The organism is Enterococcus sp. DIV2467a, assembly GCF_050532945.1.
In the GTDB taxonomy this organism is placed as follows: Bacteria; Bacillota; Bacilli; order Lactobacillales; family Enterococcaceae; genus Enterococcus; species Enterococcus faecalis.
Genome location: NZ_CP172896.1, coordinates 1,515,023 through 1,572,693, shown reverse-complemented (window position 1 = coordinate 1,572,693; position 57,671 = coordinate 1,515,023). Strand labels below are relative to the sequence as shown.

Genomic DNA, 57,671 nt, shown 5'->3' with positions numbered 1-57,671 from the left:
CGTCACCTAAATAAATCCCTATCGGTCCAAATAATAATAAAGTGGCTGGAATCATTAAAAGTAATGACAGTGTAGGAACCATAATAATTTTTAGAACTTCTGGAATGACTTTTTCCAAAAAGCGTTGCACATAAGCTAACATAAAAATTGCAAGAATAATAGGAATTACTGTGGAAACATAATTGGCTTTGGTCACATGTAATCCAAACAAGGTAACCGCTGATTTTTCAGTCATTAATGAAACGATGGTCGGATAACATAAGGTGGCACCAATTACCATGGCGATATATTCGTTTGTTTTGAAAACCTTAGCAGCTGAATAACCTAAAATAACTGGCATAAAATAAAAAAGTGCATCGGAAGCGGCGCTTAAAATAATATACGTATTCAAAGGTTTTAAATCGACCTGGTAAAAATTGTTTGCGACCATCACAGCAATAGCTAGAATTCCTTTTAACATGCCAGAAGCGGCAATTGCTGGTACGATAGGTGTGAAAATCGCGGCAACAGTATTTAAAATTCGATTGCCTAATGAATTTTTTTCTTTTGTGGATGTTTTGGTCGTAAGTTGCTGAGCCAACAAAGGTTCTAGAGCATTATAGACATGCGCGACTTTATTGCCTAAAACCACTTGATACTGCCCGCCACTTTCAACAACAGAAATGACACCTTCTGTTTGTAGTAAGGCTTCTTTGTTCGCTTGTTTCGTATCTTTCAATACGAAACGCAATCGTGTATAACAATGTGTGACATCCACGATATTGTCTTTGCCACCTACGTCTTTCAAAATTTCTTTTGCTATTGCTTGGTAGTCCATGATGACCACTCCTTATCTATAAAATAACAGCTCAATAAAAAAGACCAAATCACACATGCACGTTCCAGCAAACACACTCAATATTTGCTCGTCGTGAATGTCCCTTTGATCTGATCTACGTAATAACTATGTTTCTCACGATAGAATAGCTGATTGAATTTATTTTTAATTTACCATTATTTAGAGGGATTATCAATGAATTAGGTGTACGAACCTAAGATAAGCAGATGAAGATGAAATTGTCGTGCACTACACTCTATTTTAATCTTTTCCCACATAGCAAATACCATAGCAAACTGATTTTTTATGACCAGTTACTATGGTATGTTATTGTGTAATTATAAAACAGAGCTATCTATCTGCATGTTTAATTTAGCTAATAGTTTGTCTGTTCTATAATAATTTACTTGAAAATGGGTAAACCGACCTTTGTCAATAGAATATAGGTTATAGCCATAATTTTCTTCAAACCTTACAATCCCCTGACCTTCATCTTCGCCAACAAAAGACATGCCAGCTACCGTATAATAGGGAATCCCGTTTATGTGGTGTAAATACGGATGATGTGTATGGCCAGTTAATACACCTAAAATATCAGAACTTTTTAATAATTGAATGGTTTCCTCTGCTTCTGGCAATGTCGGCATACTACTTTGTTCCCTTAACAAATGATGATGCATGACTAACAGGATAGGCTTATCTGACAATTTTTTTAAAGTTGTTTGTAACCAATCTTTTTGTTCCTTATTCATATGGCCATCAGGATTGTCATGTTCTGAATTATCTAGACTAATAATGTGAAATTCTGGATAAGTTTGTACAACGTTATACGGTCGTTCAGTTCCTATTTGATTAAGCCAACCAATTCGAAAGTTTTTCTTTATATCATGATTTCCTAATGTCACAATCATCGGAATTCCCTGTAAGATAGTTTGTAACTTTTGTTTTAAAAAAGCGTAGTCTTCTGGCTCACCGTCTTCTGTGAGATCACCACTGATAATTACTAAATCAATTTTTTTTATTTTTAATAGACTGGTTAAAGAGGACTCTAAGCGAATCAACGGATTTTCCATTTTGGTTAACATTCCTTTATAACCATCTTTTGTTTTTTCATAATTTCTACGAAAATGAATATCTGATAAATGTAAAATATCCATACTATCTCAATTTCTTTCTAATTAATTCTGTTACTTGATCTAAAACAAAAATTGTCAATACAACACCTATTAATAGAATACTCACTTTACTCCAATTTCTTGTTTGGATCGCAAAAATTAATGGTGCTCCAATGCCCCCAGCACCTACTAAGCCTAAAGTAGCTGCACTTCGAATAGCAATTTCAACATGATTTAATATCAGAGAGCTATAAATAGGTAGTAAAGAAGGGATTCGCACATAAAATAACTTTTGCCAAAAATTTGCCCCCACAGCATCCATACTTTCGATCAATTTTTCGTCCATACTTTCTAATTCTTCTGTGAACAACTTACTCAACATCCCAATTTGGTGAACACCAATTGCCATTACTCCAGCAAATGGGCCGGGCCCCAAGACTTTTACAAAAATAATTGCTAAAATTAATTCTGGAAAAGCGCGTAAAATATGGCTACCAAGCTTGCCAAACTTTGTTAAAAAAGGTGCAGATGGCCACAAATTAACGGCACTAAGTAAAGTTACTGGTATTGCTAATACAGTTGCAAAAGAAGTACCCAAACAAGCAATTGCAACCGTTAAAACAAGTAAACTTACTAAATCTTCCCCACTCCCATCGTAGACAAAGGACCAATCTGGATGCCCCAATCCAATAAATACATCTATCGCCATTTTTAAAGAAAATGTTTGAAGTCCTGTATAATCGATTCGTGTAAGTGTAATGAAAAATAGTAAAATTAGTACTACTGTTGATACTATTTTCTTTTTACTTATTTCTGTTATGATCATAATAACGTTCTCCTAACATATGCACTCAACCAATCAACAACTATTTCCATTACCAATATGACTAGAATGATGATACCCACGCGATCATATTTAGCTAAAGAAAGGGAGGTGTTTAAAATAATCCCAATGCCCCCAGCACCTACATAACCCAATACTGTGGATGCACGAACATTTACTTCAAAGGCGTAAAAAGCATACCCAAAAAATTGACTGGCTACTTGCGGGAAAATAGACCATACAGCAATTTGTAATTGAGTGGCTCCTGTTGCTTCGGTAGCTTCAATTGGCCCTAAATCAATTGTTTCAATTGCCTGAAACATTAATTGTGATAACATACCAAAAGTAAAGATGGTAATTGTCAGGACACCTGTTGCTTCACCAATACCAAAAATCGCCACCATTAATGCCGCAAGTAAAAGTGTCGGAATTGTCCGAATCAAACTTAGAAAAAATCTTAATATTAACAACCCTATTCTGTTTTTTGTGACAACATTTGAGGCTAAAAAGCTAAAAGGAACTGCTAAAAGGAATCCTAGTATCGTGCCTAAAAAAGAGATTTCCAATGTCTTGATTAAAGGTGTAATAATTTTGGGTAAAAATGAAAAGTCTGGTGGGAAAAATTGCTGCAAAAAGCGACCAATTTGGCTGAAATTAGTAAGAATTTCAGTAAAATCCGCACCAGTAACAGCAATACTACTTTCTATACAAATAAATATAATAAACAATATAAATAGTTTTTTATACCATAGAAAATGGATAGTATCTTTTATCTTCATACGTTGTTCTCCGCCATTTCTACTTCTTCAAAGATTGCCATTCCGTAAATTTCTTCTAAACGAGTATCAGTCAATTGTTCTGGAATCCCATCAAAAACAACTTCACCACTTTTTAAAGCAATAATTCTTGTGGCATACTCCCGTGCTAAAGAAACAGAATGTAAATTTATAACGATAGTTTTCCCTAGTGTCTGATTAATCGTTTGTAAATCGTTCATCACTTTTTTTGTCATAATAGGGTCCAATGAAGCTACGGGTTCATCTGCCAAGATGATCGGCGCCTGTTGAACCAACGCACGTGCAATAGAGACACGTTGTTGCTGTCCGCCACTTAATTCATCACTACGTGTATGCAGTTTATCCACAAGTCCGACAGCATTTAAAGCTGCCGTTGTTTTTTGATAGTCATCCTTAGTAAATAAGCCAAAGATACTTCTCCAAGTAGAGTAATAGCCCAAACGCCCAGAGAGAACGTTTTTTTGTACAGAGCTGCGTTTTATCAAATTAAAATTTTGTGAAATAAGACCAATTTGTCGGCGAATCAAGCGCAGCTTTTTTTTCTTAGCCTGAGTAATTGACTGATTGTTTATATGAATTTCACCTTCCGTTATTTCCACTAGTCGATTAATCGACTTCAAAAAGGTGCTTTTCCCAGCACCACTCAAACCAATAATGGCAACAATTTCGCCTTCCTTAATTGTCAAGTTAATATTTTGTAATCCTTGTACCCCGTTTGGATAGGTTTTAGATACATTAGTAAAAACAATCATTTTGATACTCCTTTAATTGATTAGATTAGTCTTAGTGATTATTCTGCTGCTTTTTCTGTATATGCACGGATTGTATTATATGCATCATCTGCTGCTTCTTCATAACCTAAATGCCCCCATAAATTCATAGCTTCTTTTCCTTCAGGGTCATTTTTCATCTCTAAAAATGTTTCTTTGATCTTTTCTTTTAGATCAGTTGACATTTTTGGATTGACTGCAATGGCATCGTTAGGGATATCACCTTTTGTTAAATAAAGGACACGTAATTCTTTGGTTAAATCTTTCTCTGGGAAGGCTGCATTAAAAACATTTCGCGCTCCTTCAAAAACAAAGGCTGCATCCATTTGGCCGTTTAAAACGGCAGTAATTTCGCTGGGAATATCATTTACCGTCGTTAAAGTAGCTTCTTGTACGGGATCAATTCCTAAATCTTTTAACTCAGCGACAGGATAAATATAGCCGCTTGCAGAATTAGGATTCAATGTTGCGATTTTTTTATTTTTTAAATCTTTTAATTCTTTTAAATTACTATCATTACGGACTAAAACTTCACCTTTAAAGGTTGTCGCTAAAACATTGTCTAAAGGCTTCCCTGTTTTTTGATCATAATCTTTCAACTGTGAAGTTAAAATCGCTTGCGCCGCGTGCATATCTTTTGCACGTACGTAGGCTGCAGGTGGCATGATTCCTAAATCTACTTTTCCAGAATCCATTGCTTCAGAAATCGTCGAGTAATCTGTTGCTAAGGTTACTTCCACTTCACGATCTAATTTTTTTGACAAATATTCTGCAAAAGGTTTTGTCTTCGCTTCCATACTGCCATCATTATTCGTAGGCACAAATTGAACAACTAATTTATCTGATGTTACTTCTTTTTTCTTTGCTTGACTCATGCCACAACCGCTTAACCCTAGAATAAGTAAACTTCCCAAAACAATTGATGTCACTTTTTTTAAACGCATTTTTTCTCCTCCTAAAAATAAATGTTTCGTTTACAAAGAAAATCATAGCAAACTTTTAAAGTATTAAATAGAGACACAAGTCCTTATTTACACTTTATTTACATACAATTAACAAAAATAACAAAAAAATATTCGTTTTTCATCTGGAAATATTTTATAATGAAGCTAACAATAAATAAAGGTGCTGACAGTTTTTATGAAATATTTGAAAAATAGACAGAAATTACAAGAATATATTGATTTATATCAATTGCAGACTTACATGGATACACCATTAGCAGAAATTGGCCAATTAGTAACATTTGAAAAATCCGAACATTTAATTGAACTCGATCAATCCTCTAATCATTTATACTTTCTTTTGGAAGGAAATGTTATGATTTATACGCCTACATTAGAAGACCAGAAAGTTTGCATCAGCTATACTCACCCAATTGCGCTCTTAGGCGAAGCCTCTTCTTTATGGAAAAAATCACCAAAAAGTAATGTTTTGGCTAATACTGCGTGTCTTTGTTTATGTATTCCGTTAAATGAACACCGCACAGTGTTACAGAATGATTTACTTTTTTTACAAACCATTTGTCTTACCTTAAGTGAGCGACTTAACTCTGGTGCACTTCTGGCTTCCTCTTTGATAGAGCCTGTTGATGTTCGCTTAGCAAAATATATTTTAGCGCATCAAAAGAATAGTTATTTCAATTGTAAACTAACCACTTGTGCAACTACATTAAACGTTAGTTATCGTCATTTAACACGCCTCATTACACAATTTAAAAAAGAGGGCCTCATTCAAAAAGAGAAACAAGAGTACCTCATCCTTAATCCAGAAAAATTGACAGATATAGCAAAAATGAAACGATAAAAAAACTAAGAAATTAGATTTTTATCTAATTTCTTAGTTTTTTATTAGTTAATCATTCTTTGACTAGCGTACAGCTGTTTAAAAGATATTTTTTACAAGACTGGGGACAACAAGCGTGAAAAGTTTTGCTTGAAGCGTAGCCAGTAACCTTGTTTTTTAATTATCTCGTCGGTTAGTAAGACACTTTTTTCTATATCTTCTTCAAAGACTTGCGCTAACATCCACGCAATGTCAGGATTGTAAATAAACGTACTTACCTCAAAATTCAATGAATAACTGCGAATATCTTGGTTTGTTGTCCCAACCATAGCTAATTCATCATCAATCACCATTGTTTTTGCATGAATAAACCCACTATCATAAATATAAATTTTAATGCCGCGTTTGTGTAAGTAATTCGCGTAATATTGTGTTGCGCGGTAAATAAAGGGATGGTCAGGCATACAAGGAATCATAATTCGCACGTCGACACCTGAACGCACCGCCACTAACAACGCATTAATCATACTATCGTCAGGGATTAAATACGGTGTTTGAATCCAGACACTCTTTTCTGCAGAAAAAATCATCCGAACAAACCCGCTTTTCAAAATTTCTTCTTCTGAATCAGGACCATCTGAAACAACTTGTAAGGACAAATGCTCCACTTCATGATCTTCTGGTAATTTAAAATATTTTTCATGATACGTCATACGTTCTTCAGGATATTTGACTGAAGCATTCCAATCCATGATAAATATCTCTTGCAATGAAAATACGGCCGTCCCGACCAAACGAATATGGGTATCTCGCCAGTAACCAAATTTTTCGGTGAAATTCAAATATTGATCCCCAACATTGAACCCGCCGGTCCAGCCAATTTTCCCATCGATGACAACAATTTTCCGATGCAAGTGATAATTTAGACGTGTTTTACGGATCATATCGCGAGAAGTAATAAAGGGAGCTACTTTTCCTCCAGCGTCAACGTAACGAGCAAAAAACTTTTTATTTGCGCCGGGTGAACCCCAAGGATCGTAAATTAAGTAAACTTCCACGCCTTCATGCAACTTTTCAATTAATACATCTAAAAATTGATTGCCAATTGTGTCATTAAAAAACGCATAATACTCCACATGAACGGTTTCTTTCGCTGCACGGATATCTTCAAATAATGCTTGGAATTTTTCTTGGCCATCTGTGAATAATTGCAAACTATTTCTTTTGGCCAACGGTGATGCGTCCATATTCCGGAAATAACGATTTAAAACTTTCGCATCATAAAGTAAATCATAACGTTTATCGCGCCCTGCTTTTTTGTTATCAACGTCCACTTTTTCTTTAATTCGTTGAACCATTTGTTTTTCATCATCAGACAATTTAAAAACTTCTTGTCCATCGATACCTCGCCCACAGAATAAGTAAATAATAAAGCCGATACCAGGCAAGAAAATCAACGTCATCATCCATGCTAAAACGCTGGAAATACTACGAGGTTTTCTAAAAACAGTAATTAAGGCAGCAATAACGTTAATTACTAATAAAAATAACAAAATCCAAACAAAAATTTTCATCGCTTACCTCCTTTTTACTTCATACTAAGATTATATCAAATAACAGTTAAATTAGGCGAATAATATGAGCGAGTATTCAAAAAAGAATTCATTTCTATAAGTGTTTCGCCTTTGATTCTCAGTTTTTCTGTACTATAATGAGGGCTGGATGTAAAGATTTTGAAAAGAGGTACTTATTTTATGGTCGTTGATTTGAAAATGTTAGCTATGATTTTTATCATTAATTTTGCGTATATTACCTTAAATACTATTCGTTTTATGTTAACGATGAAAGGTTATCGGGTTATTGCACCGCTGGTTAGTATGGCTGAAATAACAATTTATGTCTTAGGGCTGAGTATGGTTCTGAATCGGTTAGACAATCCTTTAAATTTACTTGTTTATGCGCTTGGTTACGCTGTTGGCATTAGTGTAGGAATTAAAATCGAAGACTATTTGGCCTTGGGTTATATTATGGTATCGGTTATCCTCCCTTCTACTACTGAACAATTTCATTTACCAGAAACACTTCGTGAACACGGCTATGGTGTTACGCAAAGTGTCGCCTACGGACGCGAAGGAGAACGAATGGTTTTAGAAATTCTTTCCCCAAGAAAAAACGAACGTACATTGTACAAATTAATCAATCAATTAGAGCCGAGAGCATTTATCATTTCCTATGAGCCTAAGTTCATTTCCGGTGGTTTTTGGACGAAAAAAGTTCGCAAAAGAAATGACGCCATTTATCACTAAGAAGCGGCGTCATTTCTTGTTATTGATTTTTAGTTTACATAATAAAATTATCGTAACTTTAATTTATTCTAAGATAACTTAGAGAGTTCGTACCTAGTTGCTCAATCAATTGTTGCATAAAAACTAAGCGTTCGATGGCCGATCGGTTAGCAATTTTTTCATAATAAAATGCTAGAATATCCGACTGTGCTTCTAAAGGCTCGGCTTGTTCCGTTGCTACTGGTAAAAGGAGTTTTAAGTGGTCCTGGTCAATCGTAATCACTTGGGTCAAGTGCAAACTTTCTTGAAAAATATTAGGCACAGTACTGACTTTGCGGCCTCGCAGAGCTTGTTTAATGACTCTTCTCGCTTGCGAAAGATAGTATTCAGGATTTACGTCCCCTAGCAAGTCATATAAAGCGCTGAAGGCTTCTGGCAAGGCTTCCTCTTTGCCCAAATAATCAAAATAACGAGGCATTGTTGGAACCTCTGTCTTCTCTTTTTCAAGCGTAATTATAGATAGTTGTGCCGAGGCCAATCTTTGTTTTTGATAAAATGAGGGGCCACCGCTCACGCCAAAAAAATAGTCTTCCTCTTCTGGAAACACTTGTGGCCAAAAAGATTCAGCTAGCCAAAATAATTGCTCTGTTACAGTTCCTTTAAACTTAGGAAGTTCGTCTTCAGCCAAGGGCAAACTCGCAACTTCAGCTGCCGTATAGATAGGAAAATTCAAACGATATTGACGATTTTCCCGAATGATTAACTGACAATCAATCATTTCTGATAAAAATTGTTCTAACTTGGCTTCTGTTGCAAAGGCCGCTTTTAATTGTCTTAAAATGATTCTTTCTTCCCGATGTTCATACATAAAAGTAACAAGAGGGAAAAAAAGTGATTGGTTGAGCAAATGATTGTATTGTTTCGTTTGTTGCGGAGAATGATAGTAAATTGCTAAATCATTCATGTTAACGCCCCTTTACTATTGAAGCGCCTAAGCAACAAGGAATTTATCGCGTTGCTTAGGCGCTTACGGTTTTAGTTAAAGACTTCTGTTAATTGTGGTACTACTTGTTTTTTACGAGAAACAACGCCGGGTAAGAACGCACGATTGTTAACTAATGTTACATTGAACGCTGCTTCAATTTTGGCTTGTTCCGCACCAATCGCTAATAATTCAGAATCACTGTCTAGGATATTCGTAATAATTAAGACAAACAAGTCATAATTATTGGCTGCATTTTCTGCGGCCATAGCTGCTTCTAATTCAGCTTGACGATCTAAAACTTCTGCTAAGTCGACGGTATTTACTTGGGCAACGCGAACTGTTTTGCCGTTCATTGGGAAGCTCTTAGCATCTAAATCTAAAAGAACTTCAGCTGATTTATCGCTTAAATTTGTTCCTGCTTTTAATAAGTCAAGACCATAGCCTTCTAAATTAATTTCAGCAATATCAGCTAGGGCGTGCGCTGCATCGATGTCTTCTTGTGTGCAAGTTGGTGATTTAAATAATAATGTATCAGAAATAATCGCTGAGACCATCATACCAGCAATTTGAGCTGGAATTGTCACGTTATTTTCTTTAAACATTTTATAGATGATTGTACTGGTACACCCTACTGGTTCTGCACGATAATACAATGGATCTGCTGTTTCGAAGTTGGCAATCCGGTGATGATCCACTACTGCTAATATGTTTACTTCAGCGATATCTGAAATGCTTTGTTGGAATTCGTTATGATCCACTAACATGACTTGGTTTGTTTCGCTAGCTGCTTCAGTGACAACACGTGGTGCTTCAATATTGAAGTAATCTAAGGCATATTGTGTTTCTTCACTTGGTGTTCCTAAAGCGACAGCTTCTGTCTCTTTTCCTAATTCTTTTTGTAAGTAAGCAAAACTAATTGCTGCTCCGATAGCATCTGTATCAGGATTTTGGTGTCCAAAAACTAAAATTTTTGACATAATACACACTCCTTGGTTTTGATTCACTCTTAATGATAACAAAAAATAGAAAAGAAACAACAAAAAAATTGTCTTCTTTTCTATTTTTTCGTTTGTTAACGTGCTAGATAACCTTGATAGTCCTCGACATGTAGTAGTTTTTTCGCATTTTCAACACGATCATTTTTAGGAGGTTCAATTCCTTCTAATGGATAAGGAATACCTAGTTCTTCCCATTTGTACTTGCCCATCGTATGGTAAGGAAGCACTTCAACTTTATCTACATTGTTTAATGTTTTTATGAAGGCATCCAGACGGATTAAATATTCGTCGTAATCACTACGTTGAGGCACCAATACGTGGCGAATCCAAACAGGTTTGTCAATTTCAGATAAATAGGTAGCCATCTCTAAAATATTATCATTTGATTGCGTTGTTAACAGTTTATGTTGCTCGTTATCAATATGTTTGATGTCAAATAAGAGTAAATCTGTATACTTCATCAATTCATCAAATTGACTAATGAAGGGTTCTTCCCGAGTAAAAGGCTTGCCACACGTATCTAAGGTTGTATGAATGCCTTGTGCTTTGGCTTTTTTAAATAAATCGATCAAAAAGTCCATTTGCAATAGCGGCTCACCACCACTGACAGTGATACCACCCTTTTCGCCCCAATAAGAGCGAAAACGTAATGCTTCCTCTAATACTTCGTCAGTCGTCACCACACGACCACCGGAACCAATTTTCCAAGTATCTGGATTATGACAGAATTGACATCTCATGCGACACCCTTGTGTAAATACGATAAAACGGACACCTGGGCCATCAACGGTACCAAAATTTTCTGTTGAATGAATTCTACCTGTAACTGGTGTTGTCATAATGATCCCTCTTCTTTCAAACGAAAAGGATGACACGTTGAATGTCACCCTTTCAGTTAAATAATGTAAATGTTTTTTATAGTCTGTCGTGTGAAGTTCTTGAAATAACGTCTGCTTGTTGTTCAGGAGTTAAGTCACGGAATTTCACGGCATATCCAGATACACGGATAGTTAAGTTTGGATATTTTTCTGGATGTGCTTGTGCATCTAATAATAATTCGTTTGTAAATACGTTTACGTTTAAGTGGTAACCACCTTTATCGAAGTAGCCATCTAATACGTTACGTAAGTTGTTAATTCTTGTGTCGTCGTCTTTACCTAAACCATTAGGGTTGATGGTTTGTGTATTAGAAATACCATCTAAAGCGATTGTATATTCTAAACGAGCTGTTGAGTTTAATGAAGCTAACAAGCCATTTTTCTCACCTAAGAATTTACCGTCTTGATAACTTGGGTTCGCACCTGGTGCAAGAGGTTTGCCGGCACGACGTCCGTCAGGCGTGTTCCCTGTTGCTTTACCATAAACAACGTTTGAAGTGATTGTTAATAATGAAGTCGTTGGTTTAGAGTTACGGTATGTGTGTTGACGTTTAATTTGTGTCATAAAGTAATCTAAAATCCAGTTAGCCATTGCATCGGCTTCTTCGTTATCATTTCCGTATGTTGGGAATTCTTTTGTTGGTACATAATCAATTGCCATACCATCTTCGTCACGGATTACTTCTACTTCACCGTGTTTAATTGCCATGATACTATCAGTCGCATGAGAGATTCCGGCAATACCAGTTGCGAATGTCCGTTGTAAATCAGTATCCATTAAAGCTAATTGTGGTGCTTCATATGCATATTTATCATGCATGTAATGAATAATGTTTAATGTGTTAACGTACAATTCAGCTAACCAGTCTAAGATGTCTTTATAGCGTTCCATGAATTCGTGGTAATCTAATTTGTCACCAGTCATTGGACGATATTTTGGTGCTACTTGCATTTTAGTTTTTTCGTCGACCCCGCCGTTAATTGCATAAAGAACAGCTTTCGCTAAGTTCGCACGAGCGCCGAAGAATTGCATATCTTTACCCATAACTGTTGCAGAAACACAACATGCGATTGCGCAGTCGTCAGAGCCCCAGTTTTCACGTAATAAGTCATCGTTTTCAAATTGGATAGATGAGCTTTCTTTCGCGATTTTAGCTGCATATGTTCTGAAGCCTTCTGGTAAGTGAGAAGAATACAATACAGTTAAGTTCGGTTCTGGAGATGGTCCCATGTTTGTTAAGGTGTGTAAGATACGGAAGTCATTTTTGGTAACTAATGAACGACCGTCAATACCCATACCAGCAATAGATAATGTTGCCCAAATTGGATAACCAGAGAATAATTGGTTGTATTCTGGTGTCCGTGCAAATTTAACCATACGTAATTTCATGATTAAATGGTCAATCATTTCTTGTGCTTCAAATTCAGTGATTAAACCTGCTTCTAAGTCACGTTGGATATAGATATCTAAGAATGCTGAGATACGACCAATTGACATTGCCGCACCATTTTGAGATTTAATGGCACCTAGGTAACCAAAGTATAACCATTGGATTGCTTCTTGCGCATTTGCAGCAGGACGAGAAATATCGAAACCATAAGAAGCAGCCATTTGTTTTAAGTCATTTAACGCACGGTATTGTTCAGAAATTTCTTCACGTAAGCGAATAACATCGTCTGTCATTTCTTTGTTACCAGTGTTATCATGATCTTTTTTCTTTTGTTCCATTAAGTAGTCGATACCATATAATGCGATACGACGATAGTCACCGATAATACGGCCACGGCCATAAGCATCTGGAAGACCAGTAATGATTTTGTTTTTACGTGCTAAACGCATTTCAGCTGTGTAGGCATCAAAAACACCTTGGTTATGTGTTTTTCTGTATTCTGTGAAGATTTTTGTCATTTCTTCGTCAGTTTCATAACCATTTGAAACTAAGGCATTGTTCGCCATTTTAATACCACCGAATGGCATAAATGCTTGTTTTAATGGTACATCTGTTTGTAAACCGACAATTTTTTCTTCTTCTTTGATTAAGTAACCAGGTTCATGTGACGTAATAGTTGCTGGGATATCGCTATCCATGTCATAAACGCCATTTTTTTCATGTTGGATTTCAAATAATTCTTGTAGTTTTGTCCATAATTTGTCAGTGCTCGGAGCGATTGGTTCTAAGAAACTGTCGTCGCCTTTGTACTCTGTGTAGTTGTTTTGAATAAAATCACGAGTGTCAACGCTTGTTCTCCATTTGTCGCCTTTAAAGCCTTCCCATTGTTTCATGAAGTGTTTGCCTCCTTAGTTAACTGCTACTTGATTGTATGTAACAGCTTTATGTGATTAGTATAACACATAACCTTTTAGATGCAAGCGTTTTTTTATTATTTATTGCACTTTCTTAATAAATAAATGGGGAGCAAAGATTCTAAATGCTGATATATAAACATTTATACTTGTGAAAATAAGAACGATTTATAGTTGTTATCACTTGTGAAAAATGTACTTCTGTATTAAAAACAGCAGCCATCTGTATTAATACAGATGGCTGCTGTGGAGATATTTATAACACAGTTTAGTTTGTTTGTTCTTCTTCAATCACTGCAGAATGCATCTCGTGGACTTCCATTACTTGGCCATCTTTTTGTTCATCGATGACAAAGGAACCGTTGGATGTTCGTTCACTGATTGGATAGTTTTTCGACTGAATAACTTCTTGTGTGCCTTTTTGCGTAGTAACTAATAAATCTAAATCGGTACTTTCAGACACAAAGACAACACGATGTGGATTTTTCTTCAATTCCCGTAAGACCATTAATCCACGTTTTGCTCGTCCTAATTGTGTTAATTCTTGGGCTAACATGCGTTTAACACCGCCACGTTGGGTAACGATGACAATCGGTGTATCCCCTTCAGAATGAACCAGTAAACCATTAACGACATAATCGTCTTCTTTGAGGTTCATTGATTTAACTCCAGCCGCTTTACTACCCACAACAGGTACTTCATATAATGGATAGCGTAAGCCAAAACCGCGATTGCTAACGAGGAAAACATCCAATAAGTCTTGATCATTTGTTAAATAAACATTGGTAATTTCATCTTGGTCTGATTTTAATTTCATACAAGATGTCGGGCGGCTCTTATAAGTGCGCCAAGGCTCAAAATCAGCCATTTTGGTTTGTTTAATCATGCCAGCTTTTGTAATGAAAACAAAGGTTTTTGTCGGACTTAACTCTTTATAAGGATATACAGCAATAATCGATTCATCGATAGCAAGATTTAAAATGGTTTGAGAAATATGTTCGCCAATTTCTTTCCAGCGTAAATCTGGCAACTCATGGACGGGGCGATAGATCATATTCCCTTTATTTGTTACTAGTAAAAGATGATCTAATGTATTGACTTCGCCAGCATATAGTAAAAAGTCGCCTTCTTTCATGCCGATTTCTTCTGGTTTTGATGCTGTATAAGAACGAATACTACTCCGCTTGATATAGCCTTCGTGCGTCACGGTTACGACCACGTCTTCCTGCGCAACTAACACGGCTGTTTCAATCTTGATTTCTTGGATTTCCTCTTCAATTTGAGTTAAGCGCGGATTGCCATATTGCTTTTTAACTTCGCGAAGTTCTTTTTTCATGACTGAGAATAGTTCTTTTTCATTGTTTAAAATGTTCAATAACTCAGCAATTTGTTGTTCTAAAGTTTTCGCTTCTTCTTGTAAATCAGTAATATCTGTATTAGTTAAACGGTATAGCTGTAAAGTAACGATTGCTTCAGCTTGTTCTTCAGTAAACGCATAGTCGGATACTAAGTTCTTCTTCGCATCTTTTTTATCTTTACTGCCACGGATTGTTGCAATCACTTTATCTAAGATAGACAATGCTTTAATTAAACCAGCAACAATATGCTCACGTTTGCGAGCTTTGTCCAACTCAAATTGACAACGGTTAATGATAACTGATTTGCGATGCGTAATGTAACTTTCTAAAATCCGTTTTAGTCCCACTTGTTGCGGGGTCATGTTGTCAATGGCTACCATGTTAAAGTTGTAATTGATTTGCAATTCAGTGTTTTTAAATAGATAATTTAAAATACCTTCTGCATTGACATCTTTTTTTAGTTCAACAACAATTTGCAAGCCAGTTCTGTCACTTTCGTCACGAACTTCGGCAATGCCGTCTACTTTTTTATTTAAACGGATTTCATCCATCTTCTTCACTAGCGTTGCTTTGTTGACTTCATAAGGAATTTCAGAAATGACAATTTGTTGTTTGCCGCCTTTTAAGGGCTCAATCTTTGTCTTCGCACGTAAAATTACTTTACCACGGCCGGTTTCGTAGGCTTTTTTAATTTCTGCTTTTCCTTGTAAGATCCCACCTGTTGGAAAATCTGGTCCTGGAATGTATTCCATTAATTTCTCTAAACTTGCATTAGGATGATCAATTAAATACACGGTCCCATCAATAATTTCCGCTAAATTATGTGTAGGAATTTCTGTTGCATAACCTGCTGAAATCCCCGTTGAGCCATTTACCAATAAATTAGGATATTTGGCTGGTAAAACAGTGGGTTCTTTTTCTGTATCGTCAAAATTCCAGACGAAATCGACGGTATTTTTGTCGATATCTTTTAACAACTCACCACTTAACTGTGATAAACGAGCTTCTGTATAACGCATCGCCGCTGGTGGGTCGCCATCCATACTTCCGTTGTTTCCGTGCATTTCAATTAGTACTTCCCGTAATTTCCAGTCTTGACTTAGACGCACCATCGCTTCATAAATACTACTGTCGCCATGGGGATGATAATTCCCCATAATGTTTCCGACAGATTTTGCTGATTTACGAAAGCCTTTATCAAAGGTATTGCCGTCTTTATTCATTGAAAAGAGAATGCGGCGTTGTACTGGTTTTAGCCCATCTCGAATATCTGGTAGGGCCCGTTCTTGAATGATGTATTTGGAATATCTTCCAAAACGATCGCCCATTACTTCTTCAAGGGTTAATTCTTGAACTTCTTGGCGTTTTTCCAAAATTGTCACTCCCTACTCTATGTCAAACAAACTGATTTCAGTGTCATCGGTTTGTTCTGCTTCTTTTGTTTTTTCCGCATCTAAAAGACTTTCTCCTGTTGGTGCAGAAGTGTCTTCTTCTGAACGATCTAAAATACTGCCATCTTCTTCCAACGTAAATTGAACATGTTGCTCAATCCATTTTCGACGAGGTTCGACTTTGTCGCCCATTAATGTGGTCACACGGCGTTCTGCTTGAGCTGCATCATCAATCCGAACACGAATTAAGGTTCTAGTTTCAGGATCCATCGTTGTTTCCCAAAGTTGTTCTGCATTCATTTCCCCCAGACCTTTATAGCGTTGGAGCATATAGCCTTTACCAACTTTATCAATCACTTCTGCCAATTCACCATCGGTCCAAGCATACTCAATGACTGATTTTTTTCCAGTTCCTTTAGAGACTTTATAAAGAGGAGGTAAGGCAATATAGACTTTGCCGGCTTCAATTAATGGTTTCATATAACGATAGAAGAACGTTAATAGCAACACTTGAATATGGGCACCATCGGTATCCGCATCGGTCATGATGATGATTTTATCATAATTACAATCTTCAATTGAAAATTCAGGACCAACGCCTGCGCCAATCGTATAGATCATAGTATTGATTTCTTCATTTTTCAAGATGTCTTGCATTTTCGCTTTTTCCGTATTAATGACTTTTCCTCGTAGCGGTAAAATGGCTTGGAATTTCCGATCGCGTCCTTGTTTTGCTGAGCCACCAGCCGAGTCTCCTTCGACAAGATATAATTCATTTTTCTTAGGATTTCTGGATTGAGCCGGTGTTAATTTTCCAGAAAGTAACGATTCACCTTTTTTCCGTTTTTTACCGTTCCGGCTTTCTTCACGGGCTTTGCGAGCCGCTTCACGGGCTTCACGGGCTTTAATCGCTTTCCGAATTAATGATTGACTCATTTCACTGTTTTCTTGTAAATAGAAGCCCATTTGTTCACCTACGACGTTGTCGACAACGGTTCTTGCTAAAGGTGTACCTAATTTCCCTTTGGTTTGGCCCTCGAACTGTAGTAAGTTTTCTGGTACTCGAATAGAAAGGACGGCTGCTAAGCCTTCACGGAAGTCGCTACCTTCTAAATTTTTATCTTTTTCTTTTAATAGTCCTACTTTACGTGCATATTCATTGTACGCCTTTGTCATTGACGTTTTCATACCGACTTCGTGGGTACCGCCATCTTTTGTGCGGACATTGTTAACGAAAGATAAAACATTTTCAGAATAGCCATCGTTGTATTGATAGGCTAATTCAACTTCAATACCTTCTTTGGCTCCTGAAAAATAAACAACGGGTGTTAATGTATCTTTTTCTTCATTTAGATAGGCAACAAATTCTTTAATGCCTTCTTCGTAGTGAAAGACTTCTTCTTTGAGTTCTTCCCCACGTCCATCTGTTAAAGTAATTTTGACGCCTTTTAATAAGAAAGCTGATTCTCTCAAACGTTCTGCTAAAATTTCGTAAGAAAAATTTGTCGTAGAGAAAATGGTGTCGTCAGGTAAAAAAGTAACGGAGGTGCCGTTGCGTTTTTTTGTTTTGCCGATTTTTTTTAAGGTACCAACTGGTTTACCGCCGTCCTCAAATCGTTCCATGTATTCTACGCCATCACGAACAATATGAACTTCTAACCACTTAGATAAGGCATTAACAACACTGGCACCCACCCCATGGAGTCCGCCTGAAGTTTTATAGCCACCTTGGCCAAACTTACCACCCGCATGTAAGACAGTAAAAATAACTTCTACTGTTGGGATACCAGAAGCATGCATCCCTGTTGGCATTCCGCGGCCAGAGTCTGCAACACAAATACTATTATCTTTTTGGATAGTTACGTTGATTTCATTCCCGTAGCCAGATAACGCTTCATCGACTGCGTTATCGACAATTTCATAGACTAAGTGATGGAGTCCACGGCTATCGGTTGAACCGATATACATACCAGGTCTTTTCCTCACTGCTTCCAATCCTTCTAGGACTTGGATAGAGGCATCATTGTACTCATTGTTAATTTTTTTAGCCAAAGAAAAAACTCCTTATACTTAGATTCTCGTTTAGTTAATAAGCGTACATTAACTATTTCTTAAAGAATTAGAAGAAGAGTGAGCCGGTTTCTTGCGTTTTCCGTTCGCTCCTTCTAAAACCATCATTACAATAATACTCTATCTGGGTCAAAAAAAAAAGAGCTTTCCGTTCAGGACGCTCTTTCTTTATAAAATTACACGTGTTTATTCAGCATCTGCCATTTTTGCCAATTCAATTTTAATACAACGGTTCATAATAACTTGCCGACCTTCATTTAATAACAAGTTCGCTGCCTCTTCGTTTTCCAAACCTAGTTGGGCCCAAAAAACAGGTGCTTCTGTTTTCAATGTTTCTGCGGCCACTTCTGGCAAAAATTCACTCCGCCGAAAGACATCAACAATATCAATCTTTTCAGGAATCTCTGTTAATGCCCCATAAACCGTTTCGCCAAGCACCGTTTCACCTTTTAAAACTGGATTGACAGGCAATACACGATAGCCATGTTGCTGTAAAATTTCCGCAATTTTGTAACTCGTGCGGTCGGGCTTGTTACTCAAACCAACCACCGCAATATTTTTTGCTTGTTTTAAAATATCAAAAATTTGATTTTGACTTGGATTCTCAAATGTCATTCACTCAACCCCTTTTTTCGTTCTTATTTATTATAACGCTGAGTAAAGGGTTTTGGCAAAATTATTCTCTGAATACCGACAAAATAATTATTGGCTTTGCCAATCTGCTGGATAAGTCACGTAGACAAAGCGGGCATCACCCGTCACTGAAAATTGAATTTTGCTACTTTTCGGGATTAAAATAATTTCACCGGCTGTTGCAGAAATTTTACGTCCGTCAATCAGTATATCCAGTTGTCCTGAAATAATATAATCAATTTCATCGTATTCTAGTGTCCAATCGAAGGTGGTATCTTTCATCACCATTAAACCGCAACCAAGGCGCGGGCTTTCTTCTAAAGAAAACAGATCTTTTGTGTAAACAATGTCCGCTGGGTTGCCTGTATCTAAACGATCGTCTTCTGTTACGTCGATTTCGGGTAATTTGATGGACATAATTCCACTTGGATCCACTTGTTTAGTCGGCATTAATTTTTCTGTGACAATTTGTCGAACAAGCGTTTCAATCATTTCACGATTTAATTCTGTCATATTTACACCTCATTATTTCACTTCTGTTTCGGGTTTCCCTAGCATTCGATTTGCCATAAAGATAGCCACAAAAATGGCGGTAATCCCTCCAACTAATTTGCCAACAATCATTGGAAAAATCATTTCTTTTGCTACGCCTGCAGTAAAACCAAGGTGGTCACCTAAAACGAAAGAAGCCGAAACAGCAAAAGCGATATTAATAATTTTTCCTCGATTATCCATGTCTTTTAACATTTGGAACATGGGAATATTGTTAGCTAATGTAGCAACCATTCCTGCAGCCGCTACTTCATTCATTCCTAAAACTTTTCCTAGTTTCATCAATGGTTTATTAAAGACTTTCGTAATCACTGCTACTAAACAGAAAGCGCCAGCTAAAGTTAAAGCAATCCCACCAACGACTTCAATTCCTTCAGTAACTGGTGCAATACCAGGAATCACTGTAATTCCTAATAATAGTTGAATCGCCCCCACAACTAAACCAAAGATAGCGACAATCACTACGCCTTGACCAAAAATTTGGAAGCCTTTAATCATGCCCTTTGGCGCTAACCATAAACCTAAAATAATTAAAGCGGCAACAATAATAATTGGAATTAAGTTAGGAATAATCAATGACAATGGCATGCCAGCTGTTAAACCACCTGCTAATAAACCAAAAGGAATTGTAATAATCCCGCTCAAAACACCCGTTGCTAAGAATTGTTGGTCGTCTTTTTGGATAATGCCAAGCGCTACTGGAATTGTAAAGACTAACGTTGGCCCCATCATTGCGCCTAAGATTGCCCCCGCAAATAAACCAGCTTGTGGATCATTGGCTAATTGTTGCGCTAACGCAAAGCCGCCCATATCATTAGCCAATAAGGTTGTGGCAAACATTGCTGGATCAGCCCCTAGTAATTCATAGACAGGAACGACAATCGGGCTTAAAAGATTGGCTAAGACAGGCGCTAAAGTGATAATCCCTACCATAGAAAGCGCTAGAGAACCCATAGCCATAATCCCTTCCTCAAATTGCTCCCCTAAACCTAGTTTGTTGCCAATACATTTATCGATTCCTCCAATAATCATGAAAAGAACCATAATATACATAATAATTTCATTAATGCTCATGTCTCGTCCTCCCTATTCTTCCTCTGTAGAATCAATGACACCAACAATCATTGCATCAATTGGGACATTCGGATCTTCTGCCGAAATACGGGCAGCATTGCCTTGACTAATTAACACTTTGTCCCCGACACCAGCTCCAGCGTTGTCAGCAGCAATTAAAAATCCTTGCTTTTCGTCCTCTTGATTCAAAATATCAACCATCATAAATTTCCAGCCATTTAATTTTTCATCTTTTCTTGTTGACCAAAGGCTACCAGTCACTTTTCCTAAAAGCATCGTTTTTCCTCCTTACGTCAGCAATTGATGTTTCCTAGCATAATCTTTCGCTAACGGGGTTAAATAGGCGTTTTTACTTAAAGAAACACCTGATTCTGTCATTCTTATCAATTGTTTTTCAGTAATGTAGGTTCGTTTGGTCTCAGCTAAAGAACGAAGTTGTTTTTGACAGGCCGCCTGAAACACAGCGTAATTTTCTGAATCATGATAAAAAATCATCCCAAACTGTTGGCACATGTCCACGTTTTCCTGAATCGTTCGTTTCAAACGATACTTCAATCGTGAATTTTTAGTCACTGAAGGTATTGGGGTTAAAACCAATACCGGCTTACCTTCAAATAAGAATGCTAAGATGTTTTTGACTAATTCATCTGTTTCCTGTAAATGCGCAATCGCATTTACTTGGGAAATCGTTAGCCTCTTTACAACCAAACCTCGTGCTAGCTTCTGCTCCTTGGTTACCCAATTTACATCAGGAAAACGAATAAACATTTCTTCAGGAAATGCTTCTTTTGCTTCTGCTAAAGCCACTGAATAAGACGACGACAGCAATTGTTGACAAATTTGATCAGTAATCTGTTGAATCAAATTTTCCATTTCAGAAACGTTCATTGTCCTTCCTCCTTTTACTTAAGAATATAGCCACGAGCTCCTTTGGTTAAGCCGCAAGCGTTGGCTTCATCGTAGTCAATGTGCATGTACGTTGCAAATCGCGGACTGATTCGCACAACCACATCATCAAAGATTAACGGACGTGTGCCTTCCACTTTGACTTGCACAATTTGGCTATTGCTTACTTTATTTTTTAAGGCATCTTCTGGTGTCATGTGAATATGACGTTTGGCAACAATTAAGCCGTGACTTAATGTCACAACTGCTGATCCGTTCATCAGCGTGACGCCAGGTGTCCCTTCTGTCTTGCCACTCTCTCTAACTGGGGCATTAATTCCTAAAATACGCGTATCCGTCATAGAAACTTCGACTTGTGATTCGCTACGTTCAGGGCCTAAAATAACCACATTTTGAAAAAGTCCTTTAGGTCCAGCAACCGTAATTCGTTCTTTACAAACGAACTGTCCAGGTTGTGATAAATCTTTCACTTTTGTTAGTTGATATCCTGGTCCAAATAATGCATCAATCTCTTGACGAGACAAATGAATATGTCGGCCAGAAGCTTCAACTTCAAAAGTATTTTGTTGTTGTTGCTGAATTCGTTTAACAACTTCTTCAACAATTTCATTCATTGAATCCAATTTGTTCATCTCCTAGTTTCGTGATATTTCAGCCATGGTGCTAATTAATTCTGTAGCCCAAGCTTGAAAAAGTCCGAACAGTTGTGATTCTCCTTTTAACTGGAGAATAATTTTATCTAGTTGTAATTGAATTTCTTTTGAGGAATAGCGCCATTGTCTCTGTTGGTTAGTTAGAATAGTTACCTTTGATTCCAAAATGACTGGTTCCATTACAAGCGACTGTTCTAAAATAAATTTCTCTAACCACAGTTGTTGTTGTTCGAAATATAACCAACCTTCTGTTGATAACGCTTCATTCGTTAAGAAAGGCAAATACAATAGATGGCTTAAGTGCCGAATCTCATAAATTGTTTCTTTTGATAAATGTTCTTGTTTTTGTTTTTGTGAGGAGGCCTTCACTGAATGAACCTCAGAAAGCAATGGGTTTGTTGAAGAGAAGCTGCTATTAATCCGATGCTCGCGTAGATAGCTTTTGGCGGCTGGCGTCAGAAAACTGCCTACAGGAAACACAAAATCCGTGCCATCTTCTAGTTCTTTTTTAAGCCTTTTGTTGCGAAGCATATCTTCTGTAATAACTGTCATAACACCCCTCCTCAATGAAAGTTTAGGACAGAAGTAATGAACCTACCTCTGCCCCCAAAAAATCAAAATTATAATTCAGTTGTTGCGTGTGGTAAAATAGCGTCTACTTCTGTATGTGGACGTGGAATTACATGGACAGATAATAATTCGCCAACACGTTCTGCTGCAGCAGCACCAGCATCTGTTGCTGCTTTCACGGCACCAACGTCACCGCGAACCATTACTGTAACTAAACCGCCACCGACTTGTTCTTTTCCAATTAAAGTAACGTTTGCCGCTTTCACCATTGCATCGGCTGCTTCAACAGCACCTACTAAACCACGAGTTTCGATCATTCCTAAAGCATTTGTACTTGACATTATAATTTCCTCCTAAGATGTATGTTTTATTTTTAAAAATTTGGGACAATTAGCAATTTGACTTAGGTCCCAAACCCTAAATCCAATAATTTATTTGTTTTACTCTTACTCGCTCGTTTCTTGTTAGTTTAAGCGAGCTAAAACTTGAGCCACCACGGCATTTACTAGTTCTTCTTGATTGGTTGTTTCGCAAGAAGTAGCCACAGATGTGGTTGATGTTTGACCAAATTCTTGACGAATCTCTTCTAAATCACGTACGCCATAAGCAACACGACGTAAATTGAACAGATTTTCAACTCCAATATTATCAGAAGTTGAGCTGCCACCAACTGCGCCACAACCTAGTGTTAATGCTGGCACTAAGTTAGTTGAAGCACCAATTCCGCCAAGTGTACCAGAGGTGTTAACAAGCAAACGAGAGACGGGTTTTCTTAAGCCAAATTCACGAATGACTTCTTTGTTTTCTGTGTGAATACCCATCGTATGACCCGCACCTTCACCTTTCAAAATTTCAATTGATAACGCGCAAGCTGCTTCCCAGTTTTCAACTGTATAGAAAGCAATAATCGGTGCCAATTTTTCTCTTGAAAATGGATATTTCAAGCCTACATGTGTTTCCTCGGCAACAATTAAGCGGCGATCTTTTGGAATAGATAAACCAACTAATGAAGCAATATGTTGAACGGAACGACCCACGATTTGCGGGTTCATTGTACCGTTTGGTCGTAAAATAAATTTAGCTAATTTGTCGGCTTCGGCTGGACTTAAGAAATACGCTCCCTGCTTAATTAACTCTTCTTTGACCGCTTCACGGTTGACAGTTTCAACAATAATTGATTGTTCCGATGCACAAATTGTACCGTTATCGAAAGTTTTTGAATCCATTATTTGTTTCACTGCATGAGGAACATTTGCGCTTCGTTCGATGTAGGCTGGTCCATTACCAGGCCCAACACCGATTGCTGGTGTTCCAGAAGAGTACGCTGCTTTAACCATTGCGTTTCCACCAGTAGCTAAAATTAAATTTGTTTCTTTATTTTTCATTAATTCGCTGGTCGCTTGCATGGTTGGCGTTTTGATGACCGAGACACAACCTTCTGGTGCCCCTGCAGCAATAGCCGCTTTTTGGATAATTTCCACTGTTTCAATAATCGATTTCAACGCATTGGGATGTGGTGAAAAAACAATGCTGTTGGCAGCTTTTAATGAAATTAATGCTTTGTAAATGACTGTTGATGTCGGGTTGGTAGAAGGAATTAATCCTGCAATTACACCCACTGGGACAGCAATTTCAGTGACTTTTTTGGCAGCATCATCATGGATCACACCAACTGTAGATTTGTCCTTCATTTCGTCATATACTACTTTTGAAGCGAAAGCATTTTTGATGATTTTATCTTCATAGATACCAAATCCTGTTTCTTCATTGGCCATTTTCGCTAACTTTTCTCGTTGGTTAAATGTAGCCTCTGAAACTGCTTGGACAATCGCATCGATTTGTTTTTGCGAAAATGTTGCTAATACTTGCTGTGCCTCTTTGGCTTTTCTGATTAAATTTCTTGTTTCTTGGATGGAACGTAAGTCTTTATCTACTAATTCCACTCGTCTTCACTTCTTTCTATTTCAGCCATGATTGCTTGAATTAAAGCTTCTTTATTGGCAAATTTAATCTCACTTTTCTTTAAACTACTTAGGTTCATTTTGTAGGCTTGTTTGCGTAAATCAACCACGCGTTGTGTTTCTAATTTTTGGCGTGTGCCAGTGTGTTCTTCCAAATCTGGTGTTTCAATCTCTTCTTCAATTACTTCTATTTGTTCCATCGGTTCAGGTGCTGACTTGGGTTCTGGATCTGATAAAATCACTTCCGTTTGAGCATCAACCCGTGAGATCACATGATGAGCAATTAAACAGTTTAATTCTTTAGCTACTTCCGTGCCTACTTCAACGGCAGCTTGGACCGCGGCAACGTCACCAATCAGCTCCACAGTTGTTAAACCGCCATTAATAATTTCAGCTTTTAACAAAGTAACGTCGGCGGCTTTCAATGCCGCATCGGCCACACTAATGGCACCTAAAAATCCTTTGACTTCGACCATTCCTAATGCTTTCATTCAGGTCACATCCTTAATAACTCAACGGATTGTCAGCGATATTTTGAATGACTTGTTCAAACGCACTGCAAGCAGCTTTACATGCAGATTGACTACCTGTCAATAAGGCGCCGCCAAAGTTCGTTTCAGAAGGTGGGCCATAAAAGACACCCATTTGAACATCGGCAGCTTTCATTGCTGCATCTAAGCCAACCATTGCTTCTAGCGGTGGAGCAATCAGATAAGCAATCGCTTCACCTTCAGGAATATTCGCTTGTTCAGATAAAAAGCTACCCGTTCTTGATACTACATGTGCAAAATAAACAATGCTGTCATCTTCGTTAGCACTATAGAAGCTGGCTTCTTCTTCAATGACTTGCGTAATGACACTCAAGCCACTATTGACTTCGGCAGGACTCGGACCAGCAATAATGCCAATCACTTCACCGGCTAATTTGGTTGAAGCATTTGCTGCGCCAGCATACATACTTTTACCGTAAACTACAGTAACATCGGCGGCTTTGGTTGCTTCATCTAATGCAACATAAGTGACATCATCACAATCTGAAGTAATAATTCCTAATGAGCGATGTTCTGGTTTCAATGATAATTCTTTTGCTAATGCCGGATCGACATTGGGAATGACTTTCATACTTAGGACATTTGCGCCTAGACGATCATTTTTCATGAGAAATCCTCCTTTATTCAGCTTCTTTTAAATCAATACCAGATTTTTTCTTGTCTAACATTTTTTTGATAATTTCGGCAATGTAGGCACCTGCTTCAACAGCCGGTGTCCCACCTTTGTGAATATTTGAAATAACTGTCCGCCGTGCTTCTGGCATACCGACAGTTGGTTTGTAAGCAATGTAGGCACTCATAGATTCAGCTGTTACTAAACCAGGACGTTCGCCAACTAGCAAACAAACAACATCAGCGTCAGTGATTTCACCAATTTTATCCATTGCTGGCACACGACAATATTTAACAAAAACTACATTGTCGAAATCTAAGTTGTACATGTTTAATCCTTGTTTAATTGCTGGTAGGACTTCTTTAATATTCGCTTCGATAGCAGCTGAACTAAGGCCATCCCCTACGACCATTTGGATTTTGGCTTTTGGTGTCGTATTTTTCCGAATGATTTCACTATTTTCTTCATCAAATTGACGACCATAATCTGGACGTGTTAAATATTCATCTTTACTGTTACAGATTGTTTTTGTAGAAATAAAATTCATTTCTTTTACCAAGTCTTCGCTTACGTCTGAAAAGACCGCATCTTGTGCTGCCGCATGGTCCGCTCGGAAACGTAATGTTGAACTAGTCATATAACGCGTCCCTGCACGACCAACGCCTAAACGAGCTGGCGAGAAAGCTTTCATTTTTAATAGTGCTTCAGGATCTACGGCATTTTTCAATAGTAATTGTTTACGTAAATCTACTTCAGTAATGTCAGGAATTAGGCCTTCTTCAATTTCTGTCGTTTCAGTGACGTTTGTTGTGACTGGTTTTTCTTCGGCAGTCACAGTGGCAGTCGAAACCGCTTGATTGTCAGCGACCATTTCTGTTAAAATTCCGGCAATCATTTCTTTTAATTCTTTTTCGTTCATTTGTATTCTCACCTCGTTTATTTAATAAATACAGATGCATCGCCAGCGCGACTTGTTAATTTTCCGTTTTCCATTAAGCCCATTTTTTCCATCCATTCTTCAAATTCTTTAATTGGACGTAAGCCTAATGTTTCACGAATCGTCGCAGTTTCATGGAACCCAGTTGTTTGATAATTTAACATGACATCATCGCCATGAGGAATCCCCATGATATACGTACAACCAGCTGTTGCTAATAACATTGCTAAGTTTTCCATATCATTTTGATCAGCTTTCATATGGTTGGTGTAGCAGACATCACAGCCCATTGAAATTCCAGTTAATTTGCCCATGAAATGATCTTCTAAACCAGCGCGGATGACTTGTTTTGAATCGTAAAGATATTCTGGTCCAATAAAGCCGACAACAGTATTTACAATATACGGATCAAATTTTTTGGCTAAGCCATAACAACGCGCTTCCATTGTGACTTGGTCTGCGCCAAAGTTCGCTTCAGAAGAAAGTTCTGAGCCTTGACCTGTTTCAAAATACATCACATTAGGACCAGCTGCTTGACCACTGTGAAGCGCTAAATCTTGTGCTTCAGCTAAAATTTCTGCATTTAAACCAAATGCTGTGTTCCCTTTTTCTGAACCAGCGATGGATTGAAAGACTAAGCCAGTTGGCGCACCTTGACGCATGGCTTCCATTTGTGTCGTTACGTGAGCAAGTACGCAAGTTTGTGTTGGAATTTCCCATTCACTGCGGAACTCTTCAAATTTGTTTAAGATCCGTTTAACACTTTCTGTAGAATCATCAACAGGATTCAAACCAATTAAGGCATCACCGGCGCCATAAGAAAGACCTTCCATAACTGATGCCATAATGCCATCGACATTATCGGTTGGATGGTTTGGCTGTAAACGATTTGAAAAAGTTCCGGGACGGCCAATTGTTGTGTTGGCGGTTTTTTCAATATTGATTTTTTTTGCGCCAACAATTAGATCCATGTTGGACATTAATTTACAGACAGCAGCAATCATTTCTGAAGTGAGTCCACGGGAAATTCGTTTGATATCAAAATCGGTTGTTTCCGAAGATAAGATAAATTCGCGTAATTCTGCAACTGTCCAATGTTTAATACTTTCAAAAATTCGCATATTGACTTGGTCAATAATAATGCGTGTCACTTCGTCTTCGTCATAATCAACGACGGGATTGTTAAACAAGTCATTTAAGGACAATTCTGATAAAACGACTTTCGCCGCCACGCGTTCTTCGGCTGAATTAGCAGCTACGCCAGCTAACTTGTCGCCAGACTTTTCTTCATTGGCTTTGGCTAAGACTTCTTTAACGGATGTAAATTGATAGACTTTGCCAAATAGTTTGGTTTTTAAAATCATCTTTGTGTCGCTCCTTTTTAATTAAATACTAAGGTCTTAACAATGACTGGAAGGACGGCTCCTTCTGCCACTGGTAAACCGATATCTACATAATCACCGTTTTCTACTTTGACCGAATCAAGACAGATAAACGGATAGTCTTTTGGCAGATGGGCACTTAAGGCATGCCCTAAAGCTTTCGCCATGTCTTCATCCACCATAACAATAATGGGAATTTGTTCAGCAACTAAACTAGCTAATCCTTCCACAATCCCTTGACCATAGCGTTGAATATCAGCAAATGTTGGATTGCTCATGCCTCTAATTGCTAGGGCAATCTGGGGTGTTTCTTCAATACGATGCCAATTGAGTTTTTCTTGGATTCGCTGGCCTAATTCTGTCACAGTAAGGGTTTCATCCTCTTGCGCTAATTTTAGAATTGGGATATTTTTTACCGGCAAAATTTGCTCACGGTAAGCGATCGTGCTTCCGCTAATTTCAGCAGTGTGTGAACCTGCTCCGACGACCGTCGCTCGGATTGTTTCTGCGCTTTCTAAGACTTCTTTTTCCGAAAAAATCAGTGACTTTCTCAGATATTTTCCTAAAAGCAAGCCGATGTCCCCATATTTAAAGAGATTCGTACTTGTCGTATTTAAGCAATCAGCCACACCACCAGAAAATGTTACAATTGGTAATTCCCCACCTTTTCGTAGTGGATGGTTGGTTACTAATAACTGGTAGAACGGACTTTGTGTCCCCAAGCCAATGCTATTTTCTAACACGGCAACTAATTCCGAAATAATTGGCAGTAAGTTTTGTTCGGTGGCTTGGTCACCAAGGTGCAAGGTTAGCCCTTTTTTATTTATAATTTCTTGAATCTTCGGAGCTATATAGGTGATTTTTTGTTGTTGATCTAATTTAATTAAGCGTCCGCCAATGTCAAAACAAGCCGTGTCAATCACTTCACCATCTTTAAAGACAGCTAAATTTGTCGTTCCACCACCAATGTCTAAATTAACCACTGGTTTGCGTTTCGTTTCAGAATAAGTTTGAGCACCAGCGCCTTTCCCGGCAATGATACTTTCTAAATCAGGACCAGCCGTAGCAACGACAAAATCACCTGCATAGCCACTAAGTGCTCGTAGCACATTGTTGGCATTGCTTTTTCGAGCAGTTTCACCTGTGATAATTACCGCACCCATTTGAATATCTTGTTTATGAATGCCTGCTTGGCGATATTGCTCCGCTACAAACGCTTTGATAGGTTCTGCATCAATTTCTGATTGGTTAAGTAAGGGTGTAAAGATAATGTCACTTCGGTAAATGACTTTTTTATCAGAAATGCTGATACGTGGTACTGTAAACGCAGAGGCAAAATTTTCAACAGTTAATTCTGACAAGACTAATTGGGTTGTAGACGTCCCTAAATCAATCCCTACGGTTAAAAGTGTTTCCTTCGACATCGCCTGACTCGCCTCCTTTTGCATACAAAAAGGCACTTAAAGAATCGTTAGAAAATTTCTTTCTACTTTTCTTTAAGCGCCTTTGCTTAATCAATGAACAACATCACTGGTGTTCTGTTCGAAATAGAAACAGGTTTTAGTTCCCTGTTTATTGGATTCAATTGTAATTTTTCCTTTTAATTTATCTTTTACGTAGCTTTTGACAATCATCAAACCTAAACTGGTCTCGTTACTTTGATGAACGTCATATCCTTTACCATTATCTGTAACAGTAATGGTAATCATTTTATTATCTAATGTTCCGCTAAGTTTAACAACGCCACTTGTTTGTGGCTCAAATGCGTGATCAAAAATGTTTTGTAATAGTTCGTTGACAACAAGGGAAATGGTGACCATTTGTTCGCTAGAAACCATAATGGCTGGATCAACATCCATCATCATCTCAATGGGTTGTGCGCCTTGAAAAAGATGTCTAAAATTATACATCACTGCTTCCAATGTTTGCCGTAAAGCAACGTCATCTTTGACTTGTTTTGACAGCAATTCATGGGTGGCTGCAATCGCCATAATTCGATTGACACTTTCATGAAGGACTTTCTTTGCTTCGGGGCTTTGCGTTCGCCGTTCTTGAATACGCAATAAGGAAACCACCGATTGCAAGTTATTTTTAACACGATGATGAATTTCACGAATCGCAACAGATTTGGAAATAATTTCCGCTTCTTTTTCTTTAAATTCTGTATTGTCTTGAATAATCATAATCAGTTGTTCTTCTGATGCCAACCACACTTTCCGAACCTTAAAATAATAATTAAGGTAGGTCGTTTTGCTTTCAATTGGTTGATTACTCATTTTATATTTCATTTGATACAACACATATTCAAAAGTTGTATAATCGATGGACAAATTGTCATAGCTCATTCCAATGATATTATCCCGATAACCAAGTTTGCGATAAAGCTCTTGTGCATTGTGATTGGTAATTAATAAGTGACCCGCCGCATCAAAAATCAAAACGGCTTCTGCCAATTGATCAATAAATAATGCGTCGACTTGACTAGTTGATTTCTCTACTTTTGCTAACTGGCAGTTATTTAGCTCCTCTTTTTGTAAGTCCGCTTGAATCTCTTCATCTGCCGCAATCTCGACAATAATGACACCAATCGTTCGATGTTCATTGCGAATGGGATAGATATTTTGCTTAATCAAACGATTTTCCTGAGTCACTGCTAACAAACCAATGCTATTTAAGCTAGTTTGCATGGTACGCAGAACACCAGGTTCATTTTTTAATAAAGCTTCCATCCCGACGACATCTCCGCTATATAAAGAAGTTGTCTTCGCAGGCGGCTTATGATAAACGACTAGTGCTTGCTGTGACATTTCCTTATACACATCAATAAAAACATCTGCACTTTGATAGAGTGTCGTCGAAGAAAGATAACGTGCTGTACGTTGTAATTCTTTAATGTCTGATTCTGAAAGATTGGTATATTGGTGACATAATTGCTCTAATCGTTTCATTTATTCATCATCCATTACAATCAATTCTGCAATTTCACTCATACGTGCGCGTTTGTTCATACTTAACGTACGCAACATTTGGTAGGCTTCTTCTTCCGATATATGATTTTCTTTTACAAGAATACCTTTGGCTTTTTCGATAATTTTACGTTCTTCTAATTTTAAACTTAATTTATCGATTTGACTTAGTAACAGCTGCGTTTGTTTGCCTCGTTCAATGCTCATTTCAATTGTAGGTATTAATGATTTTTCATCTAGAGGTTTAACTAAATAACCCAGTGCTCCTAATTTTTTAGCCTTGTCCGTATTTTGTACGTCACTGTATGCAGATAAAAAGACAATACTACTGGCTAGTTGGTCTTGAACAATTTTTTTACCTGCTTTTAGACCATCTAAAATTGGCATTTGAATGTCCATTAATACTAGGTCAGGTTGTGTTTTTTTACATACTTCAATTGCTTCAAAACCATCGGCCGCTTCACCGACTACTTCGTACCCTGCTTCTATCACAATATCACGAATATCGAGTCTCGTAATAGGTTCATCATCGACTATTACAATTCGTCCATCCATTTTCTTCACGCCCTTGTCCTTTCAACGCTATGTTCTGGTAATTTTACAAGTTACAGAAAAGTTTAAAATCTGTTGTAAACCTTCAATCACCGCTTGTAAGGCCGCTTCCACTGAGCTTACGTCACCAGAAATGACCACCGATCCAGAAAAACGATCAATAAAACCGATTTGGATATCTCCGCTTTTAGTCGCAATATCAACAGCGATAATTGCCGCTTCGCTCGGAGTGATTGTCAAAATACCTAGTGCATTGCTGGTGCCTTCTGGCAACCCTAATTTTGTATAAATTTCTTTATTAGGACTAGCAATGATGTGCGCTAACGTTACTTGTTTCCCAGGAACATATTCTTGAATCATTCGTTGTTTTTCTTCCAACCAGACTCGCTCCTTTAATTTAGCAAATAAAAAATCCTCAATAAAAAACGTAAAGGTTCCACTTTCGCTTTCTACTAAGGAGCTTCTTTGCTCTTAAATTTTGAAGCACGCCGTTGTGCTACCCACATTATATGTTATCGATTTCATCCTGTCAATCGCTTATAAGATAGAATTTAAAATTTTTGTCACTTCTTCTGTTGTTGGTTGGACAGGATTTGTTTTGGTGCAGCCATCCATCAATGCGCCTTCAGCTATTTTTGGGATTGCAGCTTGGACTTCTTCTTTTGGTAAACCATAATCACTAAAAGTGGCAGGCATGTTTAATTTTTGACGGAGTTGCTTGATTTGTCGAATAAATTGTTGAACACCAATCCGTGCATTGGTTGTCTGTGTATCATTTAGACAATTTGCTAACTGCGCATAACGTTTAGCTGTTGGTTCGTTGGTGACTTTGCCATTCGCTAAGCCACTGTTATATGCAATGACTTCCGGTAAGAGCATCGCATTCATTCGTCCATGTGGCACATGTAAACGCGCACCGGCCGCATGAGCAATACCGTGATTCAAGCCTAACGAAGTAACATTAAACGCCATCCCTGCCATACATGAAGCTAAATGCATATTTTCACGGGCTTGTTGGTTGCTACCCTCATTAAAGGCTATTTCTAAATTGTCGAATACTAGGCGAACGACTTTTTCGCACAACGCATCTGAAATCGAATTTGCTTCTGTTGAAACATAAGCTTCAATAACATGCGTTAAGACGTCCATTCCTGTATCCGCTGTGATTTTTGGTGGCACACTCATCACTAAATTTGTATCTAAAATCGCAATTTCTGGTTGAATTTCATCCGTTACAAGCGGGATTTTGGTGCCAGTTTCAGCAACCGTAATCACTGAAAAATTCGTAACTTCTGAACCAGTTCCACTAGTTGTAGGAACCGCAATAAACTCAGCAATCTGAGTTTGCAAAGTACGTTTGCCAAAAAATTTCATTGCTTTGGCCGCATCAATAGCGGATCCCCCACCTAAAGCTAATATCGTATCTCCTTGAAATGTCGCTAAATGCTTAATTCCCGCAGCAATCTTATCAATTGGTGGATCGGGGATGATATCACTAAAAATTTGCCATTCACTTTTTGTTAAATGCTTTGTCACTTCATTCACAAATCCAGAGTCAACCATGAATGGATCTGTGACAATGAAAACACGTCTATCATGAAGTGTTTCCAAATTGGCTAATGCGCCTTCTCCTACCCATAGTTCGGTAGGGAAATGAATTGTTTTCATCTCAATTCCTCCTTAATAAAATACAAAAAGACACTTCAAACAAACGAAAAATCATCTGTCTGAAGCGTCTTTGCTTCCTTATGTATACGCCATTGTACACGAAACCTTATCCATAGAGTACAACGCCTTTAATTAATTGTCAATAAAAAAAGGGAATATAGCAGTACGTCATTGTACCTGAAATCTCCTTCAACATTGAAAGACCAGCCCAAAATTCCCAAAAGCACTTCCTCGTGCCATTAATTGGATTAATACAAATATCTTGGGCTGGATTTTCAACACAAGCGTTGTTAAGAAACATCCTGTTTTGCCTCGAAACAGCATGCCCAATAATGAAAAAATGAAAAGACCTGACTTAAAAGCAACCTTGCTTCTTCACAGTGGCGGGACCGTGCCAGATTCTCACTGGCTTCCATTCATATTTTTCATAAAATATTCGTTTAATCTATCTGAAATTTACCATAAGTTTTTTAGAAAAGCAACTGTTTACAATCCATCTTCTTTAATTTTATGGAAAACCTTTTCGCTTCGTTCATAAAAAACATCAGGTCGTTGTGCTTGAACATTTAAATAGCGAGCCAACGCATAAAAATAATCTGATAAACGATTGGTAAAAATTAATACCTCTTCGTTAATTTTGGCTGTCCAATTTAAACGAACAATGATGCGTTCTGCGCGCCGTGCAATCGTCCGAGCCACATGAACCATACTGGCTGCTGGGGTTCCGCCAGGTAAAATAAAACGATCAATATCTGGTGATTGTGCAGTGTAGAAATCAATCCGCTGTTCTAGCCAATGCACACTTTCCTTTTGTAATTTAAATGGTCGTTGTGCTTCAATCGGTGTTGACAAATCTGTTCCCGCATCAAAAAGTAAATGTTGTAAAGCTTCTAGTTCTTCTTTAATTTCTTGATTTTCTTGTGGAAGTTGGCTGATAATATAGCCGACCCAAGAATTCAATTCATCAATCGTTCCATAACTTTCAACTCGATCAGAATCCTTAGCGACGGTTGAGCTGCCGACTAATTTCGTCATTCCCTTATCGCCAGTTTTTGTATAAATTTTCATTCTGCTTCATCCTCCTCTAAATAATCTACTAATTCTTGCAAGCCAATTTTTTCAACAGAAGAAATTTCAAAAATTCTTGTTGCACCCGCACTTTTTAATTGTTGCCGAACAATCTCTAACTGCTGAGAATCTTGTGCTAAATCAATCTTGGTTAAAATACCAATGATTTCTTTCGGGAAAATACTACCAAATCCTGGTGAAAAAACTTGTTGTGTTTCTACAGCACTTTGAACCAAACCAATCACATCTGCTTCTGCCGCTGTGACGTTTAACGCATTATAATATTGTCGATGCAAAATAAACTCGCCCGGTGTATCAATCATTTCTGTATGAAATTCCACCGCCTGTGTTTTATCATAAATTAATTCTTTGCCTTGCAGAGCTTGACATAACGTGGTTTTGCCACAACCGATAGCTCCCATTAAAATGATTCGTTTCATCGCTACCTCCATAAAAAAGGAGCCCAAAGCAAGTACCATCACGTACTTAGTCTTGGGCTCCTTTGCCGATTTGTTAAAACACGCCATTGTGTTTCTGATTCTTTGCCTTTATCTTACCTGTTTCCAAAAAACTTGTCAAAATTATTGAATAGTTTCCCAAACTTTATGTTGTTTCTGAAAATAGGAGACAATATCTGTTTCAAAAATTGTTTGTAAAAATTCTTTGGAAGCCAACGTTTGAAAATCACCTTGCGCGGCCACTTTCCCTTGCTTCATAAACACAATTTTTTCACTTAGCGTTAACGCTAAACGGATATCATGAAACACCCCGATTAACGTTTTCCCTTCTTGCGCACTCCACTCATTTAACTGCTGAATCAATTCTTGTTGATACCGAATATCCAAATGATTATTGGGTTCATCCAATAAAATAATTTCTGGATCTTGTACAAATAATTTAGCCAAAAATACTCGTTGTTGTTGTCCTCCTGAAAGCTGATTGACAACTTTATCTTTTAAAGGCAATAAACCCGTGCGTTCTAAATAATAAAGGACTCGTTCTTTTTCTTGTTTAGAAACAATAGGTAAAAAACGTTGTGCTTGTTGTCGATACGCCCCCATCAAAACTGTTTCGTAAACCGTATAATCAAAAGCAACTGTCGTGAATTGACTCATCATCGCTACTTTCGTTGCCAATTCCTTCCGCTTTTGTCCATGAACTTCTTGACCATCAATTAAAACAGAACCACTATAAGGGACAAGTCCGGCAATCGTTTTTAAAAGTGTCGTTTTACCGCAACCATTTGGACCTAAAATACAAGTTTTACTACCTGTCGGAAAAACGAGGGAAATATCTTTTAAAATGGGGGTTTGTTGGAGCGTTACAGCTGTTTTTTTTAATTCAATCATGCAGCAACGCCCCTTTTTTTAAAGTAAATATACAAGAAGAATGGCGCTCCAATCAAGGCTGTTACGGCCCCGATGGGAATTTCTCTTGGTGATAAAATCGTGCGGGCAATTGTGTCCCCTAGTACCATGATGGTCCCACCTAAGATTGCTGAACCGGGAATCAGCCAGCGATGAGTCGCCCCTAAATAGCGACGGACAATATGTGGTGCTATTAAATCAACAAAACCAATCACACCGACAAATGAAACCGCACTTCCTGCCAATAAACTAGCCAAAAGAATAATGCGTAGTTTTGCTGTTTTGACTTCTACTCCCGCTAACATCGCATGTTCTTCTCCTAAACCGAGAACATCCAATGCGTTGGCATCAAACCAAAGAAACAGACTGCTGACAAGCAAGATTGGACAATAAATAGCAATTTTTTGCCAATTACTGCCAGAAAAACTACCCATTTGCCAAAAGACTAATTGTTTCAAATAATCTTGGAAAAGTGCTGTAATCAACGTCAAAATAGCACCGACAAACAAGGTCATAATCATTCCCACTAAAACAACTGTTTGATTGGACATTTGACTATCCATTGTTTGCGTAAATAACAAAACTAAAAAGACCGTTGCTAAGCCAAAGATAAAACCAGTTAAAGGCAATAAAAATGCCCCTAAGATCGAAGCAGTTACTCCAGTTACCATGATTAACGCAGCGCCTAAGGATGCTCCCGCTGATACGCCCAAAGTATACGAAGAAGCTAAAGGATTACCTAAGAGCGATTGCATCACCGTGCCACTTACTGCTAAGCCTGCGCCCACGAGATAGGCCATCACGACACGCGGTAACCGAACATTCCAGATGATTCCCTCTAAAATCCCGTCTTCTGAAACCGTCTTTTTCACTAAAATTTGAAGCAAATCCGTTAACGAAATCTGAACACTTCCAATTTTAATACCCAAAAAGAGCATGCTCATACTGATCAAGAGCATCAGTATGAGACACGTTTTTTTACTCATCTTTTAAATCCTTGTATTCCTCTGGATAAACAGCTTTTGCCATTTGTTTTAATGCTTTGGTAATGTGGTTATTTGGTAAAGAGCTAGACATGTTATCAATTTCGAAAACTTCTTTGTTTTGAACTGCAGGAACGTTTTCCCAGTTTTTACGAGCTAAAATTTCTTTGGCGGGATCTTTCATATAGTTAACATTGGTTAAAATGACTTCTGGTTTTGCAGCAATGGCCGCTTCTTCTGTCACTGGTAACCAGCCTTTTTCATTTGCCAAAACATTTTTTGCCCCAATTGTTTCAATCATTTCATTTAAAAATGTCCCATTACCAAAACTATAAATGTCTGGTAAGGCAGCCACTTCAAACAAAACAGTTTTTGGTTTTTTAATAGTTTTCCCAATTTTGGCTACTTCGTCGATTTCTTGATCCATTGTTTGGATTAACTTTTGTCCTTTTTCATGTTCAGATAAGCTATCCGCGATGAATTGGACGTCTTCTTTGATTGCTTTGATGCTTGTACTAGTGGGGATATTAACGACTGTAATTCCAGCATCTTCCACTTGTTTCCAAACACTTTCTGAGCTAGCTAAATTGATGTCATTCACATAAACAATTTGTGGTTTCAAGGCAATCAATTTTTCGGCATCGACAGCCATCATATCCATTTGTGGTAATTTTTTTAAATCAGTCATCATTGTACTACTTTGAGTATCAACTGCGATTAATTGGTCGGTTTTACCTAAGTCTTCAATCACTTCTGTTGTTGATGGTACTAGGGAAATAATTTTGGTTGCTTCTTTGGGTAAAGTAATTTCTTTGCCGCTACGGTCTTTGGTTGGTAACGTTACTTCTGTTTTTTCAGAAGAGGTAGTTGCTTTCTTTTCCTGTTTGCCACACCCTGCTAAGCCAAGTGTTGCTACTAAACCTAAAGTCATCATTGTTAAAGTAAATTTTTTCATTTTTTCATCCTCGCATTCGTCTATTTTATTTTGGGGAAAATTTTCTGAAATGAACCTCCTTTGTCTCAACGTCAAAACAATACAAAAAAACCACTTTTTTCTCCAATAGAAAAAAAGCAGTCACTTAACTATGCTAATGATATACTCAGCCAGTTATCTTCAAAGCCCCTTCTTTTTCCTACAAAAGAATGATTAGACTTATCAAGCCGGTATCCTGACTTAGCTTCTTCTTACTCCCAATCCTTCCAGAATAATCTGTGGTCTTATTGGTTTCATCCACCATACAGTAGGTAGGTCTGTAGAGGATTCGCACCTCTTTCCCTGACACTTCATAAGTACATATATATTGTATCTTCGTTGATAACTAATTTTCAAACCAGTGATTAGACGTCTTTGTCTAATGACACACATTTATTATAACGGTTATCAACCATTTGTCAACGCTTCCTCAAGCAAAAGAAAAACTTTTCTTGTTTTAGTTATTAGACGTTGTTCCGTTTTTCTATTCATGATAAAATAAATCCTAGTTTGAATAAGAAAGAGGTTAACTTGATGAAAATCGTCATTTTGTTACTTGTTGCCTATTTATTAGGTTCGATTCCCTCAGGTGTTTGGATTGGTAAACTTTTCTTTAAAAAAGATATACGCCAATTTGGGAGTGGGAATACAGGAACAACCAATACATTTCGTGTCTTAGGGAAACCTGCCGGAATTACGGTATTATTAATGGATATCTTGAAAGGAACGTTAGCCACTTCATTACCCTATTTGTTTGGTTTACAAGGCGTGAATCCGCTCTTCTTTGGGGTAGCAGCTGTTTTAGGGCATACCTTCCCTATTTTTGCCAATTTCAAAGGTGGTAAAGCCGTAGCCACTAGCGCTGGCATGTTATTAGCATACAGCCCCACATTTTTTATTTATTCTGCTCTTATTTTTGTGATTTGTCTGTATCTAACCAGTATGGTGAGTTTAACAAGTATGATTAGCGCTGTACTAATTACACTTTCTACTATTATTTTGCCTTTCACTGTCCCAGCTATTTTACCAACATTTAACTGGTTATTAACCGTGATTGCGATTGCTTTGACTACTTTTATCTTTGTCCGTCATCGTGAAAACATTCAGCGAATTAAAAATGGAACAGAAAGTCGCCTTTCTTTTGGCTTACGTGCAAAAAAATAAAGAAAAAGGCTGTGAACAAATAATGTTCACAGCCTTTTTCTTTATTTTACACTAATCATATACTGTGTTTTAAATAGTTCGTTAGCTGGTAACTTATTGATGCCAAATTTTTCAGCGAGTTGGCCAGTTGCGTCGGCAGCATCAGCAATCCCGCACCAAGGTTCGATACAGACAAAAGGCGCTTCTTTCGGTGTCGGTGACCAAATCCCCACAAAAGGCATTTCTGGATAACTCAAAGTGACTTGATGGTCACTTTCGTCTGTGGCAATCGTAATTGCTGTTTGACCTTTTGTTTCAAAAATCATTGCATCATTTTCAAATAATTGATGCGTTAAGTCAAAGCTGGTATTCGTTTGGGCTAGCGTTTTATTCGCTAAATCAATAAACGGGCCTGCTAAGGGAATCTGTGTCCGTGATTTTTTAGGTGAAAAACTTAGATAATAATCTTCAAACGTTAGTGAAGATTCTAAAGGTACATTAAAGGCTGGATGACCACCAATCCCAAAATACATCTCTTCTTTCCCTGTGTTTTCTACTTGGTAGTTTACAGTCAATTCTTGATGTTCTAATGTATAAGTAATCACTAGTTCAAAATCAAAAGGATACTTCTTCTTGGTTTCTTTTGTTGATTTTAGTGAAAAAGAAACTTCTTCTCCACCTTTTTCAATCACATCAAATACTTGATCACGAGCAAAACCATGTTGAGTTAAATGATACGCTTGATTTTGGTACATATACGTATCTTCTTTTAGACGACCGACAATCGGAAAAAGTACGGGCGCATGGCGGGCCCAAAATTCAGGATTTCCTTGCCAAATATATTCAATGCCGGTTTCTTTTGATTGTAAACTTACTAATTCTGCTCCTTCTTCAGCAAATGTTGCGATTAGAAATTCATTTTCAATTTGTACAGTCATTGCGTTGTCCTCCTAGTTGATACGAGCAATTGCTTATTTTTCCAACTCTTTAATAAATTGTTGATTTAACACTTTTAAATAAGTCCCTTTCATACCAAGAGAACGTGATTCAATAATTCCAGCTGATTCTAATTTTCTTAAGGCATTCACAATTACGGAACGAGTAATGCCTATTTCATCTGCAATACTTGAAGCAGTTAAACGACCTTCTTCGCCATCTAAGGCTTCAAAAATGGCATGGACGGCTTTTAATTCACTATAGGAAAGAGTGTTGATGGCCATTTGCACGGCAGTCGCACTGCGAACTTCTGCTTCAATTGTTCTGGATTGATGATACAAAATTTGCATGCCGACAACGGTCGCACTATATTCAGCTAACACTAAATCATCCTCGTTAAAGGATTTTTCAACACGCGCTAAAATAATCGTACCCAAGCGTTTGCCAGCACCGTACAAAGGCACAATAGTGGTTAACCCAAACGGATACAGCTCTCGTGATTCAAAAGGAAATGCAGTTAAATCACTATCTATTGGAATATTTGCTTCGGTTACTTTGAGCATATCCACGGCCTCGGTGTATCCTTGAGGAAATTTTTTCTCTTTAAACATATTTTTGATACGGGCATTATTAACATCTAATTTTTCAGTATACCCCAACAAATCCCCTGAACTGCTAATAATATACGCATTACTTTCTAAAATATCCCCTAAAATCATTGCCATTTTGTTGTACGGAAGTTCTGCTTGTACGTCAAACAGATTGTTTTTTTGCAAAAGCTCGTTCACTTGACGTGTTTTTTCTAATAATGTAGCCATCTTTTCTCCTCCAGCCTTTTTTATAAGATGAAACGACTTAAATCTTCATTTTGAACAATGTCATTCAATTTTTCATTGACATATGCTTCGGTAATCGTAATTTCACCCATTTGCATATCTGGTGCTTCATATAATAAATCTTCTAATAAACGCTCTAAAATTGTGTGTAAACGACGCGCCCCAATATTATCTGTATCACGGTTTACATCATAAGCGATGTGTGCTAACCGTTCAATTGCTTCTTTGGTAAAGATGACTGAAACATTTTCTGTGCCGATTAATGCTACATATTGTTTAATTAAAGCATTGTTTGGCTCAGTTAAGATACTTACGAAGTCATCCGCCGTTAAATCATCTAATTCAACTCGAATTGGGAAGCGGCCTTGTAATTCTGGAATCAAGTCACTTGGTTTTGACAAGTGGAAAGCACCTGAAGCGATAAATAAAATGTGATCCGTTTGTAAAGGACCATACTTCGTGTTAACTTGAGAGCCTTCAACAATCGGCAAAATGTCTCTTTGTACTCCTTCACGAGAGACTTCGCCCGAATTTTGTTGGCTTTTAGAGGTGATTTTATCAATCTCATCGATAAAAATAATTCCGCTTGATTCAGCTAAACGAATAGCTTCACTATGGATATCAGCGTCATTGACAATTTTTGCTGATTCTTCTTTCACTAATAATTCTTGTGCTTCTTTCACCGTTACAGTACGTTCGATTTTTTTCTTTGGTGACAGAGCGCCTAACGTTTCATTTAAGTCGATACCCATTTGTTCTAGGCCATTGTTCATAGCTGGCATCGTTTTCTTCGGTTCTTCAATTTCAATTGTTACTTCACGATTATCTAATAGACCTTTTTCCAGCTGTTCCAAAATTGTTCGGCGATTCGTTCGAATATCTTCCGTTACTTCTTCTTGTGCTTCTTGCTGTTGCTGAGCCATGTTAAACATGTTCATCATTTGTTCAAATTGATTACCGCCAGCCTGTTTTTGTTCTTTTTTAATTCCAGGCACTAATACTTTGACTAAACGTTGATTGGCCTTTTTTAACGCTTGCGCATACACGCGACTGTATTGTTGTTTTTCAACAATTTGGATCGCATTTTCTACTAAATCCCGAACCATTGATTCGACATCCCGACCGACATAGCCTACTTCTGTAAATTTGGTTGCTTCAACTTTTACAAAAGGCGCATTGACAATTTTTGCGAGACGACGAGCAATCTCAGTTTTACCAACACCTGTTGGTCCAATCATTAGTAAGTTTTTAGGCGTAATATCTTGTTGCATATTTTCTTCTAATTGCAAGCGACGATAGCGGTTACGTAAAGCTACCGCCACTGATTTTTTGGCAGCTTGCTGTCCAACAATATATTGATCTAGTTCTTTGACTATTTCTTTTGGTGTTTTGTTTAATTCATTCATGGATTTCCCCTCGCTTATAATTCTTCTACAATGATATTATGATTCGTAAATACACAGATATCTGCAGCAATATTTAAGGCATTTTTAGCAATCTCTTTCGCTGGCATTTCTTTATCACCAAAGTTTTTCATGGCTCTTGCAGCGGACAAAGCAAAATTACCGCCAGAACCAATTGCTAAAATACCATCGTCTGGTGTAATGACTTCCCCAGTTCCTGAAACTAAGAGCATTTCTTCCTTATTCATCACAATCAGCATAGCTTCTAATTTTTGCATAGACTGTTGTGTTCGCCACTCTTGGGCTAACTCAACCGCAGCTCTCGTTAAGTTTCCGTTGTATTCATTTAATTTTCCTTCAAACTTTTCTTCTAATGTAAAGGCATCTGCCACACTTCCTGCAAAACCGACAACGACTTCATCATTGTAAATACGGCGCACTTTTTTGGCCGTACCTTTCATAACGACAGATTCGCCCATTGTTACTTGGCCGTCACCAGCCATTGCAAATTTTCCATCTTTTTCGACTGCACAAATTGTTGTAGAGTGAAATTGTGATTCAACCATTATTGTTCCTCCTAGACGTTTACCTCCATTATGCACGAGGATGAAACGTTCGATAATTTTTTTGTAAACTTTCTTTTGTCACATGCGCATATATCTGAGTTGTGGATAAATTAGCATGTCCTAATAATTCTTGAACTGTCCGCATATCGGCGCCATTATTTAATAAGTGTGTCGCAAATGTATGGCGTAACATGTGGGGATGAATTTCCGCATTTAATGAACTTTTTTTAATTAGTTGGTTTAAGACATATTCAATCCCTGTTGGCGTGATTTGTTCACCATGATGATTAACAAAGACATACGGATGTTTTTTTTGATATTTTGTCATTAATAGCGCGCGGCCATTCTCTAAGTAATCCTTTAAGGCGTCTTGTGCAAATGAACCAAAAGGCACATAACGGTCTTTATTTCCTTTTCCGTGAACCAATAAAACAGAAGCTTGAAAGTCAACTGCGTCCACCGTTAAGTTCGCACATTCACTGACCCGAATGCCAGTCCCATACAGAACTTCTAGCAACGCTTGATTTCTCAAATCAAGCGGGTGCTCCCCTTGTGCGCTCTCAAATAATGCATCCATTTCTTTTTCATAAAAAAAACGGGGCAACCGTAACTGTTTCTTTTTCATATGAACATAGGAAAAAGGATTCTCTTGGATTGCTTCATTTTTTAATAAGAATTGATAAAAAGAACGCAAACTGGCAATTTTTCGACTAATCGAATTGCGGCTATATTCCTGATCGTATAATTCGCTCAAATAAGCCCGAACATCCAAATGTTCCACAGTCAAATAATTGTCATTACCTGAAGTCTTTAAAAACGAAAAAAAATGTTGTATATCTTCTTGATATGCTTTTTTTGTTTTTTCTGAATAGCCTCTTTCGACAATAAGATAACGAGCAAATAACTCAGGCCAATTCTTTTCTTCCATGTGATAGCCCTCCTCATTCGATTACAAAGTAACTTTAGCATAACCTTTTTCAAAAGACAATTAAGTTGTCAGAATTTAATCAATATTTCTAAATATGTTCACAATTTTAACTATTCTTTAGCTTTTGTTATTTTTTTCTAAAAATTAAAAGACTGAGTATCATCGCATTTCTTAGCAATGATGCTCGGTCTTTTCTCATATTTTTTCTAATTTAGTCTAAAGATTGGATAACTTGAGCTTGGACATCTAAGGCCCGATTAGCAATTGCTTCATAGCGTTCTTTTTTGTCACGAATTCGTTCAGGTAACTCTGGGAAAAGCCCAAAGTTTGCATTCATTGGTTGGAAATGTTTGCCTTCTGCATGTGTAATATAATAAGCCATACTTCCTAAAGTCGTTTCGCGAGGGAATTCAATCGGCTCTTCCCCTTTGGCAAGACGAGCTGCGTTAATACCTGCGAGTAAACCACTTGCCGCGCTTTCAACATATCCTTCAACACCAGTCATTTGTCCAGCAAAAAACAGGTCGTCACGTTTTTTTGATTGGTAGGTTGGTTTTAGCAACTCTGGAGAATTCATAAAACTATTACGATGCATGACGCCATAGCGAACAAATTCAGCATTTTCTAATCCCGGAATCATACGGAATACTCGTTTTTGTTCGCCCCATTTTAAATGCGTTTGGAAACCAACAATATTGTATAAAGAAGCTGCAGCATTGTCTTGACGTAATTGAATTACAGCATAAGGGCGTTTACCTGTTTTAGGGTCTTCTAGTCCGACAGGTTTCATTGGGCCAAACAACATGGTTTTAATGCCACGTTGCGCCATTACTTCGATGGGCATACAGCCTTCGAAAAACTTCTCTTTTTCAAACGTGCGTAAAGGAACCACTTCTGCATTGACTAGTGCTTCATGAAAAGCATTGAACTCTTCTTCAGTCATCGGACAGTTTAAGTAAGCCGCTTCCCCCTTGTTATAACGAGATTTTAAATAAACTTTATCCATGTCAATTGTTGATTTATCAATAATTGGTGCTGCTGCATCGTAAAAATAAAAGCCTTCAGAACCATTAAATTCTTGAATTTTTTGAGATAAGCTTTCAGAGGTTAAGGGCCCCGTTGCAATAATTACAATCCCTTCCGGAATATCGGTGATCTCTTCATTTTTGATTGTAATTAATGGATGACTTTTAATTTTTTCAGTGATTGTTTCAGAAAAAGAATCACGGTCAACTGCTAAGGCGCCGCCAGCTGGTACGGCGGTTTGATCTGCACTACCAATAATGATTGAATTTAAACGGCGCATTTCTTCTTTCAAAACACCTACCGCATTGGTTAAACTATTTCCACGTAATGAATTAGAACAAACTAACTCTGCAAAATTTTCTGTTTGATGCGCTGGTGTCTTTTTGACAGGGCGCATTTCATATAAATCAACTGGTACGCCAGCATTGGCCACTTGCCATGCCGCTTCACTTCCGGCTAAACCGGCACCAATAATTGTGACTTTTTTTGTCATGTATAAAAATTCCTTTCTATGTCAAGAAGTTAAGAGCTGTCTCTTACAAACTCAATTCATTTTACTAAAAGAGAAGACCGAAGTAAATTCTTCGGTCTCAATTTTTCTTATTTTTGGACGTTTTCTTCATAATCGCCATTGATACAAACGACTTGTTTGCCGCCTTTAACTTTTTTCTCTACTAAATATTGCCCACATTTTGGACATGGTCGGCCTACTGGTTTGTCCCAAGAAGTGAAGTCACACTCTGGGTACCGACTACAGCCATAGAAAATCCGATTTTTCTTTGATTTGCGTTCGATAACTTGTCCTTCGTGACACACAGGACACGTCACGCCAATTTCTTTAACGATCGCTTTTGTATTCCGACAATCTGGGAAATTACTACATGCATAAAATTTCCCGTAGCGACCCAGTTTAATCACCATTGGATGTCCACATAGTTCGCAGTCAAAACCTGCTGGTTCATCTTTAATTTGGATTTTTTCAATCTTTTCTTCGGCATTTGTTAATTCTTTTTCGAAGGGCTTGTAGAAGCGATCGACAACTTCAACCCATTTTTCTTGGCCTTCACCGACTTTATCTAGGTCCGTTTCCATTGTCGCTGTAAAATGTGTATCGACAATTTGTGGGAAAAACTCTGAAACTAGAGAATTCACAATTTCACCTAATTCCGTTGGTTCAAACCGTTTATTGGTTAGCTTCACGTAATAACGCCGTTGAATGGTTTCTAATGTTGGCGCATATGTTGATGGTCGGCCCACACCATTTTCTTCTAAAGTCCGGATTAACGTGGCTTCACTAAAACGAGCCGGTGGTTGAGTAAAGTGTTGTTTCGGTTCGATATCAACCGATTTAACAACGTCACCTTCCACTAATTCAGGTAAAATATTTTCCTTGTCTTCTTTACCATCATCGCGTCCTTCAACATATACTTGCATAAACCCTTTAAATTTCACTTTGGAGCCATTGGCAATAAACGTTACGCCGTTTTGTTGAAGCGTGACCTTCATGGTATCTAAAATCGCTGGTGTCATTTGACTAGCAACAAAGCGCGACCAAATAAGAGTATATAATTTTAATTGATCTTTATCTAAATACTTCTTCATTTCATCGGGTGTTCTTAAAACGCTTGACGGACGAACCGCTTCATGGGCATCTTGTGCACCTTGCGTATTTTTTGCTTTGCGGCCGCCATGTGCTGAGAACTCATCTCCGTAGGTCTTTTCAATGAATTCAGCAGCTTCTGCTTTGGCGGAATCAGCAATTCTGGTTGAGTCTGTACGCATGTAGGTAATCAGCCCCACAGTGCCTTGTTTCCCTAAAGCAATTCCCTCATACAATTGTTGCGCAACCATCATGGTTTTACGGGTACGGAAATTTAATTTACGTGCCGCTTCTTGTTGTAAACTACTGGTTGTAAAAGGTAATGCAGGATTACGTTTCCGTTCTTTTTTCTCAACTTTTGTAACATCGTAATCTTTACCGTCAATTCGAGAAGTGATTTCTTTCACCGCTTCTGCATTTGGTAATTTTTTCTTTTTACCATCTACGCCCCAGAAATTTGCTTTGAATTTCTTGCGACCTTTTTGGAAATTCCCATCAATGCTCCAATATTCTTCAGGTTTAAATTCTCGAATTTCATTTTCTCGATCAATAATCATTTTTAAAGCAACAGATTGCACACGACCAGCACTCAAACCTTTTTTGACTTTACGCCATAAAATAGGACTAATCGAGTATCCAACTAAACGGTCTAAAATGCGCCGTGCTTGTTGTGCATCAACTAAATCAACGTTGATGGTTCTAGGTTCTTTAAATGCCGCTTTTACCGCTTCTTTAGTGATCTCATTGAATACCACACGGTTTTTATCTTTTAAATCAAGGCCAAGAAGATAAGCTAAATGCCAAGCAATTGCTTCACCTTCTCGGTCCGGATCGGCTGCGAGATAGACTTTTTCAGCTTTTTTTGCAGCCGCTTTTAAACTTTTGATGACATCGCCTTTTCCGCGAATCGAAATATAATGAGGTTCATAATTATTTTCAATATCAATCCCCATTTTACTTTTTGGTAAATCGCGAATGTGACCAACACTGGCAACCACCTTGTAGTTTCTTCCTAGATATTTTTCAATTGTTTTGGCTTTGGCAGGTGATTCTACAATCACGAGATACTTATAGGCCATTCAATTAGCTCCTTTCGCGTTCGCTTTCCTACTATATAATATATGTAAAAAACGCACAAATCGTAATACATCATATGCTATATAGAATAGGTTTGTCAAGACTAGGCTTTCTAACATTTCTGTCATTTCTGTTTGACTGTCCGAATTTATAAATAAAAAATGCCTATGATTTATAGATTTTATCCTAAAGCATTAAAATACCTATAACATTCCAAACAAAATGAGTCAAGACAGCAGCTTCAAAGCGACCCGTGCGTAGATAGACCCAACTTAACGCTAAACCCATGCCCCAATAAATAACAAAACTACCTATATCTGTCGGCGTGTGCACAAGTGCAAATAAAATAGAAGAAACGAGTATGCCTATTTTTGAAGCTGGCTTGAAAAACGCTTGAATCCCGACACGAAAAATTCCCTCTTCGAAAATTGGCCCAATCACACCTGCAAAAATAAGTATAAGCCCTTTAGGAATAGATTGGACAATTTCTTCAACACTTTGTTGGTTAGAGGTCGTCTCTAATCCTTCCAGACGTAATAAGAAATCACCAAATATTCCCACACAAAAGATTATCACCAAACCTAACAAGACCACTGGCAAGGTTTCTTTGATTCCTAAAAAAGTCCAAATTATGAGCTTTTTCTTTTTCAAAAAAGCAACAAATAGATAGACGAAATAGGCACCAAGTCCAACAGCCACTAATCCACTAACAAAGCGAAACAAAAAATTTTCTGTAGAAAATTGAACAACTGAGACCATCATCAAAGGAATTTGATCCAAAATCAAAAAGCCCAGTAGCTGCATACCAAACAACCATCTTTTTCTAACAACCGTTTCCATTTAGACACTCCTAACTACCAACCAAAAGATTAAAATCTGATTAAATAGTACCGAAGTGAACGTAGGTTGTCAATTCACAATTAGTAAAAGTCACAATTCTTCACAAATATCATCAATTGTCTGAACACATTTAGCGCCGTCCTGAATTAATTCATGGCAGCCTGTTGAAAAAGACTGGAAAATACTTCCCGGTACGGCAAATACCTCGCGCCCGTAATCCATCGCTGCTTGTGCAGTAATTAAAGAGCCACTATTCTTACGAGCTTCCATCACGCAGACCCCTAAAGATAATCCAGCAATAATGCGATTACGTGCAGGAAAATGATATTTTTTCGGCCCACTCCCATTCACATATTCTGTTAAAACAAGCTGATTCTGCTTCATAGTTTGCTGTAATTCTTTCTTTTCATACGGATAATATACATCTAATCCAGTGCCTAAAATTCCAATTGTCTGACCCCCGTTCTGGATGGCCATCTCATGGCTACGACTATCAATGCCTTTGGCAAGACCACTGACGATTGTGAATCCTTCTTTGACTATTTTAGGAACCAGAGCTTCAGTCACTCTTAACCCATACGAAGTGGCATAGCGAGCGCCGACGATGCCAATTTTCCTTCTACTTAACAATTGTAAATTTCCTCTATAAAAAAGAATTGCTGGTGGATTATAAATTTCTCGTAATAATTTAGGATAGACGGCATCTAAAATTGTCATAAATTGGTGTTGGCATTGTCGTATATATAACGCTTCACTATGAATCGTATGGTGTAACCAAGATTGTTCAAATAATTCACGATATTTCTTGATTTCAGCAATTCTAATAATTTCTGTACTGGAAAAATCAACACGCTTTTGTGCGATAGCTTCTTGTAACACTTTTAAGATACCTAAATTGCCAATTCCTTGGCATACCGCTAATTTAAATAATAATTGTCGTTGTAAAATTTCCAACAAAAAACACCTCTTTCACATCTTCTTAAAATAAGAATACGTAAAAAAAGTGTTTTATTTTTAAATCATATCTTTTATTGGCGCAAACGTACGTCGATGAATGGGTGTTACACCGTATTTTTCTAACCCGAGAAGATGTTCTTTTGTTCCATAGCCTGCATTGTTTTTAAATCCATATCCAGGATATAATTCATCATATTCTTCCATTAATCGATCTCTTGTTACTTTTGCAATAATACTGGCTGCTGCAATCGAAATGGAGCGTGCATCCCCTTTAATCAAACTTTCTTGTGGTTGGGGAACGTCTAACTGCATTGCATCAATTAATAAATAATCTGGTGCAAAAGCTAAATCGTCAATTGCCATTTTCATCGCTTGTTTAGTTGCTTGATAAATATTAATTTGATCAATGACTCCTTGATCAGCGATACCTAACCCGATAGCGACAGCCTGTTCTTGAATCTGGTTATATAACGTTTCCCGTTTTTTAGCAGATAGTTTTTTTGAATCATTTAAGCCTAATAATTGACAATCTTTCGGCAAAATAACTGCAGCTGTCACAACAGGACCAGCTAATGGTCCGCGGCCTACTTCATCAATTCCCGCAATTAAACGATGGCCTTTTTTATAGGCCGCTTCCTCAAATTGACTCATTTCTTTAAAAAGTTGCCACTCTTTTTCTTTGGCTAACTGGCGACGTTCCCATTGTTTGATCGCTTGTTGCACTCCTGAACGTTCATCTTCTCGCCAGCTTGCTAATCGTTTATCGGTTGCATCAGTGACAGTTAACAACGCTTCTTTGATTGCCTGAATCGACTCTTTTGCCATGTTATTCGTCTCCTAGTTCTTCCCAGCGGTCCAAAGTATACGTACCTAATTTTCCACTGCGAATTTCTAAAATAATCATTTCGCTGGCTCGATTATAATCATCTCTAAAACCACGTTTTTGGCTAATTAACATCAATTGTTCTGGGGCAGGTAAAAATAGCTCTTCCTCTGTTAAACCATATCGTTCCGTCAAACGTTGCGGATAAAAACGTGCAAAAAATTCTAATCCATAAATCGCCAAATCATCTAAATGCAATAATTGATCTTTTATAGCGCCAGTTAAAGCTAATTTTTTCCCAATTTCTTCATCTTCAAATTTTGGCCAAAGAATTCCTGGTGTATCCAGTAATTCCAATTGGGAACCAGAGCGTAACCATTGTTGTCCTTTTGTCACGCCTGGCTTGTTCCCAGTTTGCGCAATTTTTTTTCCGACTAAACGATTCATTAAGGTTGACTTACCAACATTGGGGATCCCAATACACATAGCGCGAATCGCACGCGGTTTCAAGCCTTTCGCCTGTTCACGAGCCAATTTTTCTTTTAACGCTTCCTTGGCTGCTGGCACAATTTTATTGATTCCTTTATTTTGTTGGGCATTGATGACTAGGGTTTGGTACCCTTTCTTTTGAAAGTAATGTTGCCATTTTTTATTTTGGTCGTTATCTGCTAAGTCCCCTTTATTTAAAAGGACTAATCGTGGTTTTTGTTGGACAATTTGGTCCATCATTGGGTTACGGGAAGAAAGCGGTAACCGCGCATCAACTAGTTCAAATACAATATCGACATATTTGATTTTTTCCGAAACTTCTCTTCTTGCTTTGGCCATATGGCCGGGAAACCATTGAATGGTCATAATCTGTTCAAATCCCTTCTTTAACACATTGTTTCTTTGATTCAATTCTTCAACGAGTCCTGTGTTCCGCGTAGATTCTTGCGAAAAAACACCTTCTCTAGTTTAACATATTTTTCACGGATTTGATTTATTTTCTGTAGTGTTCTTTAAAAAACAAAAAAGCTGAGACAAACTCACTTTGGATTTTGTCTCAGCCTTGTACACTGGCAAAGTATAGAAAGAAGTAGGTCAAGCTCTTCTCAAGACCGACTCAAGAGTATTTCTGTTTTTACTTGTTATTTAGCATGAAGTAAATTTTCTTTACAATGAATTAACTCTGTTAAAAACTGACAGTACGGTGTAGCAATCCCATAGGCTTTCCCTTTGCGAACAATTGCTCCATTGATATAATCAATTTCGGTTAAACGATGATTGGTTATTAAGTCCTGATACATCGATGGATGGTGCAAACCAATTGTTTCTCGATTATAACACGATCGGATTTGTTGAAGCACTGCTTGTTTATCTAACGTAACTTGTTCCACTTCAGCGACTGCTAAAAATTCATTAACTATTTGTTGAACAATTTGATCTGCTTGCTCTGTTTCGCCAAAGTCTGCCATATTACAATCCAACAAAGTACATAAACCATTCATTGTTCCATTCACACAGGCCTTCTTATAAATGGATAATAAAATATTCTCAGAATAACGAGCATTTAAGCCAGCGTTATTTAATACCTTAATGACTGCTTCTGCTGCTTGTTCACTTTGCGCCCCTAAATTTTGTAAATCAATCGAACCATTACCAAATAATTTTACTTTGCCCGGTCCTTCTAACCCAGCGGTCCACATTGTGTTTCCTAATAAAATATTTTCGTAAGGCACGTATTTTTTGATAATATCTTCGTGCCCAATTCCATTTAACAAGCATAAAACTTTCGTATTTTTATTAAGGAAATGTTCTAATGCTTCAAGCATTCCTGCCAGTTGCATTGCTTTTGTAAATAGGATAACTAAGTCTGCTGTAAAATCGATGCTTGCTACTTCTGTCTGAGGATAAATAGGAATTTTAGCGGTCATCACTTCGCCATTAAAATCAGCAACTAACCCGTTTTTTCTTATTGCTTCAATATGTTCTGGCCAACCATCAACAAAAATAACGTCATTTCCTGCTTGATGTAACATTAGTCCAAAGCGACTGCCCATAGCGCCAGCACCTGCGATAATAATCTTCATTTCTTTTCCTCCGTTCAATTTTTTATTTTTAGGTAAAAATCTGCTAAGAAAATCTCTATCTCTTACTTTTATAACCATAAAAAGGCAAAACATATGTTATATTATAAGTGATCTATTTGTTATTTTTTATCCAAGCGCATTTTTGTAAGCGCTTTTAAAAAGAAGGGGAGTTTCTGATGAATATTCAGCTTTTAAAGTACTTCATTGAAATTGTTAATACCCGCAGTTTATCGGCGGCCGCTCGCAATTTATTTGTCACCCAACCAACACTTTCTTTAGCATTGAAAAAAATGGAATCTGAGTTAGGCACAGCGTTGTTTGATCATTCTGATCAACCGTTTCAATTAACCGATACAGGTGTTTATTTATATGAACATGGCCAAGAAGTTGTTTTTCAATTCGATCAATTGGTAACAGATATTCGTGAAATGAACCAGAAACCAGTTAAAAAGCAATTGCGTTTAGGCTTAACTACTTTATTTGCTGTACAATTTATGAAAGAAATTTCACGATTTTTAACAACCCATCCACATGTGAATTTAATATTACAGCAAGATGGCTCGCCAAAATTACAAACGATGTTAGCAAATAAAGAAATTGATATGGGACTAATTTCTTTCCCAAATACCTTACCTGAAATTATTCATATTGAACCTTTAGAAACGACTACCAAAGGCTACCATGTTTATGTCGTAGTACCAGAATCAAATCCTCTCTCCCAATATGAAAAATTAACTTTTAAAGATTTGAAAGATCAACGATTTTCATCGTTAAGTGATAATTTTATGATTGGTCGCCTACTACTAGATCGGACTCGGAGCTTCGGTTATGAGCCGAATATCATTTTGCATAACGATGATTTACAAGTACTTCTTTATAGTTTACAAAAAAATAATTCGATTTGTTTGCTGCCGATTGAATATTATGAAGTGGGAAAAAGTCAGGGACTGAAATGGATTCCTTTAAAAGATAAGTTTGACTATTTCCCCATCGGCATTGCTTTGCGCCGCGATTTTAGTATGACAGAAGATGTTAGAGATTTTATCCAAATCATTAAAGAAAATTAATGGATAATCTAGCCTTGATAAGCAAAGACGACTTTACTATCATAAAGTTTCAACACTTTTTCAAATAAGAATTTTGAGAATAAACCCGCGACAATTGGAACAACAAACCAAGAAAAGAATAAGGGTAAGATCCCTAAGCCCGCATCCAATGAAGCAAGTGGTCCCACGAGTCCAACCAAGCCAAATCCAGCCGATTGTGGGGTTCCTGAAATGTTGAATAGAACCACAGGAATTGCTGAAATAGTCGCTGTAAATAAACAAGGAATTAAAATAATTGGGTATTTAAATAAATTAGGCATCATCATTTTCATGCCGCCCAAAGAGACAGCCAACGTCACTCCCGATTGGTTGACATTCCAAGAATTAATCACAAGAACAACAGTTGTGGCTGCAATTCCCATTGCAGCAGCACCTGCAGACAAGCCATTCAACTGAATCGCCAAACCGATTGCCACAGTAGTGATTGGTGAAATAATCAGTGCAGCAAATGAACAAGCAATTAAAATACTCATGATAATTGGCTGGAAATCAGTAAAATTGTTAATCACTTTCCCAATGGCGACCGTAATTTGTGTCACATATGGATAAATCAACATGCCAAACAAACCTGCACCTACTCCAACAACGATCGGTAAAGCAATGATTTCCACTGAACCGAATTTTTTATCGATGACTAATAAAAGTAAGACTGCAACAGAAGCGGTAATCATAATATTAATGATGTCACCAGTGCCTGCACCAATAAAGCCTTTCACTTCTGAATTAAATTTAATCACGCCAGAGCCAGCAAATGCTGCACCGCCAGCAATCATCATTTTCTGTGGCGTTAAGCCAAATTGAAAAGCAATCAGTCCACCAATAATTAAAGGGGTGGCTAGTTGGAAAATTTGCGCCGCATGAATAATCATTTCGATAATCTTGTATTCTGCAAAATATTTTAAAATGGCTCCTAATACAGCATTGGGAATTAAGGCGATAATGGTGCCAGAAGCTGTTCCAGCTAACACTTTGTTAAAAAATATTCTTGGGGTTAATTGAGCATCCAGTTTATCAGTGGGCATTTTCAACACTCCTATTGATTATTTTTGTTTTTTTAGAACAAGTTTGAGAATGATTGAACTTTCTATTAGATAAAGAGCGGCCTCAAAGAAGAGCGCTTATTTCTTTGAGGCGCTTTTTATTTAACTAAAGCAAGGAACGATTTTTAATATACATCCGTATCCGCATTATATTTCGCTAAATTATCTTTAACATCTCGCAAGAACTTACCTGCTTGTTGTCCATCTAAAATTCGATGATCAATAGAAAGACATAAATTAACCATATCTGCCACTTTAAAGCCTCCATCTGCGGTTGGCACAAGGCGTTTATTAATTGACTCTACTTGTAATATCGCAGCTTGTGGATGGTTAATAATTCCCATCGATTGGACGGAACCTAGTGTCCCAGTATTATTAAGAGTAAAGGTCCCTCCTTGCATTTCCTTGCTTGCTAGCGTTCCTTGTCGGACTTCTTGTGCCAAGCGATTGATTTCTTTAGCTAGCCCTGCAATCGAATAGTTATCCGCTTGTTGAATCACTGGCACGTAAAGATGCTCGTCTGTCGTTACAGCTATGGATAAATTAACATCTTTATGATAAATAATTGAGCCATCATCCCAAGATGTATTGATTTTTGGATTTTTCTTTAACGCTTGAATGACTGCTTTGGCAAAAAATGGGAAGAAGCTTAGAGACAGGCCTTCTTGTTGTTTAAATTCATCTTTTAATGAATTTCTAAGTTGGACTAAGTTGGTCACATCCGCTTCCACCATTAACCAAGCGTGAGGGATTTCGTTGACACTTTGGACCATTTTTTTAGCAATCGCTTTACGTACAGGATCTGCAGAGACAATTTTATCTGGGCTTGTTTCAGTTGGACTAGCTGTTGCGGCGCTTTCATTTTGCGAAGCAACTGGCTCCTCTGAAATTGAAGGGCTAGTTCCTGGACTCACTGTTTTCTCAGGTGTTCTTCCCTGTGTTGGTGTAAAGTTTGTAACATCTTTTCTAGTAATTCGACCATCACGACCTGTCCCTGTAACTTGTGTTAAATCAATCTTTTTTTCTTGGGCAATTTTAAGGACTGCTGGGGAATAACGACCATTATTTTTTTGATGGGACGTCGCAGTGCTTGTTGTTGCAACCGTTTCATGTTCTTGCGCTTGTTCCGCACTTGCTTCTTTCACTGGTGCTAAAGTAGCTACTTCTGTTTTTTCGGTTGTTTCTTCTGTCTCTAACGTCATCACCGCTGTTCCGATGGGCACATCTGTATCTAGAGAAATCAGAAATTCTTTTACTACACCATCAAAATCTGATGGGACTTCCGTGGTGACTTTATCAGAAACGACTTCCATTAAGGGATCATAGCGTTTCACTGAATCTCCTGGTTTAACTAACCATTGGACAATGGCTGCCTCTGTGACACTTTCGCCTAGATGAGGCATTTTGATTTCTTTTGTGGCCATTTATTTTTTCCTCCTTGCTTCAATTAAAATTCTGCTAATTCTTTCATTGCTGCTAATACTTGTTCTTCATTGATTAAAAATTCTCTTTCTAAAGGTAATGCATAAGGCATGCTTGGACAATCAGGTCCTGCAAGTCGTTGAATCGGTGCATCTAAATCAAAGAGAGCATCTTCTGAAATCATTGCCGCAATTTCACTCATCACGCTGCCTTCTTTATTGTCTTCTGTTACGAGTAAGACCTTCCCTGTTTTCTTAGCTGCAGCTACTAATGTTTCGCGATCTAAAGGATATAATGAGCGAACATCGACGATTTCGGCATCAATTCCTTCAGCGACTAGTTTTTCCGCCGCAGCTAAAGCTAATTGCAAGGTCATGCCGTAACTAATCACGGTTAAATCACTACCCGTTCTAACGACATTGGCTTTGTCAATTGGTACGATATAATCATCTGCAGGCACTTCATCTTTTAGTAAACGATATAAACGCTTATGTTCGTAAAAAATGACTGGATCATCGGAACGAATCGCTGCTTTAATCATCCCTTTTGCATCATAAGGATTAGAGGGGGTCACAACTCTTAATCCTGGTTGTCCACAAAAAACTTTTTCTGTAGACTGAGAATGATACAGCCCACCACGAACACCGCCGCCATAAGGGGTCCGATAAACGATCGGCGCAGTCCAATCGCCTTTTGTTCTGTAGCGCATTGTCCGAGCCTCTGATAACAATTGATTGGTTGCAGGCAAAATGTAATCCGCAAATTGAAATTCACCAATTGCGCGATAGCCCATTAAACCTAAGCCGACAGCTAAACCACCAATTAAACCTTCTGTTAACGGTGTATTAAAACAACGCTCGTCACCGTATTTAGCAGCCAAGCCCTTTGTTACACCGAACACGCCGCCTTTGTCGCCGCCGACATCTTCTCCAAAAATAACTACTTTTTCATCACGAGCCATTTCTTCAGAAATTCCTAAGTTAATTGCTTCTAAATAAGTCATCTCAGCCATTATATTTCTTCTCCTCTTCTCTTATTTTGCATACACTTCTTCTAAAATTGATGTCGGTACAGGATCTGGCATTGCTTCTGCTTCATCCGTTGCTTGATTGATTTCTGCACGAATTTCTTCATCAATTTTGGCAATGTCTTCGTCTGTTAAATAGCCCTCTTCTAATAATTGTTTTTCAAAAAGCTTCACTGCATCGTTCTTTTTCATTTCTTCAATTTCTTCTTTTGAACGATAAACAGATTGATCATCGTCAGCGGAATGAGAAGTCAAGCGCGAAACCATTAATTCAATCAATTTTGGTCCTTTTTTCCCGCGAGCCGCTTTTACTGCTTCTTTAAATGCTAGATAGACTTCAGTAAAATCACTACCATCAACGGTTACACCTTCAAAGCCATAAGCTTTCGCGCGATCGGCCATTCGTTTATTGGCATACTGTTCTTCAATTGGGACAGAAATCGCATATTCATTATTTTCAACAACAAAAATGACTGGTAATTTTTTTACGCCTGCAAAGTTCATAGCTTCTTGGACTTCTCCTTGATTGGCAGAGCCTTCCCCAGTGGTGGTCAATGCAACAAAATCAGCTTTTTGAAGTTGCGCTGCATAACCAACACCTGTTGCTAATGGCATTTGTGTACTTACTGTTGAAGAGAAGGAAACAATATTATGCTCTTTTGAACCATAATGATTCGGCATTTGACGACCATGGGAAGAAGGATCCGCTTCTTTTCCAAAAGAACCCATTAAAATATCTTTGGAGGTCATGCCCCAAACCAAGCACGCGGTCATATCACGATAATACGGTAAAAAATAATCTTTTTGAGGATCAAAAGCCATCGCCATCGCTACTTGTGCAACTTCTGCCCCTTGACCAGAAATATTGAAAGAGGTCTTACCAATCCTTGTTAATTGCCACAACCGTTCGTCTAAACGACGTCCTCGTAGTACTTGACGATATGCCTGAATCAATTCTTCTTTTGATAAACCCGATTTTTTAAGCGTTTTCATTTTCATCAACCTTTCTCTATTTGTGAATCGCTAAGCCATAAGTATCTAAGGCTGCTTCTTGCAATACTTCTGTCATTGTTGGATGCGCAT

At 37.7% G+C, this 57,671-nt stretch carries 56 protein-coding genes, 2 pseudogenes and 2 riboswitches (2 of these 60 running past the window's edge); of the genes and pseudogenes, 4 read left to right on the top strand and 54 right to left on the bottom strand.

Going from position 1 to position 57,671, the window contains the following annotated elements; translation table 11 throughout:
- From IGL80_RS07395 to IGL80_RS07370, 6 genes are all read right to left on the bottom strand, one after another.
- On the bottom strand, positions 1–817 hold the 5' portion of the coding sequence (locus tag IGL80_RS07395; protein ID WP_002360276.1) for a beta-glucoside-specific PTS transporter subunit IIABC. The gene continues 1,058 nt to the left of window position 1, outside the view; only the first 817 of its 1,875 coding nucleotides appear in the window; the start codon lies at positions 815–817; its stop codon lies off the left edge, out of view.
- A gap of 338 nt (positions 818–1,155) precedes the next feature.
- The gene (locus tag IGL80_RS07390) at positions 1,156–1,974 is read right to left on the bottom strand and encodes a metallophosphoesterase family protein (protein WP_002360275.1); all 819 of its coding nucleotides are present in this window, start codon (positions 1,972–1,974) and stop codon (positions 1,156–1,158) included.
- A gap of 1 nt (position 1,975) precedes the next feature.
- Positions 1,976–2,758 carry a PhnE/PtxC family ABC transporter permease gene (locus IGL80_RS07385; protein WP_002360274.1) on the bottom strand — a complete coding sequence of 261 codons (783 nt, stop codon included), beginning with the start codon at positions 2,756–2,758 and terminating at the stop codon, positions 1,976–1,978.
- Positions 2,755–3,534, bottom strand: a complete 780-nt coding sequence (gene phnE / locus IGL80_RS07380; RefSeq protein ID WP_002360273.1) for a phosphonate ABC transporter, permease protein PhnE — start codon at positions 3,532–3,534, stop codon at positions 2,755–2,757. Before phnE ends, IGL80_RS07385 begins: the two co-directional genes overlap by 4 nt.
- Positions 3,531–4,304: a phosphonate ABC transporter ATP-binding protein gene (gene phnC / locus IGL80_RS07375; RefSeq protein ID WP_002360271.1), complete on the bottom strand. Its 774-nt coding sequence runs from the start codon at positions 4,302–4,304 to the stop codon at positions 3,531–3,533. Before phnC ends, phnE begins: the two co-directional genes overlap by 4 nt.
- 38 nt (positions 4,305–4,342) lie before the next feature.
- The gene (locus IGL80_RS07370; protein WP_002360270.1) at positions 4,343–5,266 is read right to left on the bottom strand and encodes a phosphate/phosphite/phosphonate ABC transporter substrate-binding protein; all 924 of its coding nucleotides are present in this window, start codon (positions 5,264–5,266) and stop codon (positions 4,343–4,345) included.
- Positions 5,267–5,462: 196 nt separating this feature from the next.
- Here IGL80_RS07370 and IGL80_RS07365 point away from each other — a divergent pair, with 196 nt between their 5' ends.
- Positions 5,463–6,128, top strand: a complete 666-nt coding sequence (locus IGL80_RS07365; protein ID WP_002404308.1) for a cyclic nucleotide-binding domain-containing protein — start codon at positions 5,463–5,465, stop codon at positions 6,126–6,128.
- Between the two features lie 92 nt (positions 6,129–6,220).
- On the opposite strand, the gene cls is transcribed toward IGL80_RS07365, so the two are convergent.
- Entirely contained in the window at positions 6,221–7,681 is a 1,461-nt protein-coding gene (gene cls, locus IGL80_RS07360; protein WP_002404307.1) for a cardiolipin synthase, read from the bottom strand.
- 180 nt (positions 7,682–7,861) lie between these two features.
- On the opposite strand from cls, the gene IGL80_RS07355 reads away from it, so the two are divergent.
- A complete protein-coding gene (locus IGL80_RS07355) occupies positions 7,862–8,413 on the top strand; it encodes a DUF2179 domain-containing protein (RefSeq protein ID WP_002360267.1) in 552 nt (183 codons plus the stop codon).
- A gap of 58 nt (positions 8,414–8,471) precedes the next feature.
- Here IGL80_RS07355 and IGL80_RS07350 read toward each other — a convergent pair whose 3' ends face one another.
- The 29 genes from IGL80_RS07350 to IGL80_RS07210 all read right to left on the bottom strand — a co-directional run bounded on the left by IGL80_RS07350 (position 8,472) and on the right by IGL80_RS07210 (position 37,837).
- Positions 8,472–9,356 (bottom strand): DUF1803 domain-containing protein, encoded by an 885-nt coding sequence (locus IGL80_RS07350; RefSeq protein ID WP_002360266.1) that lies wholly within the window; start codon positions 9,354–9,356, stop codon positions 8,472–8,474.
- Between the two features lie 71 nt (positions 9,357–9,427).
- A complete protein-coding gene (locus tag IGL80_RS07345; protein WP_002360265.1) occupies positions 9,428–10,354 on the bottom strand; it encodes a manganese-dependent inorganic pyrophosphatase in 927 nt (308 codons plus the stop codon).
- A 95-nt stretch (positions 10,355–10,449) separates the two neighbouring features.
- Entirely contained in the window at positions 10,450–11,214 is a 765-nt protein-coding gene (pflA, locus tag IGL80_RS07340) for a pyruvate formate-lyase-activating protein (protein WP_002357530.1), read from the bottom strand.
- A 76-nt stretch (positions 11,215–11,290) separates the two neighbouring features.
- Entirely contained in the window at positions 11,291–13,537 is a 2,247-nt protein-coding gene (gene pflB / locus IGL80_RS07335) for a formate C-acetyltransferase (protein WP_002357529.1), read from the bottom strand.
- A 289-nt stretch (positions 13,538–13,826) separates the two neighbouring features.
- A complete protein-coding gene (gene parC, locus IGL80_RS07330; RefSeq protein WP_430598204.1) occupies positions 13,827–16,289 on the bottom strand; it encodes a DNA topoisomerase IV subunit A in 2,463 nt (820 codons plus the stop codon).
- Between the two features lie 12 nt (positions 16,290–16,301).
- Complete coding sequence (gene parE / locus IGL80_RS07325; RefSeq protein WP_002404306.1) at positions 16,302–18,359, bottom strand: DNA topoisomerase IV subunit B; 2,058 nt, start codon at positions 18,357–18,359, stop codon at positions 16,302–16,304.
- Positions 18,360–18,563: 204 nt separating this feature from the next.
- Positions 18,564–18,992 (bottom strand): CoA-binding protein, encoded by a 429-nt coding sequence (locus IGL80_RS07320; RefSeq protein WP_002360261.1) that lies wholly within the window; start codon positions 18,990–18,992, stop codon positions 18,564–18,566.
- Positions 18,993–19,079: 87 nt separating this feature from the next.
- Positions 19,080–19,523 carry an ethanolamine utilization protein EutQ gene (locus tag IGL80_RS07315; RefSeq protein ID WP_002357522.1) on the bottom strand — a complete coding sequence of 148 codons (444 nt, stop codon included), beginning with the start codon at positions 19,521–19,523 and terminating at the stop codon, positions 19,080–19,082.
- A 12-nt stretch (positions 19,524–19,535) separates the two neighbouring features.
- On the bottom strand, positions 19,536–20,636 hold the full coding sequence (eutH, locus tag IGL80_RS07310) for an ethanolamine utilization protein EutH (RefSeq protein ID WP_002357520.1): 1,101 nt from the start codon (positions 20,634–20,636) through the stop codon (positions 19,536–19,538).
- 12 nt (positions 20,637–20,648) lie between these two features.
- Positions 20,649–20,912 carry a EutN/CcmL family microcompartment protein gene (locus IGL80_RS07305; protein ID WP_002357519.1) on the bottom strand — a complete coding sequence of 88 codons (264 nt, stop codon included), beginning with the start codon at positions 20,910–20,912 and terminating at the stop codon, positions 20,649–20,651.
- A gap of 12 nt (positions 20,913–20,924) precedes the next feature.
- Complete coding sequence (locus IGL80_RS07300; protein ID WP_002360259.1) at positions 20,925–21,524, bottom strand: TIGR02536 family ethanolamine utilization protein; 600 nt, start codon at positions 21,522–21,524, stop codon at positions 20,925–20,927.
- A 14-nt stretch (positions 21,525–21,538) separates the two neighbouring features.
- Complete coding sequence (gene eutD, locus IGL80_RS07295) at positions 21,539–22,174, bottom strand: ethanolamine utilization phosphate acetyltransferase EutD (RefSeq protein ID WP_002360258.1); 636 nt, start codon at positions 22,172–22,174, stop codon at positions 21,539–21,541.
- 3 nt (positions 22,175–22,177) lie between these two features.
- Positions 22,178–22,747: a hypothetical protein gene (locus tag IGL80_RS07290; RefSeq protein WP_002360256.1), complete on the bottom strand. Its 570-nt coding sequence runs from the start codon at positions 22,745–22,747 to the stop codon at positions 22,178–22,180.
- Positions 22,748–22,815: 68 nt separating this feature from the next.
- On the bottom strand, positions 22,816–23,106 hold the full coding sequence (locus tag IGL80_RS07285; protein WP_002357513.1) for a BMC domain-containing protein: 291 nt from the start codon (positions 23,104–23,106) through the stop codon (positions 22,816–22,818).
- A gap of 123 nt (positions 23,107–23,229) precedes the next feature.
- Positions 23,230–24,708, bottom strand: a complete 1,479-nt coding sequence (locus tag IGL80_RS07280; RefSeq protein WP_002360255.1) for an acetaldehyde dehydrogenase (acetylating) — start codon at positions 24,706–24,708, stop codon at positions 23,230–23,232.
- Positions 24,699–25,217, bottom strand: a complete 519-nt coding sequence (locus IGL80_RS07275) for a BMC domain-containing protein (RefSeq protein WP_002360254.1) — start codon at positions 25,215–25,217, stop codon at positions 24,699–24,701. The genes IGL80_RS07280 and IGL80_RS07275 overlap by 10 nt, the downstream gene beginning before the upstream one ends.
- Positions 25,218–25,230: 13 nt before the next feature.
- Complete coding sequence (gene eutL, locus IGL80_RS07270) at positions 25,231–25,884, bottom strand: ethanolamine utilization microcompartment protein EutL (protein WP_085366387.1); 654 nt, start codon at positions 25,882–25,884, stop codon at positions 25,231–25,233.
- 13 nt (positions 25,885–25,897) lie between these two features.
- Entirely contained in the window at positions 25,898–26,809 is a 912-nt protein-coding gene (gene eutC, locus IGL80_RS07265; protein ID WP_002404304.1) for an ethanolamine ammonia-lyase subunit EutC, read from the bottom strand.
- Between the two features lie 17 nt (positions 26,810–26,826).
- Positions 26,827–28,191 (bottom strand): ethanolamine ammonia-lyase subunit EutB, encoded by a 1,365-nt coding sequence (locus tag IGL80_RS07260; RefSeq protein ID WP_002357506.1) that lies wholly within the window; start codon positions 28,189–28,191, stop codon positions 26,827–26,829.
- Positions 28,192–28,208: 17 nt separating this feature from the next.
- On the bottom strand, positions 28,209–29,657 hold the full coding sequence (gene eutA, locus IGL80_RS07255; protein WP_002390646.1) for an ethanolamine ammonia-lyase reactivating factor EutA: 1,449 nt from the start codon (positions 29,655–29,657) through the stop codon (positions 28,209–28,211).
- Between the two features lie 66 nt (positions 29,658–29,723).
- Positions 29,724–31,157: a sensor histidine kinase gene (locus tag IGL80_RS07250; protein ID WP_002360250.1), complete on the bottom strand. Its 1,434-nt coding sequence runs from the start codon at positions 31,155–31,157 to the stop codon at positions 29,724–29,726.
- The gene (locus tag IGL80_RS07245) at positions 31,158–31,730 is read right to left on the bottom strand and encodes an ANTAR domain-containing response regulator (protein ID WP_002384488.1); all 573 of its coding nucleotides are present in this window, start codon (positions 31,728–31,730) and stop codon (positions 31,158–31,160) included.
- Between the two features lie 27 nt (positions 31,731–31,757).
- A complete protein-coding gene (gene eutS, locus IGL80_RS07240) occupies positions 31,758–32,105 on the bottom strand; it encodes an ethanolamine utilization microcompartment protein EutS (RefSeq protein WP_002345864.1) in 348 nt (115 codons plus the stop codon).
- Positions 32,106–32,264: 159 nt separating this feature from the next.
- Positions 32,265–33,395 carry a 1-propanol dehydrogenase PduQ gene (locus tag IGL80_RS07235; RefSeq protein ID WP_002360248.1) on the bottom strand — a complete coding sequence of 377 codons (1,131 nt, stop codon included), beginning with the start codon at positions 33,393–33,395 and terminating at the stop codon, positions 32,265–32,267.
- A 292-nt stretch (positions 33,396–33,687) separates the two neighbouring features.
- Positions 33,688–33,837, bottom strand: a riboswitch (adenosylcobalamin (AdoCbl) riboswitch).
- A 44-nt stretch (positions 33,838–33,881) separates the two neighbouring features.
- Positions 33,882–34,463 carry a cob(I)yrinic acid a,c-diamide adenosyltransferase gene (locus IGL80_RS07230; protein ID WP_002360247.1) on the bottom strand — a complete coding sequence of 194 codons (582 nt, stop codon included), beginning with the start codon at positions 34,461–34,463 and terminating at the stop codon, positions 33,882–33,884.
- Positions 34,460–34,903: a EutP/PduV family microcompartment system protein gene (locus IGL80_RS07225; RefSeq protein ID WP_002363995.1), complete on the bottom strand. Its 444-nt coding sequence runs from the start codon at positions 34,901–34,903 to the stop codon at positions 34,460–34,462. The genes IGL80_RS07230 and IGL80_RS07225 overlap by 4 nt, the downstream gene beginning before the upstream one ends.
- Before the next feature lie 141 nt (positions 34,904–35,044).
- Positions 35,045–35,812, bottom strand: coding sequence for an ABC transporter ATP-binding protein (locus IGL80_RS07220; RefSeq protein ID WP_002357498.1), 768 nt, complete (start codon positions 35,810–35,812; stop codon positions 35,045–35,047).
- Positions 35,809–36,816 carry a FecCD family ABC transporter permease gene (locus IGL80_RS07215; protein WP_002360246.1) on the bottom strand — a complete coding sequence of 336 codons (1,008 nt, stop codon included), beginning with the start codon at positions 36,814–36,816 and terminating at the stop codon, positions 35,809–35,811. Before IGL80_RS07215 ends, IGL80_RS07220 begins: the two co-directional genes overlap by 4 nt.
- Positions 36,809–37,837, bottom strand: a complete 1,029-nt coding sequence (locus IGL80_RS07210; RefSeq protein ID WP_002393386.1) for an ABC transporter substrate-binding protein — start codon at positions 37,835–37,837, stop codon at positions 36,809–36,811. The genes IGL80_RS07215 and IGL80_RS07210 overlap by 8 nt, the downstream gene beginning before the upstream one ends.
- Positions 37,838–37,955: 118 nt before the next feature.
- A riboswitch (cobalamin riboswitch) is annotated at positions 37,956–38,115 on the bottom strand.
- Positions 38,116–38,320: 205 nt separating this feature from the next.
- Between IGL80_RS07210 and plsY the strand changes: the two genes are divergently transcribed.
- Positions 38,321–38,950, top strand: coding sequence for a glycerol-3-phosphate 1-O-acyltransferase PlsY (gene plsY, locus IGL80_RS07205; protein WP_002360243.1), 630 nt, complete (start codon positions 38,321–38,323; stop codon positions 38,948–38,950).
- A 41-nt stretch (positions 38,951–38,991) separates the two neighbouring features.
- Here the strand turns inward: plsY and IGL80_RS07200 are convergent, their stop codons facing one another.
- The 12 genes from IGL80_RS07200 to IGL80_RS07145 all read right to left on the bottom strand — a co-directional run bounded on the left by IGL80_RS07200 (position 38,992) and on the right by IGL80_RS07145 (position 51,993).
- The gene (locus IGL80_RS07200; RefSeq protein ID WP_002360241.1) at positions 38,992–39,867 is read right to left on the bottom strand and encodes an aldose 1-epimerase family protein; all 876 of its coding nucleotides are present in this window, start codon (positions 39,865–39,867) and stop codon (positions 38,992–38,994) included.
- A gap of 33 nt (positions 39,868–39,900) precedes the next feature.
- Complete coding sequence (gene codY / locus IGL80_RS07195) at positions 39,901–40,683, bottom strand: GTP-sensing pleiotropic transcriptional regulator CodY (protein ID WP_002357492.1); 783 nt, start codon at positions 40,681–40,683, stop codon at positions 39,901–39,903.
- Between the two features lie 20 nt (positions 40,684–40,703).
- Entirely contained in the window at positions 40,704–42,107 is a 1,404-nt protein-coding gene (hslU, locus tag IGL80_RS07190; RefSeq protein WP_085366389.1) for an ATP-dependent protease ATPase subunit HslU, read from the bottom strand.
- A gap of 14 nt (positions 42,108–42,121) precedes the next feature.
- Positions 42,122–42,670 carry an HslVU peptidase proteolytic subunit gene (gene hslV / locus IGL80_RS07185; RefSeq protein WP_002357489.1) on the bottom strand — a complete coding sequence of 183 codons (549 nt, stop codon included), beginning with the start codon at positions 42,668–42,670 and terminating at the stop codon, positions 42,122–42,124.
- A gap of 28 nt (positions 42,671–42,698) precedes the next feature.
- On the bottom strand, positions 42,699–43,598 hold the full coding sequence (gene xerC, locus IGL80_RS07180; protein WP_002360238.1) for a tyrosine recombinase XerC: 900 nt from the start codon (positions 43,596–43,598) through the stop codon (positions 42,699–42,701).
- Between the two features lie 211 nt (positions 43,599–43,809).
- Positions 43,810–45,117 (bottom strand): FADH(2)-oxidizing methylenetetrahydrofolate--tRNA-(uracil(54)-C(5))-methyltransferase TrmFO, encoded by a 1,308-nt coding sequence (trmFO, locus tag IGL80_RS07175; protein ID WP_002357486.1) that lies wholly within the window; start codon positions 45,115–45,117, stop codon positions 43,810–43,812.
- 107 nt (positions 45,118–45,224) lie between these two features.
- Positions 45,225–47,303, bottom strand: a complete 2,079-nt coding sequence (gene topA / locus IGL80_RS07170) for a type I DNA topoisomerase (RefSeq protein WP_002357484.1) — start codon at positions 47,301–47,303, stop codon at positions 45,225–45,227.
- Between the two features lie 184 nt (positions 47,304–47,487).
- Positions 47,488–48,141 (bottom strand): CPBP family intramembrane glutamic endopeptidase, encoded by a 654-nt coding sequence (locus IGL80_RS07165; protein WP_002360236.1) that lies wholly within the window; start codon positions 48,139–48,141, stop codon positions 47,488–47,490.
- 90 nt (positions 48,142–48,231) lie between these two features.
- Positions 48,232–49,095: a DNA-processing protein DprA gene (dprA, locus tag IGL80_RS07160; protein ID WP_002382350.1), complete on the bottom strand. Its 864-nt coding sequence runs from the start codon at positions 49,093–49,095 to the stop codon at positions 48,232–48,234.
- Between the two features lie 60 nt (positions 49,096–49,155).
- Positions 49,156–49,923, bottom strand: a complete 768-nt coding sequence (locus tag IGL80_RS07155) for a ribonuclease HII (protein ID WP_002360233.1) — start codon at positions 49,921–49,923, stop codon at positions 49,156–49,158.
- Between the two features lies 1 nt (position 49,924).
- Positions 49,925–50,776 (bottom strand): ribosome biogenesis GTPase YlqF, encoded by an 852-nt coding sequence (gene ylqF, locus IGL80_RS07150; RefSeq protein WP_002357480.1) that lies wholly within the window; start codon positions 50,774–50,776, stop codon positions 49,925–49,927.
- 275 nt (positions 50,777–51,051) lie between these two features.
- Positions 51,052–51,993 (bottom strand): 2-dehydropantoate 2-reductase, encoded by a 942-nt coding sequence (locus IGL80_RS07145; RefSeq protein WP_002360232.1) that lies wholly within the window; start codon positions 51,991–51,993, stop codon positions 51,052–51,054.
- Between the two features lie 176 nt (positions 51,994–52,169).
- Between IGL80_RS07145 and IGL80_RS07140 the strand changes: the two genes are divergently transcribed.
- Positions 52,170–53,060: a LysR family transcriptional regulator gene (locus IGL80_RS07140; protein WP_002357478.1), complete on the top strand. Its 891-nt coding sequence runs from the start codon at positions 52,170–52,172 to the stop codon at positions 53,058–53,060.
- 8 nt (positions 53,061–53,068) lie between these two features.
- On the opposite strand, the gene IGL80_RS07135 is transcribed toward IGL80_RS07140, so the two are convergent.
- From IGL80_RS07135 to lpdA, 6 genes and pseudogenes are all read right to left on the bottom strand, one after another.
- Positions 53,069–54,121, bottom strand: coding sequence for a PTS sugar transporter subunit IIC (locus IGL80_RS07135; RefSeq protein ID WP_002404301.1), 1,053 nt, complete (start codon positions 54,119–54,121; stop codon positions 53,069–53,071).
- A gap of 143 nt (positions 54,122–54,264) precedes the next feature.
- Positions 54,265–55,197, bottom strand: a pseudogene (locus IGL80_RS07130) (dihydrolipoamide acetyltransferase family protein); the annotation flags it as partial.
- A 195-nt stretch (positions 55,198–55,392) separates the two neighbouring features.
- Positions 55,393–55,542 (bottom strand): annotated as a pseudogene (locus IGL80_RS07125) (biotin/lipoyl-containing protein); the annotation flags it as partial.
- A gap of 44 nt (positions 55,543–55,586) precedes the next feature.
- Entirely contained in the window at positions 55,587–56,573 is a 987-nt protein-coding gene (locus IGL80_RS07120; protein WP_002360227.1) for an alpha-ketoacid dehydrogenase subunit beta, read from the bottom strand.
- A gap of 21 nt (positions 56,574–56,594) precedes the next feature.
- On the bottom strand, positions 56,595–57,587 hold the full coding sequence (locus IGL80_RS07115) for a thiamine pyrophosphate-dependent dehydrogenase E1 component subunit alpha (RefSeq protein ID WP_002360226.1): 993 nt from the start codon (positions 57,585–57,587) through the stop codon (positions 56,595–56,597).
- Between the two features lie 10 nt (positions 57,588–57,597).
- On the bottom strand, positions 57,598–57,671 hold the 3' end of the coding sequence (gene lpdA, locus IGL80_RS07110) for a dihydrolipoyl dehydrogenase (protein WP_010708171.1). It continues 1,336 nt past the right edge of the window; 74 of the gene's 1,410 nt are visible here — the last part of the coding sequence; its start codon lies beyond the right edge, outside the window — the gene reads right to left on this strand; its stop codon occupies positions 57,598–57,600.

Bases quoted from the DNA above. Each gene is read 5' to 3' on its own strand.
- IGL80_RS07390 (WP_002360275.1), bottom strand. From the start codon at position 1,974: ATGGATATTTTACATTTATCAGATATTCATTTTCGTAGAAATTATGAA.
- IGL80_RS07385 (WP_002360274.1), bottom strand. From the start codon at position 2,758: ATGATCATAACAGAAATAAGTAAAAAGAAAATAGTATCAACAGTAGTA.
- phnE (WP_002360273.1), bottom strand. From the start codon at position 3,534: ATGAAGATAAAAGATACTATCCATTTTCTATGGTATAAAAAACTATTT.
- phnC (WP_002360271.1), bottom strand. From the start codon at position 4,304: ATGATTGTTTTTACTAATGTATCTAAAACCTATCCAAACGGGGTACAA.
- IGL80_RS07370 (WP_002360270.1), bottom strand. From the start codon at position 5,266: ATGCGTTTAAAAAAAGTGACATCAATTGTTTTGGGAAGTTTACTTATT.
- IGL80_RS07365 (WP_002404308.1), top strand. From the start codon at position 5,463: ATGAAATATTTGAAAAATAGACAGAAATTACAAGAATATATTGATTTA.
- cls (WP_002404307.1), bottom strand. From the start codon at position 7,681: ATGAAAATTTTTGTTTGGATTTTGTTATTTTTATTAGTAATTAACGTT.
- IGL80_RS07355 (WP_002360267.1), top strand. From the start codon at position 7,862: ATGGTCGTTGATTTGAAAATGTTAGCTATGATTTTTATCATTAATTTT.
- IGL80_RS07350 (WP_002360266.1), bottom strand. From the start codon at position 9,356: ATGAATGATTTAGCAATTTACTATCATTCTCCGCAACAAACGAAACAA.
- IGL80_RS07345 (WP_002360265.1), bottom strand. From the start codon at position 10,354: ATGTCAAAAATTTTAGTTTTTGGACACCAAAATCCTGATACAGATGCT.
- pflA (WP_002357530.1), bottom strand. From the start codon at position 11,214: ATGACAACACCAGTTACAGGTAGAATTCATTCAACAGAAAATTTTGGT.
- pflB (WP_002357529.1), bottom strand. From the start codon at position 13,537: ATGAAACAATGGGAAGGCTTTAAAGGCGACAAATGGAGAACAAGCGTT.
- IGL80_RS07320 (WP_002360261.1), bottom strand. From the start codon at position 18,992: ATGACATTTGAGAATCCAAGTCAAAATCAAATTTTTGATATTTTAAAA.
- IGL80_RS07315 (WP_002357522.1), bottom strand. From the start codon at position 19,523: ATGACAGAATTAAATCGTGAAATGATTGAAACGCTTGTTCGACAAATT.
- eutH (WP_002357520.1), bottom strand. From the start codon at position 20,636: ATGAGCATTAATGAAATTATTATGTATATTATGGTTCTTTTCATGATT.
- IGL80_RS07305 (WP_002357519.1), bottom strand. From the start codon at position 20,912: ATGCTTTTAGGAAAAGTGACTGGTAGCCTTTGGTCAACAAGAAAAGAT.
- IGL80_RS07300 (WP_002360259.1), bottom strand. From the start codon at position 21,524: ATGAACGTTTCTGAAATGGAAAATTTGATTCAACAGATTACTGATCAA.
- eutD (WP_002360258.1), bottom strand. From the start codon at position 22,174: ATGAACAAATTGGATTCAATGAATGAAATTGTTGAAGAAGTTGTTAAA.
- IGL80_RS07290 (WP_002360256.1), bottom strand. From the start codon at position 22,747: ATGACAGTTATTACAGAAGATATGCTTCGCAACAAAAGGCTTAAAAAA.
- IGL80_RS07285 (WP_002357513.1), bottom strand. From the start codon at position 23,106: ATGTCAAGTACAAATGCTTTAGGAATGATCGAAACTCGTGGTTTAGTA.
- IGL80_RS07275 (WP_002360254.1), bottom strand. From the start codon at position 25,217: ATGAAAGCATTAGGAATGGTCGAAGTCAAAGGATTTTTAGGTGCCATT.
- eutL (WP_085366387.1), bottom strand. From the start codon at position 25,884: ATGAAAAATGATCGTCTAGGCGCAAATGTCCTAAGTATGAAAGTCATT.
- eutC (WP_002404304.1), bottom strand. From the start codon at position 26,809: ATGAACGAAAAAGAATTAAAAGAAATGATTGCCGGAATTTTAACAGAA.
- IGL80_RS07260 (WP_002357506.1), bottom strand. From the start codon at position 28,191: ATGATTTTAAAAACCAAACTATTTGGCAAAGTCTATCAATTTACATCC.
- eutA (WP_002390646.1), bottom strand. From the start codon at position 29,657: ATGCAAAAGGAGGCGAGTCAGGCGATGTCGAAGGAAACACTTTTAACC.
- IGL80_RS07250 (WP_002360250.1), bottom strand. From the start codon at position 31,157: ATGAAACGATTAGAGCAATTATGTCACCAATATACCAATCTTTCAGAA.
- IGL80_RS07245 (WP_002384488.1), bottom strand. From the start codon at position 31,730: ATGGATGGACGAATTGTAATAGTCGATGATGAACCTATTACGAGACTC.
- IGL80_RS07235 (WP_002360248.1), bottom strand. From the start codon at position 33,395: ATGAAAACAATTCATTTCCCTACCGAACTATGGGTAGGAGAAGGCGCA.
- IGL80_RS07230 (WP_002360247.1), bottom strand. From the start codon at position 34,463: ATGAAAATTTATACAAAAACTGGCGATAAGGGAATGACGAAATTAGTC.
- IGL80_RS07225 (WP_002363995.1), bottom strand. From the start codon at position 34,903: ATGAAACGAATCATTTTAATGGGAGCTATCGGTTGTGGCAAAACCACG.
- IGL80_RS07220 (WP_002357498.1), bottom strand. From the start codon at position 35,812: ATGATTGAATTAAAAAAAACAGCTGTAACGCTCCAACAAACCCCCATT.
- IGL80_RS07215 (WP_002360246.1), bottom strand. From the start codon at position 36,816: ATGAGTAAAAAAACGTGTCTCATACTGATGCTCTTGATCAGTATGAGC.
- plsY (WP_002360243.1), top strand. From the start codon at position 38,321: ATGAAAATCGTCATTTTGTTACTTGTTGCCTATTTATTAGGTTCGATT.
- IGL80_RS07200 (WP_002360241.1), bottom strand. From the start codon at position 39,867: ATGACTGTACAAATTGAAAATGAATTTCTAATCGCAACATTTGCTGAA.
- codY (WP_002357492.1), bottom strand. From the start codon at position 40,683: ATGGCTACATTATTAGAAAAAACACGTCAAGTGAACGAGCTTTTGCAA.
- hslU (WP_085366389.1), bottom strand. From the start codon at position 42,107: ATGAATGAATTAAACAAAACACCAAAAGAAATAGTCAAAGAACTAGAT.
- hslV (WP_002357489.1), bottom strand. From the start codon at position 42,670: ATGGTTGAATCACAATTTCACTCTACAACAATTTGTGCAGTCGAAAAA.
- xerC (WP_002360238.1), bottom strand. From the start codon at position 43,598: ATGGAAGAAAAGAATTGGCCTGAGTTATTTGCTCGTTATCTTATTGTC.
- trmFO (WP_002357486.1), bottom strand. From the start codon at position 45,117: ATGACAAAAAAAGTCACAATTATTGGTGCCGGTTTAGCCGGAAGTGAA.
- topA (WP_002357484.1), bottom strand. From the start codon at position 47,303: ATGGCCTATAAGTATCTCGTGATTGTAGAATCACCTGCCAAAGCCAAA.
- IGL80_RS07165 (WP_002360236.1), bottom strand. From the start codon at position 48,141: ATGGAAACGGTTGTTAGAAAAAGATGGTTGTTTGGTATGCAGCTACTG.
- IGL80_RS07155 (WP_002360233.1), bottom strand. From the start codon at position 49,923: ATGGCAAAAGAGTCGATTCAGGCAATCAAAGAAGCGTTGTTAACTGTC.
- ylqF (WP_002357480.1), bottom strand. From the start codon at position 50,776: ATGACCATTCAATGGTTTCCCGGCCATATGGCCAAAGCAAGAAGAGAA.
- IGL80_RS07145 (WP_002360232.1), bottom strand. From the start codon at position 51,993: ATGAAGATTATTATCGCAGGTGCTGGCGCTATGGGCAGTCGCTTTGGA.
- IGL80_RS07140 (WP_002357478.1), top strand. From the start codon at position 52,170: ATGAATATTCAGCTTTTAAAGTACTTCATTGAAATTGTTAATACCCGC.
- IGL80_RS07135 (WP_002404301.1), bottom strand. From the start codon at position 54,121: ATGCCCACTGATAAACTGGATGCTCAATTAACCCCAAGAATATTTTTT.
- IGL80_RS07120 (WP_002360227.1), bottom strand. From the start codon at position 56,573: ATGGCTGAGATGACTTATTTAGAAGCAATTAACTTAGGAATTTCTGAA.
- IGL80_RS07115 (WP_002360226.1), bottom strand. From the start codon at position 57,587: ATGAAAATGAAAACGCTTAAAAAATCGGGTTTATCAAAAGAAGAATTG.